Origin of the sequence: Pedobacter cryoconitis, from assembly GCF_003259615.1 — a bacterium.
Classification (GTDB): Bacteria; Bacteroidota; Bacteroidia; order Sphingobacteriales; family Sphingobacteriaceae; genus Pedobacter; species Pedobacter cryoconitis.
Window position 1 is genome coordinate 480,453 of sequence record NZ_QLLR01000001.1, and the last position, 57,671, is coordinate 538,123.

General features: G+C 39.3%; 52 protein-coding genes, 1 tRNA gene, 1 other RNA gene and 1 pseudogene (1 of these 55 only partly in view). 38 read left to right on the plus strand and 17 right to left on the minus strand.

The features are described from left to right. Positions 1-114: 114 nt before the first annotated feature. The 6 genes from LY11_RS02065 to LY11_RS02090 form a co-directional block, all read right to left on the minus strand. Positions 115-537, minus strand: coding sequence for a hypothetical protein (locus LY11_RS02065; protein WP_111632056.1), 423 nt, complete (start codon positions 535-537; stop codon positions 115-117). Between the two features lie 201 nt (positions 538-738). Beyond that, positions 739-1,191: a hypothetical protein gene (locus tag LY11_RS02070; protein ID WP_111632057.1), complete on the minus strand. Its 453-nt coding sequence runs from the start codon at positions 1,189-1,191 to the stop codon at positions 739-741. Between the two features lies 1 nt (position 1,192). Beyond that, the gene (locus LY11_RS02075; RefSeq protein ID WP_111632058.1) at positions 1,193-2,056 is read right to left on the minus strand and encodes a hypothetical protein; all 864 of its coding nucleotides are present in this window, start codon (positions 2,054-2,056) and stop codon (positions 1,193-1,195) included. Positions 2,057-2,067: 11 nt separating this feature from the next. Beyond that, entirely contained in the window at positions 2,068-2,469 is a 402-nt protein-coding gene (tssD, locus tag LY11_RS02080) for a type VI secretion system tube protein TssD (RefSeq protein ID WP_111632059.1), read from the minus strand. Positions 2,470-2,858: 389 nt separating this feature from the next. Beyond that, positions 2,859-4,541 (minus strand): site-specific integrase, encoded by a 1,683-nt coding sequence (locus tag LY11_RS02085; RefSeq protein ID WP_111632060.1) that lies wholly within the window; start codon positions 4,539-4,541, stop codon positions 2,859-2,861. 186 nt (positions 4,542-4,727) lie between these two features. Continuing rightward, positions 4,728-4,801: transfer RNA gene (locus LY11_RS02090), tRNA-Ile, on the minus strand. A gap of 66 nt (positions 4,802-4,867) precedes the next feature. On the opposite strand from LY11_RS02090, the gene LY11_RS02095 reads away from it, so the two are divergent. From LY11_RS02095 to LY11_RS02105, 3 genes are all read left to right on the plus strand, one after another. Continuing rightward, positions 4,868-5,506, plus strand: a complete 639-nt coding sequence (locus LY11_RS02095) for an HAD family hydrolase (protein WP_111632061.1) — start codon at positions 4,868-4,870, stop codon at positions 5,504-5,506. Further along, complete coding sequence (locus LY11_RS02100; RefSeq protein ID WP_245952562.1) at positions 5,507-5,842, plus strand: DUF962 domain-containing protein; 336 nt, start codon at positions 5,507-5,509, stop codon at positions 5,840-5,842. 115 nt (positions 5,843-5,957) lie between these two features. Beyond that, positions 5,958-7,466, plus strand: coding sequence for a catalase (locus LY11_RS02105; protein ID WP_111632062.1), 1,509 nt, complete (start codon positions 5,958-5,960; stop codon positions 7,464-7,466). Between the two features lie 205 nt (positions 7,467-7,671). Here the strand turns inward: LY11_RS02105 and LY11_RS02110 are convergent, their stop codons facing one another. Next, positions 7,672-8,856 (minus strand): proline dehydrogenase family protein, encoded by a 1,185-nt coding sequence (locus tag LY11_RS02110; RefSeq protein WP_211321466.1) that lies wholly within the window; start codon positions 8,854-8,856, stop codon positions 7,672-7,674. Positions 8,857-8,951: 95 nt separating this feature from the next. Here LY11_RS02110 and LY11_RS02115 point away from each other — a divergent pair, with 95 nt between their 5' ends. The 17 genes from LY11_RS02115 (at position 8,952) to LY11_RS02195 (ending at position 26,021) form a co-directional block, all read left to right on the plus strand. Continuing rightward, positions 8,952-9,158: an RNA-binding S4 domain-containing protein gene (locus LY11_RS02115; protein WP_068402357.1), complete on the plus strand. Its 207-nt coding sequence runs from the start codon at positions 8,952-8,954 to the stop codon at positions 9,156-9,158. Continuing rightward, positions 9,158-10,225, plus strand: coding sequence for a 3-dehydroquinate synthase (gene aroB, locus LY11_RS02120; RefSeq protein ID WP_111632064.1), 1,068 nt, complete (start codon positions 9,158-9,160; stop codon positions 10,223-10,225). Before LY11_RS02115 ends, aroB begins: the two co-directional genes overlap by 1 nt. Further along, the gene (locus LY11_RS02125) at positions 10,215-11,126 is read left to right on the plus strand and encodes a sterol desaturase family protein (RefSeq protein ID WP_111632065.1); all 912 of its coding nucleotides are present in this window, start codon (positions 10,215-10,217) and stop codon (positions 11,124-11,126) included. The genes aroB and LY11_RS02125 overlap by 11 nt, the downstream gene beginning before the upstream one ends. Positions 11,127-11,646: 520 nt before the next feature. Next, positions 11,647-12,252 carry a hypothetical protein gene (locus LY11_RS02130; RefSeq protein ID WP_111632066.1) on the plus strand — a complete coding sequence of 202 codons (606 nt, stop codon included), beginning with the start codon at positions 11,647-11,649 and terminating at the stop codon, positions 12,250-12,252. Between the two features lie 15 nt (positions 12,253-12,267). After that, entirely contained in the window at positions 12,268-13,005 is a 738-nt protein-coding gene (locus LY11_RS02135; protein WP_111632067.1) for a hypothetical protein, read from the plus strand. Between the two features lie 32 nt (positions 13,006-13,037). Beyond that, a complete protein-coding gene (locus LY11_RS02140) occupies positions 13,038-14,837 on the plus strand; it encodes a type VI secretion system Vgr family protein (RefSeq protein WP_111632068.1) in 1,800 nt (599 codons plus the stop codon). A gap of 4 nt (positions 14,838-14,841) precedes the next feature. After that, positions 14,842-15,645, plus strand: coding sequence for a hypothetical protein (locus LY11_RS02145; RefSeq protein WP_111632069.1), 804 nt, complete (start codon positions 14,842-14,844; stop codon positions 15,643-15,645). 3 nt (positions 15,646-15,648) lie between these two features. Further along, on the plus strand, positions 15,649-17,268 hold the full coding sequence (locus LY11_RS02150) for a polymorphic toxin-type HINT domain-containing protein (RefSeq protein ID WP_111632070.1): 1,620 nt from the start codon (positions 15,649-15,651) through the stop codon (positions 17,266-17,268). A 10-nt stretch (positions 17,269-17,278) separates the two neighbouring features. Continuing rightward, the gene (locus LY11_RS02155; protein ID WP_111632071.1) at positions 17,279-17,884 is read left to right on the plus strand and encodes an SMI1/KNR4 family protein; all 606 of its coding nucleotides are present in this window, start codon (positions 17,279-17,281) and stop codon (positions 17,882-17,884) included. Between the two features lie 34 nt (positions 17,885-17,918). After that, positions 17,919-18,176, plus strand: a complete 258-nt coding sequence (locus LY11_RS02160) for an SMI1/KNR4 family protein (protein ID WP_111632072.1) — start codon at positions 17,919-17,921, stop codon at positions 18,174-18,176. Between the two features lie 158 nt (positions 18,177-18,334). Beyond that, complete coding sequence (locus tag LY11_RS02165) at positions 18,335-18,751, plus strand: SMI1/KNR4 family protein (protein ID WP_394340907.1); 417 nt, start codon at positions 18,335-18,337, stop codon at positions 18,749-18,751. Positions 18,752-18,777: 26 nt separating this feature from the next. Further along, positions 18,778-19,206: an SMI1/KNR4 family protein gene (locus LY11_RS02170; RefSeq protein WP_111632074.1), complete on the plus strand. Its 429-nt coding sequence runs from the start codon at positions 18,778-18,780 to the stop codon at positions 19,204-19,206. A gap of 560 nt (positions 19,207-19,766) precedes the next feature. Beyond that, complete coding sequence (locus LY11_RS02175) at positions 19,767-20,600, plus strand: prephenate dehydratase (RefSeq protein ID WP_111632247.1); 834 nt, start codon at positions 19,767-19,769, stop codon at positions 20,598-20,600. 59 nt (positions 20,601-20,659) lie between these two features. Next, entirely contained in the window at positions 20,660-21,796 is a 1,137-nt protein-coding gene (locus LY11_RS02180; RefSeq protein WP_111632075.1) for a chorismate mutase, read from the plus strand. Between the two features lie 90 nt (positions 21,797-21,886). Further along, positions 21,887-23,149 carry a 3-phosphoshikimate 1-carboxyvinyltransferase gene (aroA, locus tag LY11_RS02185; RefSeq protein ID WP_111632076.1) on the plus strand — a complete coding sequence of 421 codons (1,263 nt, stop codon included), beginning with the start codon at positions 21,887-21,889 and terminating at the stop codon, positions 23,147-23,149. A 30-nt stretch (positions 23,150-23,179) separates the two neighbouring features. Continuing rightward, positions 23,180-24,271: a chorismate synthase gene (aroC, locus tag LY11_RS02190; protein ID WP_111632077.1), complete on the plus strand. Its 1,092-nt coding sequence runs from the start codon at positions 23,180-23,182 to the stop codon at positions 24,269-24,271. Positions 24,272-24,437: 166 nt separating this feature from the next. Then, a complete protein-coding gene (locus tag LY11_RS02195; RefSeq protein WP_111632078.1) occupies positions 24,438-26,021 on the plus strand; it encodes a S8/S53 family peptidase in 1,584 nt (527 codons plus the stop codon). A 70-nt stretch (positions 26,022-26,091) separates the two neighbouring features. On the opposite strand, the gene LY11_RS02200 is transcribed toward LY11_RS02195, so the two are convergent. Continuing rightward, entirely contained in the window at positions 26,092-28,515 is a 2,424-nt protein-coding gene (locus LY11_RS02200) for an alpha-ketoacid dehydrogenase subunit alpha/beta (protein WP_111632079.1), read from the minus strand. A gap of 217 nt (positions 28,516-28,732) precedes the next feature. Here LY11_RS02200 and LY11_RS02205 point away from each other — a divergent pair, with 217 nt between their 5' ends. Then, positions 28,733-29,119: a DUF1573 domain-containing protein gene (locus tag LY11_RS02205; protein WP_111632080.1), complete on the plus strand. Its 387-nt coding sequence runs from the start codon at positions 28,733-28,735 to the stop codon at positions 29,117-29,119. Between the two features lie 65 nt (positions 29,120-29,184). Next, a complete protein-coding gene (locus LY11_RS02210; protein WP_111632081.1) occupies positions 29,185-30,384 on the plus strand; it encodes a pyridoxal phosphate-dependent aminotransferase in 1,200 nt (399 codons plus the stop codon). Positions 30,385-30,455: 71 nt separating this feature from the next. Here LY11_RS02210 and LY11_RS02215 read toward each other — a convergent pair whose 3' ends face one another. The 5 genes from LY11_RS02215 to LY11_RS02235 form a co-directional block, all read right to left on the minus strand. Next, the gene (locus tag LY11_RS02215; protein ID WP_111632082.1) at positions 30,456-31,880 is read right to left on the minus strand and encodes a COG3014 family protein; all 1,425 of its coding nucleotides are present in this window, start codon (positions 31,878-31,880) and stop codon (positions 30,456-30,458) included. Positions 31,881-31,942: 62 nt separating this feature from the next. Beyond that, positions 31,943-32,539 (minus strand): penicillin-binding protein activator LpoB, encoded by a 597-nt coding sequence (locus tag LY11_RS02220; RefSeq protein ID WP_111632083.1) that lies wholly within the window; start codon positions 32,537-32,539, stop codon positions 31,943-31,945. Positions 32,540-32,590: 51 nt separating this feature from the next. Further along, positions 32,591-32,971, minus strand: coding sequence for a hypothetical protein (locus LY11_RS02225; protein WP_111632084.1), 381 nt, complete (start codon positions 32,969-32,971; stop codon positions 32,591-32,593). Between the two features lie 185 nt (positions 32,972-33,156). Beyond that, on the minus strand, positions 33,157-34,497 hold the full coding sequence (locus LY11_RS02230) for an MFS transporter (protein ID WP_111632085.1): 1,341 nt from the start codon (positions 34,495-34,497) through the stop codon (positions 33,157-33,159). A 140-nt stretch (positions 34,498-34,637) separates the two neighbouring features. Further along, on the minus strand, positions 34,638-35,507 hold the full coding sequence (locus LY11_RS02235) for an alpha/beta fold hydrolase (RefSeq protein ID WP_211321467.1): 870 nt from the start codon (positions 35,505-35,507) through the stop codon (positions 34,638-34,640). Positions 35,508-35,625: 118 nt separating this feature from the next. Between LY11_RS02235 and LY11_RS02240 the strand changes: the two genes are divergently transcribed. The 10 genes from LY11_RS02240 to LY11_RS02285 all read left to right on the plus strand — a co-directional run bounded on the left by LY11_RS02240 (position 35,626) and on the right by LY11_RS02285 (position 48,499). After that, positions 35,626-36,219, plus strand: a complete 594-nt coding sequence (locus tag LY11_RS02240) for a helix-turn-helix domain-containing protein (protein ID WP_111632086.1) — start codon at positions 35,626-35,628, stop codon at positions 36,217-36,219. Positions 36,220-36,393: 174 nt separating this feature from the next. Continuing rightward, positions 36,394-37,464, plus strand: coding sequence for an efflux RND transporter periplasmic adaptor subunit (locus LY11_RS02245; RefSeq protein WP_111632087.1), 1,071 nt, complete (start codon positions 36,394-36,396; stop codon positions 37,462-37,464). Between the two features lie 20 nt (positions 37,465-37,484). After that, positions 37,485-40,577: an efflux RND transporter permease subunit gene (locus tag LY11_RS02250; RefSeq protein ID WP_111632088.1), complete on the plus strand. Its 3,093-nt coding sequence runs from the start codon at positions 37,485-37,487 to the stop codon at positions 40,575-40,577. An 86-nt stretch (positions 40,578-40,663) separates the two neighbouring features. After that, positions 40,664-42,007 (plus strand): TolC family protein, encoded by a 1,344-nt coding sequence (locus LY11_RS02255; protein ID WP_111632089.1) that lies wholly within the window; start codon positions 40,664-40,666, stop codon positions 42,005-42,007. Between the two features lie 108 nt (positions 42,008-42,115). Next, the gene (locus LY11_RS02260; RefSeq protein ID WP_111632090.1) at positions 42,116-43,540 is read left to right on the plus strand and encodes an MFS transporter; all 1,425 of its coding nucleotides are present in this window, start codon (positions 42,116-42,118) and stop codon (positions 43,538-43,540) included. Between the two features lie 7 nt (positions 43,541-43,547). Next, positions 43,548-44,615, plus strand: a complete 1,068-nt coding sequence (locus tag LY11_RS02265) for a ferredoxin--NADP reductase (RefSeq protein ID WP_111632091.1) — start codon at positions 43,548-43,550, stop codon at positions 44,613-44,615. Between the two features lie 99 nt (positions 44,616-44,714). Then, a complete protein-coding gene (locus tag LY11_RS02270; RefSeq protein WP_111632092.1) occupies positions 44,715-44,933 on the plus strand; it encodes a heavy-metal-associated domain-containing protein in 219 nt (72 codons plus the stop codon). An 11-nt stretch (positions 44,934-44,944) separates the two neighbouring features. After that, complete coding sequence (locus tag LY11_RS02275) at positions 44,945-45,646, plus strand: hypothetical protein (protein ID WP_111632093.1); 702 nt, start codon at positions 44,945-44,947, stop codon at positions 45,644-45,646. A 154-nt stretch (positions 45,647-45,800) separates the two neighbouring features. Next, complete coding sequence (locus LY11_RS02280; RefSeq protein ID WP_111632094.1) at positions 45,801-47,117, plus strand: paraquat-inducible protein A; 1,317 nt, start codon at positions 45,801-45,803, stop codon at positions 47,115-47,117. A gap of 38 nt (positions 47,118-47,155) precedes the next feature. Continuing rightward, complete coding sequence (locus LY11_RS02285) at positions 47,156-48,499, plus strand: paraquat-inducible protein A (RefSeq protein ID WP_111632095.1); 1,344 nt, start codon at positions 47,156-47,158, stop codon at positions 48,497-48,499. A 153-nt stretch (positions 48,500-48,652) separates the two neighbouring features. On the opposite strand, the gene LY11_RS02290 is transcribed toward LY11_RS02285, so the two are convergent. Both LY11_RS02290 and LY11_RS02295 read right to left on the minus strand, forming a co-directional pair. Continuing rightward, positions 48,653-49,405 carry a glucose 1-dehydrogenase gene (locus tag LY11_RS02290; RefSeq protein ID WP_111632096.1) on the minus strand — a complete coding sequence of 251 codons (753 nt, stop codon included), beginning with the start codon at positions 49,403-49,405 and terminating at the stop codon, positions 48,653-48,655. A gap of 83 nt (positions 49,406-49,488) precedes the next feature. Continuing rightward, positions 49,489-50,076 carry a Crp/Fnr family transcriptional regulator gene (locus LY11_RS02295; protein ID WP_111632097.1) on the minus strand — a complete coding sequence of 196 codons (588 nt, stop codon included), beginning with the start codon at positions 50,074-50,076 and terminating at the stop codon, positions 49,489-49,491. Positions 50,077-50,314: 238 nt separating this feature from the next. Between LY11_RS02295 and LY11_RS02300 the strand changes: the two genes are divergently transcribed. From LY11_RS02300 to LY11_RS02315, 5 genes and pseudogenes are all read left to right on the plus strand, one after another. Then, the gene (locus LY11_RS02300; protein WP_111632098.1) at positions 50,315-50,662 is read left to right on the plus strand and encodes an SHOCT domain-containing protein; all 348 of its coding nucleotides are present in this window, start codon (positions 50,315-50,317) and stop codon (positions 50,660-50,662) included. A gap of 219 nt (positions 50,663-50,881) precedes the next feature. Next, entirely contained in the window at positions 50,882-51,343 is a 462-nt protein-coding gene (locus tag LY11_RS02305) for a hypothetical protein (RefSeq protein WP_111632099.1), read from the plus strand. Between the two features lie 14 nt (positions 51,344-51,357). Then, on the plus strand, positions 51,358-51,570 hold the full coding sequence (locus LY11_RS26600; protein ID WP_394340908.1) for a hypothetical protein: 213 nt from the start codon (positions 51,358-51,360) through the stop codon (positions 51,568-51,570). 484 nt (positions 51,571-52,054) lie between these two features. Continuing rightward, entirely contained in the window at positions 52,055-53,596 is a 1,542-nt protein-coding gene (locus LY11_RS02310; RefSeq protein ID WP_111632100.1) for a Fic family protein, read from the plus strand. A 477-nt stretch (positions 53,597-54,073) separates the two neighbouring features. Further along, positions 54,074-54,478: pseudogene (locus LY11_RS02315) on the plus strand (DUF1016 N-terminal domain-containing protein); the annotation flags it as partial. Positions 54,479-54,518: 40 nt separating this feature from the next. Here the strand turns inward: LY11_RS02315 and ssrA are convergent. Beyond that, positions 54,519-54,884, minus strand: a transfer-messenger RNA (tmRNA) gene (gene ssrA / locus LY11_RS02320). Positions 54,885-55,148: 264 nt separating this feature from the next. Here ssrA and katG point away from each other — a divergent pair. Next, on the plus strand, positions 55,149-57,410 hold the full coding sequence (gene katG / locus LY11_RS02325; RefSeq protein ID WP_111632101.1) for a catalase/peroxidase HPI: 2,262 nt from the start codon (positions 55,149-55,151) through the stop codon (positions 57,408-57,410). A 53-nt stretch (positions 57,411-57,463) separates the two neighbouring features. Here the strand turns inward: katG and LY11_RS02330 are convergent, their stop codons facing one another. Further along, positions 57,464-57,671 carry the 3' portion of a DoxX family protein gene (locus LY11_RS02330; RefSeq protein ID WP_111632102.1) on the minus strand. The gene runs 137 nt beyond the window's last position, so the window shows 208 of its 345 coding nt (coding positions 138-345); its start codon lies off the right edge, out of view; it ends in the stop codon at positions 57,464-57,466.

Sequence of the window (57,671 nt, forward strand, 5' to 3'; positions counted from 1 at the left end):
AAGCTGGATATATTTCAAGACAGGGCGACTTTTGGTTGGATCTTAAGTAGTCAAAATGAGCAGACAAGGGTAGAAAGATCTGTGTTACCATATTACCAAAATTAACGATCAGCGTTAATTCAGATGAAAACCACCATCTTTGAAAATCCAATTTGCTTCATAAAGCTCTGCGAAAGGATCTGCAAACTTTCTATTGACTACTTTAGTGATGTAAACAATTGGAATGTAAGCCGACGCAGATGTTTTCCCAAGTAGCCAGTCAAACAAAGCCCTGTATTTTTCTAGACGATCTACTGGCAATATGGAAAGGCCAATTTTCACCAATGCTTTATAAACATGTAATGGTTTAAATGATGGTATCCGGAAACGGACCGACAGTTTTGTATTCTCGTGACCATACACTAAGTCATCTATATTTCCCAATTTAATTTTTAGTTCCCCATCTACTGATTGAACAATGGTCCTGGTCAACTCATCATTGTTTTCTGTTCTCGGACTGAATGCCGGAATTTTCTTTTTCCCTTTTACCTGAACCATTGTTAAATATGGAAGGAAAATTTAGACAAATGACTTTCATAGCCACTGAATAACACATTACTTGTATTAGGTTAAACGTTGTATCTATTTCTAATTTCATATTTGAATATAAGCGTTTGTCTATTCGTTAATAAATCAATTGACAATTTATTTACGGAATATGAAACGAGTAATTTACATAGGTTGCTCCGATAATCAAAATTAATCTATCAAGTCTTTAGTTGGGATTTCGATCAGCTTATTACAATATTCCGAATCCCTTGACTCTCTGTAAAATATGTGGATTTTATCATAATTATTCTTGTGACTTATAGCAGAATAGACCTTCTTGGCAATTGACTTGGACAGAGAATCTAAGAACAAACTATCTTTCAGGCAGTAGGATTCCAGAAAATCCTTCTTTTTACTCTCAAGGATAACATAGAAAGTGCCATTCGTTCTATTCTTGGCGATTGCAGGCCCACTATGCGTAAACGAAACATCGCATTTATAATTGGTAGCTAATTGTTTTTCTAGTGTTGATTCTTGGGCAGTCAATTTAACTTTATATCCATATTCAGTAGTTTGGTATACACCATGGAAAAAGTTATTTAAAAACAAAACTGAGAATATGGCAATTAAAATTATCAATACAACTATTATTGCTCGTTTCATATTAATGTTTTGGTATATAATTTAATCGAATTCCATTTACAGAGCCAAATTTTGTTCCGTTTGGGGTAGATTCGGGCTTTTGCTTCCAAATAATTCTTCCCTTTTCCATAAACATACCTATAACAACTGACCTTAGATCTTCTAGGTAAGGAAAGACTTCTTCATTTTTACTATATCCATGTACACTCTTCCATGTTAAATTGGAGTCATTTGCAATTCCCCATTTATCGACTCCGGATTTGATCCTGTAGTTTCCTGTAATGTAGTCTTTTAGCCAGCCCGTTTCAAAACCTAGCTGATATGTCATAGGCTGCGGTGGAGTATCAAAATCTTCTGCTTCATCGGTAGATAGGTGCACAACAGTGTCAACTTTCCACCCTTCTTTTATTAAGAACTTTGCTAATCCTGCACCATATCCACCACCTTCACTATGGGTAACCATATAAAAGGCATGCTTTCTTTTATCCATTCCCTCCAATAAATTACCATGTATAGATCTTGCGTTTTTATTATGCTGTTCAATTTTGCTAATATTCGCCCCGGAATAAATGCCCTTTTTATCTGCATTTTCAATATACCTTTTAAAATATGCATCATCAAAAACTCTAAGATCTGTTAGCCCCTTGTTAAACCGGTCTGCTCCATCACTATCCCCACCCATAAATGATGATCCGTCAAGATATATATGTGTGTTAGGAGCTTCATATAAACTGAAAAAACGCTCTGCGGCTTTCTCAAATTCTTTGAAACCTCCTTCTTTAGAGCCCCAATAACGTTTACCGGGCTCCGTTGATTTCATTATCGAACCAATCGGGCCACCATTCCAATATCCGTTCACAAAGATAATTTTCCCCTTATTTACCATATAAATAAAGATTAAACTGGCCAATCATTGTTATGATCAACACCATTAATAGTTAAACTTTTTGCGGCTATAATTATCGTCGTTGTCATGCTAGCAGATCCAATTGCATTATAATGAGTGTGGTACTCAACACAATAGGCATCAATAAAAGCAACTCTCTGGAATGCAGTCTCTTCATCAATCTTGTAGAATGTGATCATTCCCGACCTGACTTTATAACTGTCAACCATCCATTTTAATAGTAAAGTATCTGGTGGAGTGCTAATTTGCACCATTATGTTACCACCCCTTGCAGGTGTTGAAGGCCTACTTTTATCATCTAGCAATTGATGAAATGAATAGTTGCATTGCATAACGCTATACTTAGCAACTGGATTATCCTTAAAACTTAGGTGTGTGTTAAACGATGACATACAAGTTGATTTATGTTTATAAGTAGATTACTAAAAGTAATAATTAATATCGAAAAAAGATATTATATTAAATAGGAATCTTATCCGTCTTGCTTATTCAGCTGTCACAGACTAAAGTGCATTTTCCTTATAAAGAAATGATTGGAATTGGGGGTTAGCGAACTAACACGCTTTTTCGAGAAAAGAGTAGATTAATGAGTACAGATGATAGCTATTCTCATTAATCTACTGCTTCCTAACAATTAAAATTACCTGTCAAAGGCCGGATTCCCTATCCCTTTGTTTCCTGAAAAGCAGAGGCTTCAACCTAAAGTATACAACATGAGGTTTGATTTCAGCTGTTTCAAAGAGACCGAACTAACAAAAGCTGTGATTATGATTCAAAAAATTTATATTCGGCTGCTAGTGATCGGGGAATAACTAATTTGACTTCGGGTCATAACCCTTTCTACTATTTGAAATTCGCTTAAATTCGGTTTTATAACCTTGGTGTCAAAAAGTGATCTACTTTCAACCGGGATCTTTGGACTTTCAGTTGAACATAATAACGGAACACCAATCATCTGTAACTCACCTCCTGGATAGACCGCAATTGAGCAAATCTGAAATTCATCAATTTTCTTTGTAAGCTTTAAATGCCCAAAGGAATTGTTGTCACGCTGCTTCTCATAACCAATACTTAGTAGATAATTGACAAACTCATCAAACTGTTTATGTTTCTGATTTGAATATTCTTCTGATACAGTAGTGTCTCGTTCAATGTTTATCTCTTCAAAGTAATTGCCATCTTCGAAATATCCCGTTTCAAGCGATTTAACGAGGCTGAGTTTACCTTGCAGAGCGAGACAAACCTGTTCTTGAACCTTGTCAACAATAGACCAATCTCGATCCAGATAAATGTCTGTTGTCTTGTGTTCTTCGTTGACGTGATTTAAAGCTTCTCCAATATCATCCTTAGATATACCACATTTATTCCTCGCAATATTGGCAAAACTATGTCTTGCCCAATACATGGTGATTTCTTTAAATCCAAGAATTTTATTCAGGTCTCTAAAACCCATGGATAGTGCTGTGTTAAAGGCGTCTTCTGCACAGTATCTGACCTTCAAAACGCCAATGTATTTGTTTATGATCTTCCTTGCTTCCGGGAGAATTCTAACGCTAAAAAAAGCATTGTCCTCTCTCTGTCCAGATGTTTTTGACCTGTTGTAGTCCCACCTTTTACTTTTCGGTTTCAATAAGTCGAGAAAGTTATAAAAATCACATGCATTCGCCCCACATGAATAAAAACTCAACATGTAAAAGTCACGCGCGAGCTCGGCCCTACTTCCTGGTTTAGGTTTGCAAGTTTTAATTGCTCGTACTTGCTCAATCGTATGACATCGCTTCTGTGTTTTTGGTGACGATCCCAGTTTGTATGTATCAAAAGGGTAATGTTTAATCAAGATTAATCCAAAGTCTATGTTGTTATATGTTCTTTTGGCTTCATTGAATAGCGTTCTAAGATCTCTCAAATGATTATAAAGCCCTCCTTTTTTTAACCCATTTTGAGTAGACATAACTTCTTTACCGAGCTGATTTATTCTAACCATGGACCTTGGAGCTTTAAGCCACTTTTCATAAGAAAAAAGCATGTTTGAATTTATTTCTTCAATCGGCACGCTTGTTCTTCGAAAGTAGTCACAAAGGCTATTAACAACAGTACGAAAATTATTTGCAGAACCATTTCGTTTCTCCGATCTTAACACCGCTATATGTTCTCGGCTGAATGCTATAAAATCTATATTTTTTCCTTTTTTACTCAAATAATCTCTCAGAGCCTCGCAAGAGAGCGAATCTAACTTAATCCCGAGATTACTTATTGTGGACCTGTGTTCTAAAAGTTCGTCATCGATGACTTTTAGAATAAACTTGTCTTTAATTGTAAAATCTGCTGTCAATTGTTTCTGGGAAAGATAGTGGGTGGTATCAAAGAATTTTCTTTCCTTTTTGTGGTAAACACAAATTTTAACATTAAACGTTCCATCAATCCTAGAGTGATGGGAATAAATTTTAGCACTAACAGTTGCCATAAAAATGGTTGCTTGGCACACAAGTTACGTTACATTTACGTTACACTTTTGCGTGCAGTTAAACAAAAATCCTTGTTGAACCTGACTTATGGACGACTGCCAAAACCAGTGCTGAAGGCTAAAAATACCTACGTTTAGAAACGAAAAAAGCCGCTTCTCTTTTCAGAAAAGCGGCTTTTTAAGCAGTGGGCCATGATGGGCTCGAACCATCGACCAAAAGATTATGAGTCTTCTACTCTAACCAGCTGAGCTAATGGCCCGCGTAAAATCTATTAGATTTTGCGAGTGCAATGTTACATATTTGTATCGAATTTTAAAAATACTTTATGCAAAAAATTAAGAATATAATCTTCGATTACGGAAATGTGATCTTTGAAATCGACTTCAGAATTACGCAAAACTCTCTGGCACAAATCGGTATACCAAATATAGAAACTTTTTTCGGTCATTCAGGACACCATAAAATATTTAATGAATTAGAGACTGGAGCCATCACTCCTGCTCAATTCAGAGACGGAATCAGAGAAATTGCACAAAATTCAGCACTAACTGACCAGCAAATTGATGGCGCATGGAACAGTTTATTGATCGGTGTACACCCTGATACGCATCAGGTACTGCTTGAAACAAAGAAAAATTACAGAACTTTTCTTTTGAGCAACACTAATCAGATCCATTACGACTATATCATGGACTATCTCCAAAAAGAACATAACGTACCCAGCAATGATCACCTGTTCGAGAAAGCCTATTACTCCCAGCTCATGAAGCTCCGTAAGCCACATATAGAAATATTTGAACAAGTGATTAAAGAAAATAATCTTAATCCCGCAGAGACGTTATTTATAGACGATACCCCAGGTCATTTGGAAGGCGCAAAGAAAGCAGGACTACAAACCTTACTCATGACAGAAAAGCCAGAAAACCTCGGCGCATTCTTAAAAAGTAATGGTATATTAATATAGATGAACAACAATCAACAAATGCCCGATCATAAATACAAAACAATCAAAGAATTTTACCCGTTTTATCTGCAGGAACACCAGAATACCACAAACAGGATATTACACTTCATAGGAACAGGACTTATCGGCCTCTGCTTTATTACAGCCATGCTTTTCCACAATTTCATCTTCTTTGCACTCATACCAGTTGTCGGCTATGGATTTGCATGGGCAGGACATTTCTTTTTTGAGAAAAATAAGCCAGCCACCTTTAAATACCCATTGTTCAGCCTGGCAAGTGATTTTTTATTATTCGGCGACTTGATGATGGGCAGGCAGCCCTTCAAAGTTAAATAGCTGATATTGATAATAATATAAAACTTAATAGACATACGCTATATCAGTATAGAAATTAGGTGTTGGGATACCGTTAGAATACTAGCTACTTTTATCAAAGCAAAACGAAATAACCATGGAAGAAACGAATAAACCAACGCGCAAATTAACAACTGCATCCGGCAGGCCTTATGCCGAACATGAGAACTCTCAGTCTGTAGGCAGAAGAGGCCCTTTATTATTACAAGACTTTGTATTACATGAGAAAATGGCCCACTTTAACCGGGAACGTATCCCTGAAAGAGTAGTGCATGCCAAAGGAACAGGCGCATATGGTACACTGACAATCACCCATGATATATCAAAGTATACAAAAGCAAAGATTTTCAATCAAATTGGCAATACCTGTAAAATGTTTTTACGTTTCTCTACCGTAGGTGGCGAAAAAGGTAGCGCTGACTCTGAAAGAGATCCGCGTGGCTTTGCACTTAAGTTTTATACAGAAGATGGTAACTGGGATTTAGTAGGAAACAATACACCTGTTTTCTTTATCAAAGACCCTAAAAAATTCAGTGACTTCATTCATACTCAGAAACGCGAGCCAAGAACGAACCTGAAAAGCCCGACAATGATGTGGGATTTCTGGTCATTGAACCCGGAAAGTCTTCACCAGGTCATGATCCTGATGTCTGACAGAGGCACACCATTCTCTTATCGTCATATGGATGGATTTGGTAGCCATACTTATTCAATGATCAATGCTGATAACGAACGTGTGTGGGTTAAATTCCACTTTAAAACCCAGCAGGGAATTAAAAACTTTACAGGCCCTGAAGCAGATGCCATGCGTACACAGGATATGGATCACTCGCAACGTGATTTAGTAGAGGCAATTGATAACAAAGACTTCCCAAAATGGGCCATGAAAATCCAGGTGATGACAGAAGAAGAGGCAAAAACCTTCAGATGGAATCCATTTGATCTTTCTAAAGTATGGCCACACGGTGAGTTTCCATTGATAGACGTAGGTGAAATTGAATTAAATCAAGTTCCAAGAAATTATTTCGCCCATGTAGAACAGGCAGCTTTCGCCCCTTCTAACCTGGTGGACGGAATTGGTTTCTCTCCTGATAAAATGTTACAGGGCCGTATATTATCTTATGCAGATGCACACCGTCACCGTTTAGGTGTGAATTATGAGCAGATCCCGGTCAACGCCTGCCCTTTCATGGTCAATAATTACCACCGTGACGGACAAATGCGGATAGATGATAACGGAAATGAGGAACCTAATTACTATCCAAATAGCTTTGGTGATGTAATTCCTGATGAAAGTTATAAAGAACCAGCCTGGGAATTAGAATCTAACGTAGCAGACTGGTTTGATAGAAACGAAGGTCCGGGTGATAATGATCATTATACACAACCGGGTGATTTATACCGTAAAGTAATGAGTGATGCTGACCGTAAAAATTTAATCAGCAATATTGTTGGCGCGATGAGCGGTATTAGCGGCCCAAGAAGAGATCAGATCATCAACCTGCAGCTTTGCCATTGGTTCAGAGCTGATATAGGCTTAGGGATGGCGATTGCAAGCGGATTGGGCATTGACGCTAACCAGGCTATGCAGCAGCAAAAGCACTAGGCTAAAATCCCCCCCCAAACACACCAATTAGTTCTTTTTCCAAACCCCTGTTTACTTCATGTAAGCAGGGGTTTTTAGTGCGCCTGAAGAATTTATAATGTTCCCTTGTACAAGCTACTTATAACAGGCTCAAACAAAAACCTATAAACAGCAAAAACCGTCTTATAACTTAATACAAGACGGTTTTTAATTATAATTTAAGGAATTACCCGTTTCTTCTTTGCTTCTCTCTTGCAATCAAATCAAGCTCTCTGCTGGTTTGTCCGGCAACTGAGGTATTCTCTTGCGCACGCCTGAATAAATACGGCATAACAGCTTTAACTGGCCCATAAGGCACATATTTAGCTACATTATATCCTGCATCAGATAAATTGAAACTCAGGTTATCGCTCATTCCCAATAACTGGGCGAAATAAACGTGTGGGTGGTTATGATTAATTTGATGCGCATCAAGCAATTCAGCCAATACTCTGCAGCTGGCTTCATTATGCGTTCCGCAAACTACACCAATCTGCTCTACATGATCTGCACAGTAAGTGATAGCCGCGTTATAATCTCTGTCTGTTGTTTCTTTATCTGGCTGAATCGGAGAAGGGTAACCCCTTTCGGCTGCTCTTTTACGCTCTTTTTCCATATAAGCACCACGAACAATTTTAGCACCTAAAATAAAACCTGCTTCTTTAGCAACCAGATGATCAGCTTTTAAATGCGCAAGTTTATCATGACGATATAATTGATAAGTATTGTAAACGATCAGTTTTTCTTTGTTGAATAAGATCATCATATCTAAAGCCAGCGCATCGATCGTGTCCTGAATCCAGGTTTCTTCCGCGTCAATCATTACAGGTACATCCTTTTCAAATGCTGTTCTGCAAATCCGCTCACAACGATGCTTTACTTTTTCAAACTCAGCTTTCTCTTCTGTTGAAAGTTCAGCTTTAGCGTCCAGTTTTTCCAGTAAGCCGAAACGTCCGATACCCGTCACTTTAAAGACAGTAATAGGTACGCGTTTATCGCCTGCTGCCCGGTCTATCGTTCTGATAATCTCTGCACAGGTAAAATCAAATACGTGCTCCTCTTCTTCACCCTCTACAGAATAATCCAGGATCGTACCTACTTTTCCATCAGCTAACAGACCGATTGTACGCTCACACTCTGCGATAGTCTCTCCACCGCAAAATTGCTTGAAGATGGTAGATTTGATGATACCCTGAATCGGTAATCCGATGTTTAAAAATAAATTTGTCACAGGCGGGCCTACCTGCGTCAAAAAATTGCTACTCATTATTTTAAATAACCAGTATGCGCTGTTTAGTTCTGATTTTGATTTATTACGAAAAGCTATCTCCGTATTGTCAAAATTTAGTTTTTTCCCTGGGGATACTTGCATTTGGATTGATGTATTAGTCAAACGGACGCAAAAATATAAATTCCGGGACTATCATTTGCAAAACCCTTTATAAATAATTGTAAATTTGCAGTACAATGATAGAATTTAAATTAGAAGGCGAATTTATTCCCCTTATTTCTTTGCTAAAAGCTACCGGACTTGTTCAAAGTGGCGGCGAAGCGCAAACAGTGGTAGAAGATGGTCTGGTAAAGTATAACGGCAATGTAGATTACCGCAAGCGTTTAAAAGTACGTATCGGTGATGTTGTTGATTTTATGGGCAACCAAATAAAAATAGTATAATGAATAAACTGGAAAGTGCTGGTCACAATATATATTTTGATACCAGGTTAGCACCCTTAGCAGAAATCATTGAAAACGGAAAGTACAGCAATGTCTTTGTTTTCGCAGACCGGAATACGGCAGAACTTTGTTTGCCTGTATTCAGGGACATGCTGGATGATTTTAGCGGGTTTGACCTGATCGAGACTGATCCGGGTGAAGAGAATAAGAACATTGATTTTTGTATCGGTATCTGGAAAACTTTACTCGATTTTGGCGCAGACCGCAAATGCCTGGTTATTAACCTTGGTGGTGGCGTAATTACGGATATGGGTGGTTTTGTAGCCGCTACGTACAAGCGTGGGGTGGATTTTATCAATATCCCTACCACATTACTTTCGCAGGTTGACGCTTCTGTGGGCGGGAAAACTGGTATTGACATTGATAATGTAAAAAACATGGTCGGTACTTTCAGTTTACCACAAGCTGTATTCATTGAAGCAGAATTTTTGAAAACATTACCACAAAGGGAATTGCTTTCAGGATTCGCGGAAATGATTAAACACGGATTAATTGTAGATCACGAATACTATCATCAATTAAAGGCTGCTGACTATAAAAACATAACAACCGCAGCGATACACCGTTCGGTAGAGATTAAAAATGAAGTTGTAACCGCTGATCCCCAGGAAAAGGGTTTACGCAAGATCTTAAACTTTGGTCATACCATCGGCCATGCTGTTGAAAGTTATTCTTTGAGCAAAGATAAAAAGCCATTGACTCATGGAGAAGCTATTGCTATCGGAATGATATGTGAAGCTTATCTTTCTCATAAAAACAGTACCCTTAGTGCAGAAGAGCTGGAAGAAATACGTCAGTATATCTCTAAAGTGTACCCTGCTTATAAAATTAAAGAAAAATCGTTCGCCCAACTTTCTGTATTAATGCAGAGCGATAAGAAAAATGAACATGGTAATGTACTGTTTTCATTATTGCAAAGCATTGGAAAATGTACTTACAACTGTAGAGTTTCAGAAAGCGACATCGTCGAGAGTTTGGAATATTACAATTTAACTTATGCTAAATGATCCTAGAAATATAACGCTCTCCCTGTTATTCGGTCTGCTGATTGTGATTTCCGTCGTGGAAATGTACATCAGTTACATGCACGACAGGAAGTTATATGCTAAAAGGGATACGTGGACAAACGTATACCTGATGGGCCTGGCTTTTTTAATCAATATATCGACTAAAACAGCTACGTTCTTTTTATTGAATTACTGTTATCAGTTCCACCTGTTCGAAATTAAAAATCTTTTCGTCTACTGGGTAGTACTGGTACTTGCACAAGACCTGTTGTATTGGGTATTACATACTTCAGGTCATTATATCAGGTTTTTTTGGGCGATGCACGTTACACATCATTCGTCACCCCTATTTAACCTGACCACAGGATTCAGGTCTACGGTTTTTGAACCATTGTACCGGGTATTCTTTTATTTGCCACTGGCATTTATGGGTTTCTCAGCAATAGACATCCTTTTTGCCTACCTGGTTACGCAGTTGTATGGAAATGCAGTGCATACGCAGGCGGTCGGAAAATTACATCCGATCATAGAATACTTCCTGGTTACTCCGTCTCACCACCGGGTACATCATGCCAGCAATATCCGCTATCTGGATAAAAACATGGGCATGGTCTTAATTATCTGGGACAGGTTGTTTGGCACTTTTCAGGAAGAACTTCCTGAAGATGAAATTGTTTATGGTTTGACACACCAACCTGAGGATACAGGGCCGGTAAATATTGTTTTTCATGAGTTCAAAGCCATGACAGCAGATGTGAAACGCGCGCCTGGATTAAAGAACAAACTCGGGTATATGTTTAATCCTCCGGGATGGAGTCATGACGGCAGTACGCAAATCGCAAAAGTGATGCAACAGGAGTTAAAAGAAGCTGAGGAACGTGAAAAACTGATTAAAGTTTAAAGCATTTCAACTCAATTAAAAAAAAGGAAGGCCGCTGAAAATCAAATTTCAGCGGCCTTCCTTTTTTTTTAAAATTGTCCAATATTTATACAGCTTGCCCAAAAAATCCCATATATTTTTCCCGATGACATCAGCAGATATTTATTGATTAAAAAAAATTCGCATCATTAATTATTATATAACGCCTTAATCAATACCCTATCGCTATTTACAACATTATTTTTCAAATTCAACCAGATAAAACGACTTATCTAACTGATAAATAGGTCATTATTGGCTTTATTTTTGTAGATTAGAATTTAGGGATAGAAAATATCCACTAAATTATTTAACAATTAATCTTAAAATTATGGCTTTCAAAGCACAATTAATCTCCATACCAGCTGATTGACTGGTCCTGTTTCCCGGTTCTTACCTTAATTAAAATGTCAGCATTAACAGCATTTTGTTCATGGTGAAGTTTTCGTATGAAGCCCTCAAGTCTCCTTAGGATTTGTAAGCTATTAACAACCTGAAAAACATGGATGATCAAACAGAGAAAAATCGCGTTATTAAATACACTTGCCTGAAAGCGCTCGTGGCCACCTTACTTATCAGCAAGGTCCTGGCTTGCAAACAGCCTGAATCCAAAACTGTAAATACCCGGCAAGATGTAACAACCGCTAAGTTGTCTGCAAATGATCAGGTAATCATTTACATAGATAGTATTGCAAGTAAATTTGATGATCAAAGATTTAGCGCTGCCCGGCTCAAAGTACTTACTGATAGTTTCTCCCGCTACTTTCCATTATCATTTTATAAAAGTGGTGAAGCAATCCCCGACAGTAGTATAACTGCTGAGCTTAGTATAAGTCCGGCTGCTGATCAGAACGATCTCGTCAGCCTTTCTATACCAGAAAACATAGGGACTAAACTTTCCTTTAAAGAGCTGATTGCACATTTTGGTCCGGTAACACCGAGAGATACGTTGTTTCCTGCCCCAAAAATGCCTTTTCCAGTCATTATTGAACTGAAAAATCATTTCCCTCATCAGAAAAAACATGTATATCTGAATATACAGGCTTCTGATAGCCCGGAATCGCTCACTAATCAAATTTCATCCATTAAAATAGTCAGGTCTAAATAACCGGAGGAATCACTTATGGCTTCTTATTTAATCACTAAGATCAATGAGTACGATGCGCACGGTGGCCCTTCCAGCGAAAAGCCAGGTGGGGACGGTCATGCAAAAACCGCTACCCGCGAAGGGCGTTATGTCATCAACAGTATTGGCAAACATGTAAGTTACGGCAAATATGCGTATTGGTCCGGCGTTGCCTGGGGAACAGAAATGCGCTTTGACGGTGAGGTGACCATGGTCAAAAATGGAGGAGCCTGGGTAAGATTAACAGCTGTCAATGCCCAATGGGGCAAATATAAAAACCAGCAAAAACAGGTTACCGAATATATCAGGCAGCAATACACAGCAATCGCTAACCGGAACACTTTCCCAAACCGCTGGATCTTCAATGATTTCGGGCATACTTCCGTTAAATATTTCAAAGACACCAATCACAACTGGAGGCTGGATGGTAAGGAACAGGTTCTGGGTGATTTTATTCATACCACCCCACCTGATGAATATCTGACCAGCATCAATAGAGGTGCTCAAATCAAACTGGCAGAATCGCATGGTTGTATCCATGTAAAGCCGCTTGACATTGATACGATGATTGGCAATGGTTATTTGAAAAAAGGAAATACTATTGAGGTTCATAATTATAGCGAACGAATGATCCCGGTTAGTTTAACAAGGAGCATTGCAAGACCACCTTTTGAAGTACATTTTTATCCTGGCGTATTCAAAATTGCGATTTACCGGGTAAGTGTAAAGAACTAAAATATTTATAAAGCATTTACAAAACGACTACCATGGAGAATAAAGTAAAAGTAGAAATCAATATTGAAGGTACACCTATACCGACCTTTTCGAGTTTCAATTTATACCAGAAGTTTAATGAGCATCATACGTTCGAACTTCGCTTTAATCAGGATCAGATTGAATTACCTGGTTCAGTTTCGCTGAACCGTTCCAAAGATTTCATAGGTAAAAATATAGCTATAGAATTTGGTACGCTGCCGGGTACAGGAAACCGCTTTTCGGGAATTATTACCAAGGTTGAAATTGCGCAGTCACATGGTTTAATGGGAGATATTATCCTTTCAGGATTTAGCCCGACCATCCTGATTGACCGTGGTCCTGACCTGGGATCTTACCTGAATAAAGACCTTAAATCAATCATTGATCAGGCAACAAAAGAAGTCCCTGTCAATGATCTGAATATGAAGATAAAGCCAAGCCGCACCTCACCTATCGATTATTTGATTCAATACCGGGAAAGTGATTTTGAATTCATCAACAGGCTTGCTGCTCAATATCATGAGTGGTTTTTCTACGATGGGACAACACTGGTTTTCGGAAAGCCAGACGATCTGAAACAAGTAAAGTTGATTTATGGACGGGACATCAGTAATATTCAATATGGGATACAAATTGCGCCGCTGAAGTATAAAAAGTTCTCTTATAACCCGAAACAAGACGAGTTATTATCTGCCAGCGGAGAAGGTCAGAGTTCCGGATCACCAGATATGGCCCATGCTATTGCTGCATCCAATAATGTTTATAGCAAAGCTTTTAACCAACCGCTGGTCACCAGGGTTGATAATAAAATGGAGATAGACACCTTTGTGAAAAATGAACAGGATTCGCTGATCGCAGGCCTTTTGCATATCAATGGCACTGGTGACAATCCGCAGGTAAGCTTAGGTTGTGTAGCTGACATCAGTATGAGCACCAGAAAGTTAAATGATTTTTCAGTAGAAGATTTCGGAAAATTCCTGGTTACCTCAGTTTATCACCATGTAGATGGAGTTGGACATTATCAAAATTCTTTTGAAGCTATTTCTGCAGATACCGACCGTGTTCCGGTAAAAGATTCAACTCAACCGCAGCCGGATATACAACTGGCCAATGTGGTAGAGAATAATGATCCTTCTGGCAATGGCAGAATCAAGGTGAAATTCAAATGGGAATGTGGCTGTAACGATGTTACTGAGTGGCTCAGGGTATTAACGCCAGATGCGGGAAGTTCCGAAAAGGTGAGTAAAAACAGAGGGTTCGTATTTATCCCTGAAATTGGTGATCAGGTGGTAATTGCTTTTGAGGAAGGAAATATTGCACGTCCGATTGTGATGGGCAGTGTTTTCCATGGTAAAAGCGGCAGTGGAGGTAGTGGAAGCAATAATACCAAAAGCCTGACTTCTAAAAGCGGACATACGATTACACTCGACGATGGCGGCGGCATGCTGATGAAAGATAAAACGGGATTAAACCATGTTTTAATTGACGGCAATAATGCAATTACGGTTACTTCTGACAATACAGTTAAGCTGCAAACAGGTAATGTAATGATCATTATGGATAAAGCGGCCGATAAGATTATTATACAGGCCAAAAATATAGAAATACGTGCGGCAGATGATTTCAAGCTTACCGGGGACGGTGCCCCTACCAAGAATGGCAGTATGGAATTTGAAACTAGGTTATCAATCTCATCAAAAAGCGAGTTATCAATGAGCGGGGAAAGTAAGGTCAACGTAAATGGTAAAGACGTAAGCATAGTAGGGAGCAATACAGTAATTGATGGTTCACCAGTAAAAATCAACTCTTAATTTTATGGATAAACTATCAGAAAAGAGTTATCAGTTGGTTGTCAGGGGAAATGTAAAAATGCTGACCATGATGGATAGCTTTTCTACAACCGGAACTTATGTGCTTTCACGTTATGGAAAAAATGCAGTTAAGCCTGAATTACAGGAATATGTACTGGAAGAACGGGAGGTAAAGTTAACGGAGTATTATGATCCTAATACCTATCAATTGATAGAATATGTAAATAAACTGGCTTATATCTATAGCAGGCAACATATCTGTATCAATAGCAGCGGAGTAATCAAAGGGTTATTAAACATGCCTGAGATCAAAACAAAATGGGATAAGCTTAAAAAGGAGCTGATGCAGACCAATCCTATTGCTGCTTTTGAAATTATCAGGCATAAAGAGCGTGAGCTGGCTAATCCTCCGGAATTAATTGAAAATCTGGAAAACACACATTTTATGCACCTGTTCTTATACGCTTTCAATTATACGGCAGATGGGGTTGTTTATGAACAGAAAAAGGAGGAAAGAGATCGGATGGGCATCGGTTTTTTAATTCCCGTGAACCAGACTTATACTTCTGAAAAGACGGATAATGGTTATATCATTCATGTGGAGTCTTCTTTAGATGAGAAAGGTAAAATTGATAAGCAGATGATCGCAAAAGTAACCGGCCAAAAGGAATTTGATATGAAACATTATACACAGGCCAGTTTCAATTATGACCATACCGGGGTATTACAATCCGCGGAAATGAAGGTATTCGAGCAAATAAATAATGACTATAAATCAGATTTATATCTAAATCTGGAAAGCGTATAAGTTATGGCTGACGAGGAATTACAATGGTTAACGGAAAAGCATTATTTAGTTTGCCCTAAAGGTGCAATGTTCAAACAGATGAAAGTAACCAGTCAAAAGCAGGTTACTTTTAGTGGCAATCTTGCAGCAACAACGCAGGATAAGATGTTAGGTAATGTATTTATTTGCCTGGGTAGTATGGCATTTATGGCGGGAGCGATTGCAGGTTTACTGGTTGCTGCTTTAGCGTTACTTGCTGTGCCAGTAGCAGGCTGGGCATTGGCTTTAATTATCGGCGGTGCTTTATTACTCGCTATTGGTGCCGGTTATATGAAGTGTAAAACAAATGCTGCAGCAAGGATTTGGGTCAACTCCTCTCCTAATCTGGTGATACATCATCATGAAGGGCTGGTTGTTGGTCAAAGTCAGTTAAGTTGCCCTCCGGAAGGGGCGATGATTGATATTAAAGCTACTTTCTGGGAAGCGATGATGAGTACCACAATGAATAATGTGGGGCATATTGCCAATTTTGCTTTCGGCTTTTTAGCGGGCAGAGGATTGGGCAGCATGGCGGGAACGTTAGGTACACAAGGTATCAGAGCTGCTGGCGCGGAGTTTTTAACTATTGCGCGAACGGAAATGGGATCTATGTTCAACCCGGCTTCTTTGTTTGGTAAGATGAGCTGGTTTTGCAGAGGAATGCGCGGATTCGGTATGTTCGGGGCTTATAAGGGTCAGGCTGATATCTGGACGAACGATGAGATGAGTGTTACGGATAAGTTATTGGCGAGTGGTCAGGAATTGGTGTTAGCAATTTTCGCCGCCAAAGGAGCTTCGCTGGTTTGTTTCCCTGCAGGTACTCCGGTACATACAGGGAATGGGGTGATGGCTATTGAGGACATCGCTATTGGGACATTAGTCTGGACACTGAATGAAGAAAACGGACAAAGAGAGCTGAAACCGATTACAGCAACACATCGTCGCACAACCTTGAGTATGATGGTTGTTGAACTGGGAAATGGAACTATATTTGAAGTAACACGGGAACATCGTTTCCTGGTAGAAAATGAGTGGCGCGAGATCCAGTCGATTACCGCACTGGATGAACTGGAAGGAATTGACGGGGGAAAGGTAAGGATTAAGAACATTGGGTTGATCAGCAAAAGTGCTGTGGTTTATAACTTCGATGTTTTAGACAATGAAAATTACTTTGTTACCGAGGATGGGGTACTGGTACATAATGGGTATCAAAAAGGAAGATTACCCCAAACTAAAGGTAGATGGGTTGAAGGAAAACCAGGTGACGGTTTATGGAAATCGAGCAGACCTAAGGTTAATGCAATAACTGGTAACAAACCAATCCCTTTTAAAAATGGAAGACCAGATTTTAGCGAATGGAAAGTAGATGAATTTAAGGTAAAAAATATGACTGGTGCCGAAAGCGATTTCGGAAAGATTTATAATCAAATGAAAAAAGACTATGGATTCAAAACGCAGAAAGAGGTTACAGATTGGCTTTCAAAAGAAAAACTAACTCCTCACCATCTAGATAATGAAACAATTCAATTAATACCTAAAGACTTACATGGTAACATCCCTCATAAAGGTAGTGCATCTGATATGAGAGAATTATTTGGCTTATAAGACCCTAACTATGAACAGCATTCAAAAAAAAATTACAGATCTGGGAGGAGTTAAATTCCTTGATGAAAGAAATAAGAACCAAAATGCAAATGATAATTTGACCTATGCTGATAGCGTAGTCGGTGCTCTACCCGAACAACGTGTGATAGATTTTATCAAGGAATATGGGTTCTCTACTTTTAAGAATTATGTGATGATAAAGGCAATTGAGAAATCTTCTTTTTTATCTAGTGGAGAGATAGAATTAGGATTGATCTTTGGCTTTGGAGATGGAACAGATAGCGTAAAAGATGCTATTGATACTTACTTTATAGAAGAGCAATTGAATTGGAAGTTTTTCCCTTTGTTCGAGGGATATCCCGGAGATATCATATTTTATTCTCTGGAACCAGAAACAAAAGGCAAAATATACTATTGGCATCATGAGGGAGATATCAATGCAGATAAGTCATTGATAGCAAACTCATTTGAAGAGTTTATTAATAACTTATATCTCAGACAAGAGGAGGAAGAAGAAGAGCCAGAATTATCTGCAGATGAACTCGCTTCAGTTAACGAGCGAAGAAAAAGAGTAGGTCTTCCACTTATTGATAAAAACAGAAATGAAATTGCCTGATTAAAGGTATGCTTTAATAAACAAATAGATAATAATGGAAATAGAAAGGTTTGGAGAAGGAGATATTAAAACCATTGAAGAACTTGAAGATAAATCAGATATTAAACTTCCAGGCGATTATAAAGATTTTCTAATCAAAAATAATGGAGCAAGAGTTAATGATGGCATTTTTCACGTTAAGGCATTAGATGAAAATATACTTCTACATATTATGCCTGACCTTATTGTTCATTTAAACACTCCACTGAATGATGCTGTAATAAGTTATAAAATAGAAACATTTAAAAAGTAGCTACCCTATCCTGATAGGAATTTCTAAGATATACTTATCGAAATGAATTATAAAAACAAAACCTGGAAGTTCGTAAAGCCCTTAAAAGACAAATCAGCTATTCTTTTAGTTGAAAAAGAATGGGGTATAAAACTCCCTGAGACTTTTATTGGCTGGTAATAAACTATAACTCCGGCGTGCCGGAAAAGACAGCATTTGATACAGAGTTTTCAGCAGGTAAGAGTTTTGGAGAACTGTTAAATTTTAATCTTGATAGTAAGGATAATGTATTAGCTGAATATAAGAACATTGAAGACAAACTGCCACCTGATATTTTTCCTTTTGCTGCCGATCCGGGGGGAAATTATATATGCTTTGATTACAGAATGAATAAGGAGAATCCACAAATAGTATTTTGGAATCATGAAGAAAGATTTATAATTGAGGGCGATCAGATAGTAAATCCGGATGTTAAAAATGAATTCGATTTACATATTATAGAGCCAGTTTCCAATGATCTCGAAGGATTTTTAAATAAGTTAAATACTATTAAAAATGATGAAGATAATGATTTTGAAGGATTTGAATTGTTATAAAAAACACATGTAGAAATACGCTTTAAATGGAATTTGAACAGACCTCACAGAACCTTTCTCTAGAAGATTTAAGAGATTTTGAAACCAAAATCAATTTAACATTACCTGAAGATTTCAAGAAACATTATTTGAAGAGCAATGGTGGTTATCCCCCTTTTGAGCATGTCAAAGGAATAAATCACTTATTCACAATAAGTGGGTTTATACAAATAAAACATGGAACTGCCCCAATTGAGGAAATGATTTCTGAGTATAAAAAAAGTGGAATTACCTTTGGCCCAAAAATCCCTTTCGCCTTTGATAATGGTGATAACATTTATTTAATCTCTTTAGATAGCGAGGACTATGGGACTATTTACCTGGTTGAATCCGAATTTTTGAATATAAAGGAAAAACAATATTATAAAGTCTCGAACAATTTCACCGGATTTCTAGCGAGTTTTTACAACGAATAATATCCTAATGTAAAGAGTTTATCTTAACCACTACTCCATCTTCCAGGTTCGGAAACCCCTGAATTTAAGTTCTTAATCGATAACGATTATCGCTGTTACAATTCAACTTCAATCTTAAAAAACTAAAAATCAGCCTTAAAAACTAAGCCTTCATATTGTCTCGTATGCCCATTCAACAGCATTAAGCCACCATTAATAATTTTTTTTAAATTAAATTTGACAAATTAAATTTTGTTGCTACATTTGAAAAAACAAAGATTAAAAATAAAGGGTTCTGTTTTCAGAGTCCACGAAAGAAAAAAATGAGAAACATCACTACATATTGGTTTAGCTACTTCTACTATTTTAGTAAGAGCCGGGACTGATATGCAATCAAAAAAATCAACATAAATTGTATATGAAAAGTCCCGGCATCCTGCCGGGACTTTTTTTGTTTAAAGCAAAAATTAACGCAGGAGATTATAAAATGAAACCATCATGTGCAGCAGAAAACTAACCGGAATAAACAAAACCGGGTAGCACATGATAGCTTCATCACCATTAAAAAAAATTATATACTGATGAAAAAAGTAACAAGAGTAGCAATACAAGGTATTAAAGCCTCCTTTCATGAAGAAGCTGCTTTCAAATTCTTTGGTAATGACATTAAAACTGTCGAATGCAATTCCTTTAAACAAACATGCGAAGTGCTTGAGGCACGGGAAGTTGACTACGTAGTGATGGCAATCGAAAACTCTATTGCTGGCAGCCTTTTACCAAACTACACGCTGATCAGAGAATACAATTTTGCAGTGACCGGAGAGGTTTACCTTCCTATACAATTGCACTTAATGGCCCTGCCAGGAGTGAAATTGGAAGACGTAAAATACGTGACCTCCCACCCTATTGCTATTCGTCAGTGCATTGATTTCTTTGACGAATTCCCACACCTTAAAGTAGTGGAAAGTGTAGATACAGCAGCATGCGCAAAAAAGATCAGAGACGAACAATTGACTGATACCGTTGCCATTGCCAATGCGCTTGCAGCCGAGCTTTATGGACTGAATATTATAGAAAGAAGAATTGAATCGAATAAAAAGAACTATACCCGTTTCCTGATCCTTCAAAACGATAAAACTGAAGACTTGACTGAAATTAATAAATCCTCCATCTGTTTCCAGGTTGGTAACCATGTAGGTGCACTCTCGAAAGTGCTGAACATCTTCGCAGAACAAAGTGTGAATTTAAGCAAGATCCAGTCTATGCCTGTTTTAGGAAAAAGAAGTGAGTATTATTTCTACGTCGATATGGAATGGGCAGATAGCGAAAAATATGATATAGCTATACGCAAAGCACTGAAATACACAGTAAACTTTAATATAATGGGCGAATATATAAAGAATGACACCGTCTAAAACACCACAAATCAGCAATCAAAATATTTAACACATACCACATTAAAATCCCCCTCATCATGAAATTAAACTTAAACATTCAGCCATTATCGAGCTGGATCAACGTTAAAAACGAACCGCTTATTATCTCTGGACCATGTAGTGCAGAAACTGAAGATCAATTGTTATCTACTGCACACTTATTAGCTGCAACTGGTAAAGTTTCTGTATTAAGAGCTGGAATCTGGAAACCACGTACCCGTCCGGGAGAATTCGAAGGAATTGGAAGTATCGGTCTGGAATGGTTGAAAAAAGCTAAAGCTGAAACTGGATTACCAACTGCTGTAGAAGTAGCAAACGCGAAACATGTGGAAGAAGCATTGGCAGCAGGCGTAGATATTTTATGGATCGGCGCAAGATCAACAGCTAATCCTTTCACAGTACAGGAAATTGCTGACGCTTTAAAAGGTGTTGACATCCCTGTATTAGTTAAAAACCCGGTTAATCCTGATATTTCGCTATGGATTGGTGCTTTAGAGCGTATCAACAATGCAGGTATCACTAAATTAGGAGCTATCCACCGTGGTTTCTCTTCTTACGAGAAAAGCTCTTTCCGTAACGAACCAATGTGGGAACTTGCGATTCAGCTGAAAACTCTTTGCCCTGAATTGCCAATCATTAATGACCCTTCTCATATCTGCGGAAACCGTGAATTAATCCCTTACATTTCTCAAAAAGCTTTAGATCTTGACATGCAGGGATTAATGATTGAGTCACATATTGACCCTTCTGTTGCATGGACTGACGCTAAACAACAGGTTACTCCTGCTGCTTTAGAAGAACTGATCGCTAAATTAAGTTTACGTGATCCAGAATCCAACAATGAAGCTTTTGCTGATAAATTAGCTGAATTACGTAAGCAGATCGATAAAATCGATGATGTGATGCTTCAGAAATTAAGTGAGCGTATGGCTATTGTTGAAAAAATCGGTCAGTACAAAAGAGATAGCAAAGTAACTATCTTACAAGTTAACCGCTGGGATGAAATCCTTAAAAAAGGGACTGCTTTTGCCAGAGCACTTAAATTAGACGTTGGTTTTACAGAGAAATTCTTAGAATTAGTTCACGGTGAGTCTATCAGAAAACAAACTGAGATCATGAACGAAGGTAAAACTGAAGAAGAAATCGTTGAAGCTACTGCTGCTGCAAAATCTTAATCACCTGAATTTTCAAAAGCTTTTCTTAGTCGCAGATTAGGAAAAGCTTCCGAAAATTCTGAATACAAAATATTAACACGAAATGCTCCGATGAAAAAGAATGCACTTGTTTCCTTTAAGGGACAAAAAGATATCCATGCGACGATAAACCTGACCGGTTCTAAAAGTGAGAGCAACAGGGCATTAATTATTGCTGCGATCAGTAAAGGACTGGTTAAGGTGAATAACCTTTCTGATGCCGCTGATACAGTGACTTTAAACAGGATTTTGACGGAGCTGAATACAACTGAACCTGAAGGAAGAAGAACAGTAGATGTTGGCCATGCCGGCACTGCAATGCGCTTTTTAACGGCTTATTTGTCTACAATTCCACAGCAATTTTTACTTACAGGATCTGCCAGAATGCAGGAGCGCCCGATTGGTATCTTAGTAGATGCTTTAAAAAGTCTGGGTGCTGATATATCCTATGCTAAAAATGAAGGCTTTCCTCCTTTGTCTATCAACGGAGGTTTAAATAATGTACGCGCTGAGGTTTCTATCAAAGGAAATGTAAGCAGTCAGTATTTATCAGCCTTGCTGATTATTGCGCCAAAATTACTTGCTGGTCTTTCTTTAAATATTGAAGGTGGGTTAACTTCCAGACCTTATGTTGAAATGACACTGGCTTTATTAGCTTCCGCAGGGGTTTCACATAGCTGGACAGGCGATAATATCTATATAGGGCCTCAACAATATCAGGCAGCAACGCTGACTGTTGAACCAGACTGGAGCGCTGCATCTTACTGGTATAGTATTGCTGCACTCGCTGATCAGGCGGCTATTGAACTGCCTAACTTGAAAGAGGAAAGCTTACAGGGAGATAGCAAAATCCAGGACATTATGGCTGGCCTTGGTGTAAATACACAAAGAACCGTAAATGGTATAGCTTTAAAGGCCACTCCAAATGAACCACAAACCTCTGCAATCCTAAACTTAAAAGACTGTCCTGATCTGGCGCAAACTATTATCGTTTGTGCTGCTGCTAAAGGATTAAACCTTGCTTTTACGGGCCTGGAAACGCTTAAAATTAAAGAAACCAACAGAATTCTGGCTTTACAGAATGAACTGGCCAAAATTGGCGTGACTTTAAATGAAGAAAATGAGGTTTATACCTTAAACTGTGAAGGATTAAACTTCCCGGAAAAGGTAAGTTTCTCAACTTATGATGATCACCGGATGGCGATGGCCTTTGCGCCTTTAAGTCTGTTAATCAAAGAAGTAGAAATTGAAGATTTCCACGTGGTAGAGAAGTCATATCCTGATTTCTGGAAACATTTGCAAGAAGCAGGTTTCACAGTTCAGGAATTAGTTTGATAGAATAGTTTACAAATTTAAATTAAAAACATGGCAGGGAATACCTTCGGACACTTATTCAGGATTTCAACTTTTGGAGAATCACATGGCGAGGCTATCGGCGTTATCGTAGATGGCTGTCCTGCCGGATTGCCTATCGATTTGGAGTTCATCCAGTCGGAGTTAGATAAACGCCGTCCGGGACAATCCAAGATAACTACACAGCGTAAAGAGAGCGATACGGTACAAATCTTATCGGGTATTTTCGAAGGACAGAGTACGGGTACGCCTATTGCACTTTTAATTCCGAATGAAGATCACCGTTCGAAAGATTATGAACATAATAAGACTGTTTATCGTCCTTCGCATGCTGATTATACTTATGATGCTAAATATGGTATCCGGGATCACCGTGGTGGCGGGCGTTCATCTGCAAGGGAAACTGCTGCCAGGGTAGCGGCAGGCGCGATTGCCAAGCTGTTACTTCAACATTATGGCATCAGTATTTTTGCGCACGTTTCTGCTGTAGGAACCATCAATGCACCTAATTTAGAGGCTTTGCCTATTGCTGAGTTGTTGGCACAGCGGGAAGAAAATATCGTGCGCTGTGCAGATCCGGCAACAGCAAATGAAATGATTGAATTTATTGACAGCGTGAGAAAAGATGGGGATACTGTAGGTGGAAAAATCAGCTGTATCATTCACAATTGCCCTCCGGGGTTAGGAGAGCCTGTTTTTGATAAGCTGCATGCCGATCTGGGTAAAGCGATGTTAAGCATTAATGCGGTACATGGTTTTGAATATGGCTCAGGATTTTCAGGAAGTGAGATGAGGGGATCAGCACACAATGATATTTTCCTGACAGACGGAGCGCATGCGCCAAAAACATTAACTAATTTCTCTGGTGGTATACAAGGAGGGATTTCTAATGGAATGGAAATCAACTTTACAGTAGCTTTTAAACCTGTGGCAACCATTATGCACAATCAGCAAACGGTAAACGCTGCTGGTGAAGCCGCAGAGATCAAAGGCAAAGGCAGACATGACCCTTGTGTGGTGCCAAGAGCAGTTGTAATCGTCGAGGCGATGGCAGCTTTAGTTCTTGCCGATCAGTTATTAAGAAATAAATCGAGCAGGTTATAAGTTAAAAACCTGCTCTTTCGAACGCCCTGTTATCTAAAAAATAACAGGGCGTTTTTTTTATGTTAAATCTTTCACTAAGACTATCTGAATTTAAATTAAATGGTTAATTATTTCTACTTTACATACATCTATTGAATACCATCTAACCTATAAAAAACAAGCTTCTATGAAAACCAACAACAAGAGGGCGGCATTGCTGTGCGCCACATTTTTAGTCGTTTTGGTATCCTGTCGTAAGGATAACCTGACCAACAACAATCAGGATGCGCTCCATCCAAAAGACAAACTTTATTCCGTTCAGGAAATTAATGCAGTTATTCAGTCCAGTTTGCAGAAAACAGGCGATTTTAAATGGAATGAACAAAGTGATGAATTGTTATACAGTGCGGTTATCCACGGGGATAGCTTACTGTCTGTGGGTTATGGAAATCCGCAGTCGTCCAATACCGTTACGGAGAGTTTAAATGCTGAAACTCAAATGGCAAACATTAGTGTATCAGAAGCAAAGAAAGCAGGAGTGAATATTGACGGCATCAAAAGCGGCATTCTGCAGCAGGTAAAGACTGCTGAGGCTAAACAGAACGTGCTGCAATATGAAAGTCCTGTACTGACCAATATGGTAGTTAAAATCGGAAATTTAAGCACGCTTCAGGAGTTACGTAAATCTAAAGTAATCCGTTATGTGGAACCTGCAGATTATAATAAGTTCCTGTTGAAGAGCAGATCAGCTATTGCTACAGAAAGTCTGAGCTCTGGTGGCGGAGATCCTGCAGAACTTCCGGGCTGGTTTATTCAAGGCAGCGGTGAACCATTAATTCCTAAAAGTTACGGAGATCAGAAAATCCCTGATGCGTGGAAAGTAAGCACCGGAAAAGGTATCACCATTGGCTTAATTGATAACGGAATTTATCAAGCTCAAACTGCATTCAGCTCGCAGGAGTTTGGTGCTGGAAGAACGATTACACTTTTTGGCACTTTTAAGGGTTCAAATGACGTATACGCAAATAAAGACGATATGAGCGCCGATCATGGTACGGGCATGGCTTCTTTGATTGCTGCGCCTAAAAAAGTAAACCTGCCAGTTGGGATTGCCTATAATTGTAACCTGGTGAGCTACAGGGCAACTGATTTTGTCGCTTTATGGAGTTCTAAACAACAGCAAGGTGTAGCCAGTGCTTTAACTAAGCTGGCTGATGATAACAATGTCAAGGTAATCTCGATGTCTAATGGCTGGATTTTTAATGTATCTGTTTTGGCAGACGCAGTAAAATATGCTAAAAGTAAGGGCAAACTGATCTTTGCTGCTGCCGGAACGTCTATTAAACCAATTAATCTGGGTTTCTTCGTAATTGATATTCCTAAAAGTGTGGGTGTTATATTCCCGGCTTCGATGAGTGAAACTGTTGCGGTTACAGGTACTGATTACAGCACTACAGGAAGCCTGGTGAGTTGTAAAGAGTGCCATGAAGGTGATAAGGTTTATTTTACAACCACTACGGCAACTTCAGCGGGCGTAAACAATGCGGTAGCAGTTTACCATGATACACCAGGTCAATATGGTTTCTCAGGTTCTTCTTCGGCAGCTACAGCCATCAATGCAGGTATCGCAGCACTGGTTTGGTCTGCGCATCCATCGTGGAATGATAAACAGGTATTACAAAGAATGGTAGAGTCTGCTAAATTATATCCAAATAAAGACTCAAAACTAGGCTATGGCCCGATCAACGTTTTAAAAGCTGTTCAGCCTTAGAAACATCCGGAAACAACAAAGCCTGGTTCCTTTAAGGACCAGGCTTTGTGATATAATATGGAGTCCTGAATTAGAAAATTGCAGGATATTTTGCTGCATTATGTGCATTCATCATCTGGTAAATTGTTTCCAGGACATCATCAACAGATGGTTTAGTGAAATAATCTCCGTCAGATCCATATGGAGGACGGTGAGCTTTCGCAGATAAAGTTTGTGGTTGTGCATCTAAATGGTAGTATCCGCCCTGATTTTCTAAAATCTGTTGCAGGATATAAGCTGTTCCGCCACCCGGAACGTCTTCATCTACCACTAATAATTTATTCGTTTTCTGTAAAGAAGATGCGCATAAATGATCTGTATCAAAAGGAAGTAAGGTTTGAGGGTCAATGATCTCTACAGAAATTCCGTAAGCTGCCAGTTCTTCAGCTGCTTCTTCAACAATTCTCAAAGTCGATCCGTAAGATACTACGGTAATATCCGTTCCTTCTCTTACGATTTCAGCTTTTCCTAAAGGCACTGTATATTCCCCAACGTTATCAGGCAACATTTCTTTTAAGCGGTATCCATTCAGACATTCGATCATTAAAGCTGGCTCATCTGCTCTGAACAAGGTATTGTACATTCCCGCAGCCTGAGTCATATTACGGGGCACACACAGGTGTAATCCGCGTAAAGAGCCTAAGATCATACCGATTGGTGACCCTGAATGCCATACCCCTTCTAAACGGTGCCCGCGGGTCCTGATAATTACCGGTGCTTTTTGTCCGCCTTTGGTCCGGTAAGATAAACTAGCCAGATCATCACTCAGAACATTCAGTGCATATAACAGGTAGTCCAGGTATTGAATCTCTGCAATTGGTCTTAAACCACGCAAAGCCAACCCGATCCCCTGACCTGCAATAGTCATTTCCCTGATCCCTGTATCGGTAATTCTTAATTCACCATATTTAGCCTGTAAGCCTGCAAAGCCCTGGTTCACATCACCGATATTTCCTAAGTCTTCACCAAATGCGACCAGACGCTGATCGCGTGCAAAGTTAGCGTCAAAACAGGCATTCAGTAATTCGCGGCCATCTACCATTTTACTATTGTCCTGGTAAGAGGCTGGTACGATATTCACTAAAGAAGGACTTTCTTTACCATCTGTAAACAGTTTGGAATTATAACGCTCTTCGTTGTTTTCTTTTTCTTTCTGATACCAGCTTAATAACTGGTTTCTTTCTTCAGAAGGCTGGTTTAAGGTTAAGCGAAGTGCTTTTCTTGCAGAAGAAATAACTTCTTTACGTTGTGCATCCGGTGTTCCGCCCAGCGTACCTGCAATTTTTGATAAAGCCTGGTTTGAATCAGAAAGGTTATTGATCAAACTGATCACCTGATCTTTTTCTGTTTTAATATCTCCAAGGAATTCATTCCACGCTTCTTTCTGCGCTTCACGAACCAGTTTTTTAGCGGTATCTTCTAATATCACTAATTCTTCTTCGGTCACAATAGCAGATTCAAGCATCCAGAGACGCATTTGGCGGATACAGTCAAATTCTTTCTCCCATTCTAATCTTGCTTTGTCTTTATAGCGTTCATGTGAACCTGAAGTGGAATGTCCCTGAGGTTGTGTAACTTCAGTTACGTGGATTAAAACAGGTACATGTTCTTCACGGCAGATCTGAATAGCCTGCTGATAGGTTTCACAAAGGGCAGGATAATCCCAGCCTCTTACTTTATATATTTCGTAACCTGCGTTATTTTCATCACGCTGGAAACCTTTTAAGATCTCTGAAATATCTTCTTTAGTGGTCTGATATTTCGCCGGAACTGAGATTCCGTAAGCATCATCCCAAACAGACATCGCCATTGGAATCTGTAAAACCCCTGCAGCATTGATCGCTTCAAAAAACACCCCTTCAGAAGTAGAGGCATTTCCGATGGTACCAAAGCCAACTTCATTTCCATTAACGGAGAAGTTTTTCAGGTAATTTAATTCCGGATTTTGTCTGTATAATTTGGAAGCATAAGCCAAACCTACCAAACGTGCCATCTGGCCGCCTGTTGGTGCAATATCAGAAGAAGAATTCTTCATTTCTGTTAAGTTTTTCCATGAACCGTCTTCGTTAAGTGAACGGGTGGAAAAATGGCAGTTCATTTGACGGCCCGCAGATGCCGGGTCTGCTTCTACGCTTGGATTAGCGTATAATTGAGCAAAAAACTCCTTAATGGTACATATACCTGTCGCAAAAGCAAAAGTCTGATCACGGTAGTAACCAGAACGCCAATCGCCATTTTTAAAGGCTTTGGCCATTGCAATTTGTGGAAGTTCCTTTCCGTCGCCAAAAATGCCAAACTTAGCCTTACCTGTTAAAACCTCTTTACGGCCTAGTAAACTAGCCTGTCTGCTCTCGAATGCAATCCTGTAATCATCGATTACTATAGTCTTGAAGTCGTCAAAACTTAATTCTGAGGCATCGATGGGGTTCGTCGTAAGTTTGTTATTTAGCATCATAAGCACAAAAGTTTATTGGGCAAAGATACGTATTTTCTATTTTCCGTCCCTTACCCAAGTGTAATATATATATTAGCTTTTGACTTTGAAATGTTAATGAAAACATTAAATTTGTTTAAAATATTTGAATATGAAACCTGCATGAGCCTACAATTCACTGCATTAGATTATCAGGTTCATGTAAGATTCATAACCATTAAAAAAAAATAAATAACTCATGAAAAAGCTAATTATACTATTAACCTTTGTCTTAGGTGTTACCGTTACTTCATTTGCGCAAAGCAAACCAGCTGAATTTAAATTCGAAAAAGAAACGCATGATTTTGGGAAAATTCCATTGACAAGCCCTGTTTCTGTAGAATTTAAGTTTGTAAATGTTGGTGATGAGCCTTTGATTTTAACAAAAGTAGAGACTACTTGCGGCTGTACTGTACCAACTTACACACAAACACCTATTAAAAAAGGAGAAGCTGGTTTAATTAAAGTTACTTATACACCTGCAGGTTCACCATTGCCTTTCAGCAAAAGTATCACCATCAACTCTAATGCTAAAACACCTACTAAAGTGTTATACATTAAAGGGGAAACAGTAGCAGGAAAATAATCTGCAGCAAAATATTATTATCAATAAAACCTCGTTAAATCAACGAGGTTTTTTATTTTTGACCCATGCCACATATTTCAGAAAAAGGGATACAAATGCCCGCATCGCCTATTAGAAAACTAACTCCATTTGCAGATCAGGCAAAAAAGGACGGTAAAAAAGTTTATCATTTAAATATCGGCCAGCCAGACATTGCCACACCAGAGGTCATGTTAAATGCAATTAAAAATATTGATTTCGATGTTTGGGCTTATACGCCTTCTGAAGGAACATTAAGCTACAGAACAAAACTTACTGAATATTACAATAAACTGGGGTACAACATTACTCCTGAAGACATCTTAGTCACTGTAGGTGGTTCTGAGGCTATCACAATCGCTATGCAGACTTGCGTGAATGAAGGTGATGAAATTATCATTCCTGAACCTTTTTATGCAAATTACAATGGTTTTGCTTGTATGAGTAATGTGGTTGTGAAACCTATTTTATCTTATATTGAGAATGGTTTTGCTTTACCAGCGATTGCAGAATTTGAAAAACTGATCACTGCCAAAACTAAAGCAATCATTATTTGTAACCCAAATAACCCGACAGGATACCTCTATTCAAGAGAAGAGCTGCAGGCTTTGAAAGAATTATGCTTAAAGTATGATTTATTCTTATTCTCTGATGAGGCTTACCGTGAGTTCTGCTATGATGGCAGGGAGTTCATTTCTCCGATGCACTTTGATGGTTTAGATGAAAATGTGGTGATATTGGATACTGTTTCTAAAAGATACAGTGCTTGTGGTGCGCGTTTAGGTTGTTTAATCACTAAGAATAAAGAAGTAATCAAATCAGGATTGAAGTTTGCACAAGCAAGATTAAGCCCTGGTATGGTAGAACAGATTGCTGGTACTGCTGCTGTTGATACGCCTGATAGTTATTTTGAAGAAGTAAATAAGGAATATACTTTACGCAGAGATACTTTAGTAGCCAGACTGAATGCTATTGATGGTGTTTTCTGCCCTAATCCGGGTGGCGCATTTTATGTAGTTGCCAAATTCCCTATTGATGATGCAGATGTATTCTGCCAATGGATGCTGGAAAGTTTCGACAATAACGGCGAAACGGTTATGATGGCCCCTGCAACTGGTTTTTACTCCAGCCCTGGCTCAGGTAAAGATGAAGTGAGAATGGCCTATGTATTGAATACTGATGATTTAAACAAGGCAATGGATTGTCTGACATTGGCGTTGAAACAATATCCTGGTAAAACGAACTAAGATTTTTAACTATAAAAGAAGCCCTGCAAATTTAGTTTGCAGGGCTTCTTTTTTTAGAATATACGTCAGTATTAGCGTAAGGTAGAGTAGTTATAGAATTGAATCCCACCATTGCCATTAATTTTAATGGTTTTAGTTTCATCTGCTCCCTGTGCATTTTTAAGTGTTAGGGTAATTTCGTTTTCACCCGTTTTCAGGGGTATACGGGCATAAGAAATACTGCCCGGAAGTGATTGCCAGTTACGGGTATCGGCTTTTTCAGATAGCAGGCTATACAGCTGCATCCCATAACCAAGACCTTCCAGTAAGGTGTTGTTTTTCTGACCTTCTCTTTTTGCACTCTCGCGTAAAGCGTATTCTGCTATTTTCTTCACTGCCAGCCTGGAAAGCACTTTACTCATTTCCTTCAGTGTGCGTTGCTGAAGCGTTCTGAAAGCAAGTTCATTAATGTCTTCTGCTTTTTCAAGAGGTACATCGCCCTGCGTATTCTTAATAACTGCAGACGAATAAGACGACGGTTGCGCTACATATTTAGGGAAGGAAGCCCTTAAGCTCTCTACAGCCTTAATATTTAGTTTATCACGGTCACCACTATAGACAAATGGAATAAGTAATCCGCCAGCTGCATTGCTGAAAAACAGGTTTCCGCCGTCGCCTCTGGTTAAGGTAAAGAACAGATCTTCTTGTTTTTTAACAGGTGCTAAACCATTCTCCCAAAAGAAGATCAGTTCGCCGCCTTCTGGTGTTTTCTCTGGTTTATATTTAATACCAAATGCGGTTTCAAATTGTACAGCTTCTGAAGTAAACCCGTTTAAATAAGCTGTTCTGATTACATCTTGTTGAAGTCCTAAAGGCATTTGTGTACCGTAATAGGTCTTATCCGGGCTTTTCTGATAGATCTCAACAGCATTCCGATAAGAGATAAAAGCGTTATTGATGTCTTTATTGCTCTCGTAAATCATGCCTTGCAGCATTAACGAAAAAGCATCCTGAGCGTAACGTTTGTCTTTATTATTGAATTTATCTCCTTGTTCCTGTGCTTGCAAACTGATCCTTCTGGCTTCTACAACCGCTTCATCTGTATTGTGCAGATACAAGTAGTTAAGCGCCTTATAGTAATGGATCATGAATTTCTCGAAATCCTCCCCTTTATAACGTTGTGTCATTGGATTTACCAATACGCCGACAGTTGCATCCAAAGTTCCTGTTAATCCGATTTCCAGCATTTGATCGGCTTCGTTAAAGTACCGGTTACTGTTTTCATAATCTCCAAGCAAGTGGCTTACTCTACCCTTCTCCATCAAAAAAAGCAGTTTATTTCTTGGTTTCTGAATCAGGCTGTTTTTGTCGAGTTCAATTTGTGCTTCTTTGTAATTCCCTGTAGAAATATTTTTATAATACGGGGTAATACGGTCGTTATAACTTGCGCAACCAAATAAAAAAAGCATCAATCCTACAACTGATGCCCGAAGAGTATACGTACGAATGGTTGTCATATGAGTTATAAATTGCCCTGAACATCAGCGGATGATCTTCAGAGCAAGGAGAAATTACGGGATTAGTTTTTAACGTATTTGGCTATTTTCTTCTCACCGATCCAAACTACTTCATTCGTCTGAATATTGGTCAGTTCAAGATTTACCTGGTAATAAACTACTTTTTGACGTTTGTGTGCATCTACGATAGAGTTGATCGATCCCTGAAGGATATAATCAGCACCATTTTCCAAACCGAACTTTTTGATAGTTGAGTTAGAAGAGTTCGTTTGCTGATCTGCTTTTTCTGCACGCAATTCTTCACGTTTTTTACCACCTTGTACTAAACGTACTCTTTGGGTTTGAACGAAAGAGCTTTCGATGTCTTTTACAAAAGTTTCAGCATCAATATGCTCATGGCTTTTATTCTGAACAAATCCAACAATTACTACTGGTTTTTTGCCTTGATGTTCATCCTGATGTGTGCTTAACCAGTTCGCATTCAGAACGTTTTTAGTCAGTTCATCTGCTACCATTCTGGAATCACTGTTATTCCATGATCCGCTAATGTCAATGGTCTGATCTGTACTTACACGTGTTACTTGTCTGGATGAGCATGATGCAATCATCATTCCTGAAGCGGCAAGCGCTGTAACCGTTAATAATCTATTGAATTTCATCTGTGTTATTCTGTTTTTTTATAATTGTTAGATCGTATTTCCGGGGATTTGTTACCAGCCGAACCAGAAATTACTACGTCCTCCGTAATAGTTTCCATAGTTATAGCCTCCATAAGGGTAATAGCTGCTGCCGAAGCTTAATGAAGGATAAAAGTCACCGTAGTAACCATTCATTCTCTCTTCATGTCTCCATTCACGGCGCTGACGACGGCGTTCTAATTTGGCTTCATACCAGTCGTATGCTTTATAAGTGTTCTGGACAGTAGTTCCCTGTTTACTAGTCAGAGAGTCTGCAACTTTAAAGTATTTCTCCTGGCTTTCTTTATACCTCGGGTTTTGATCCGGAGCTAAACCTGACTGTTGTGCGCTTGCTGTTCCAGCGTAAAGAGCACCGAACAGCAGGCTTGAAATAATGACTGAATTCCTTTTCATGACCTTAAATTTAAAGTATAACAAAAATAAGCAAAAATTGGATTGACTGTATCGTTCTGCGTATTTGTTTCAGTTAATTTAACGTTTTTTAACGAAACTTTGATAAATCTGCTGTATAAGTTGTGCAGGATAGCGGCTGGTTGGAATAAATAATATTAAATGGTGACATTCGATACACCTATATATTAGTTTTCAGGATCTTCGTTCAATTTTGAGTTTTCTATAGAATCTCTCATGAATACATAAACTACCAGAGAGAAGAAGATACAAGCGGTGATATACCAGTAGAAATAAGGTTCATGTCCTATCTTTTTAAACCATAGCGCTAAGTATTCCACTGTTCCTCCAAATACAGCAACGGTTATTCCATAGGGTAAACCAACGCCCAGTGCCCGGATTTGTGCCGGAAATAATTCTGCTTTAACAATCGCATTAATACTAGTGTATCCACTTACAATAATCAAACCTGCCATTAACAGAAAAAAGGCGCTCCATTGTGAGGTTGTATTGCTTAATGTGGTGAGTAACGGGACGGTAAAAATAGTGCCCAATACGCCAAACCCCAGCAGCAGTGGTTTCCGGCCGATACGGTCAGAAAGACTGCCGAAAAAGGGTTGTAACAGGGCAAAAATGAGCAGGGAGAAGAAGGATAGCAGCGTAGCATCCGTTTTGGACAGATGAACGGTATTGACCAGGAATTTCTGCATATAGGTGGTGTAGGTATAAAATGCCAGTGTCCCGCCCAGTGTCATTCCAACTACGGTAAGTATAGCTTTGGGGTGTTTGAGTAATTCTCTGATCGTTCCGCTATCTTTTTTACCCTTGCGGGCTTCAAAGGCTTTTGTTTCATGCAGATTTTTACGAAGATAAAGGGCGACCACGGAAAGTATAGCGCCTATGACAAATGGAATACGCCATCCCCAGGAGATCAGCTGGTCTTCTGTGAGTACTTTTTGAAGGATGATCTGTATACCCAGGGCAATCAGTTGTCCTCCGATTAGCGTGACATACTGAAAGCTGGAATAAAAGCCACGGCGGTTTTTAGAGGCCATTTCACTTAAGTAGGTTGCAGAGACTCCGTATTCTCCTCCAACGCTTAACCCTTGTAATAACCTGGCAACCAATAGCAGTACCGGAGCTACGAGTCCTATGGTTTTGTAAGTAGGTGTTAATGCGATTAGTAAAGAGCCCAGGGACATGAGTAATACGGAAAGCGTCATACTTTGTTTACGCCCTACCTGGTCGGCAATACGGCCAAACATCCATCCGCCGATTGGACGCATGAGAAAACCGAGGGCAAAAATACCTGTAGTATTCATCAGTTGGGCTGTTAGGTTACCGGAGGGAAAAAACGAGGAAGAAAAGTAAATGGAAAATGCTGAATAAGCATACCAGTCGTACCATTCTACCAGGTTCCCTACAGAGCCTCCAAAAATAGCTTTCAGCCGTTGTTTAGAGAGCTTAGGCGATTCCTGATTTTCACCTGTTAAGGGTTGGATTGCGGATAGGTCAGTTTGTCGGTTCATACGTTGGTTGTAGCAGCAACATAAGAAAAATAATAGAAATACTGTATCAAATGATCATTAATATATGAACATAAGTAACTAATTTATAGCACAATTATTTGTATTTATATATTGATAGTTTGATATCTTGATACATTTATTTATTCTTGATTGAGATGCCTTATGAATGTTGACAACAAAGCAGCAGAAACTATTGGCTGTTCTTCTGGAATGTAATGCCCGGTTTCTGGCATAACTACGGTACGAACTTCCTTTTCAGAGATTTTCTGCAGGGCTTTACCAACATTTTCTCCTTGTGCTTTCGCACCACCAATAGCCATAACAGGTATGTGCAGGCGGGCTGGATGATTACGGTTAAAGGCTGCGCTTATGGAAAATGCACGGTAGTAAGCGAATCCGTTTGCCAACCGCTCCTGGCCCTGATAAGCTTTCACGTAGTAATCCAGATCTGCTTTTGTGATGGCATCTTTAACGCCCGACTTAGTTGTAAAATACCAGTCCAGGTAAGCTTCTTCTTTCCCCTCAATCAAAAATTCAGGTATATCGGTCACTGCATGGAAATAAAACTGCCATATTTTAGCCGCATTTTCTGGTTTAAAGACTTCATCAGGAATTAATCCTGGAATTCCTGCATCCATGATAGTCAGCGAGCTAAGCTGATCTTGAAATTCCAGTGCAAATGTAGCGGCCACCCATGCGCCTACATCATGCCCGACTAAATGAATGTCCGTAATTTCCAGCTGCCGGCAAAATTTACTGATATACTTCGCTGCTGTTAAAGTATCTGATTCGGGCAGCGGGTTTGAATTGCCCATTCCCGGAAGCTCCATTGCGATTACACGATAGTTTGGTGAAAGCAACGGGATCATTTTTCTCCAGGCATAAGCCGTTTGCGGCCATCCGGGTAAGAGTAAAATTACCGGCCCTTCGCCTTGTTCATAGTATTGCATTGTAACCCCATCAACTTCGCAGTAACGAATATCCGGCATACTATTGTGATTGATTGTCATTGCGTTTTTTCTAAAGTGATTAAATTTTTGTAATACTATGTAAATTTTATAAACATTTCACTGAATAATGTAACAGAAACATTAATCTCCATCTTATTTTTGAGTATAAATTTTTGTGATGAAAAAGAACAACAAATTACTCATTAAAGGAATGGTTTGTAACCGGTGTATTACCGTGTTAAATGAGGAACTGTCCAAACTCGGTTTAGATATTTCGAGTATAAATCTGGGAGAGGTCATCTTAAAAGAGACTAACAAAACTTCTGTTGATGAAAAAACCTTAAAGATAGTTTTACAGAAAAATGGATTCGATCTTCTTTATGATAAAAATGAACAACTGATCAGCCAGATAAAACTTGTTGTTGAACGCGGTATCAACGACCAGTTTGAAACAGGAAACCCGGTTAAATTTTCAAAGCTGATTAGTGATGAATTACACAGAGATTATGATACTATGAGCGCCATATTTTCCCTTACACAGGGGAACACACTTGAAAAATTTATCATTGCTGAGAAAATGGAAAAAGTGAAAGAGTTTTTGGTGTATAGTGATAAATCATTAACTGAAATAGCCAATATTTTAGGTTACAGCAGTGTGGCCTATCTTTCGCGGCAGCTGAAACAGCTTACTGGATTCGATTTTGCCTATTATAAAAAGATAAGGCAAGACAAGCTTGCCGTTATAGCCGGTTCGCCCTACCCTGCTCAATAAATTCTTACTGGATACTAGAGTTAATGCCTGGCTTAAAGCCGGGCTTTTTTATGAAATATCCCTACAGAAATTCTATAATTCTTACCTGCAATAGTATAAAGCATAAGGCAAGCTTGCCGCTAAATTTATATCCTTTAAAACGACTATTTATTCCACAATTATTCCTCATAAAAAATGTTAAAAAACATAAGTAAACTAAAAGTTATTTTCCTGCCTGTACTCTGTAGTATGTTGCTGATGGCCTGTGCTGGTGATCAGGAAAAAAAGAAAAAGATGTCAGCCGGACCTGGCGCTGATGCCAGTAAATTAGAGGTGGACGCAATCGTGGTCAATGAAGAAGATCTGAATCAGGAGGAAGTGATTGTCGGCACTATGGCTCCCTACCGGGAGGTAGCCATCGTCAGTGAAATTGCCCAGAAAATTGTTCGGGTTGCTTTTCAGGACGGAGGACATGTCAGTAAAGGACAATTACTTTATAAGTTAAATGATGCTGACCTGAAAGCCCGGTTAAAGGGATTAAATTCCGAACTGAAATTAGCCCGGCTGAATGAGCAAAGAATAGGTAACCTGCTGAAAACGGAAACTGTAAATCAGCAGCAATACGATGAAACAGCGGTAAAATTACAATCCCTGGAAGCTCAGCGCGAACTGCTGCAGGTGGAATTAAACAAGACAGAGATCAGAGCTCCTTTTTCAGGGAATATCGGTATTTCAAATGCAGATCCGGGTTTTTACATATCCCCGGGTACCGAACTGGTAAGCCTGCAGGACCACGGCACTATTAAGATAGAGTTTTCTGTCTCAGAAAAGTATCTTCCGCTGGTCAAAACAGGCAGTAAAATTAATTTTACAACAGCACTTTCTGGTCAGCAGCAAACAGCCACTATTAAAGCTACTGAACCGGGGCTTAACGCTCAAAACAGAGCATTAAAGGTACAGGCTATGGCAGATAATCCTGGCGGAAAATTCAGGGCAGGTTTATCTGTCAAAATTCGTTTCCAGACCTCAGCAAAAAATGCAAAAGCGATTAATTTACCAACAGAAGCACTTATCCCAAGCGGAGATGGATACAATGTTTTCGTGATTAAAAATGGTCTTGCGCAATCAAAGCCTGTCAGCATCGGCAACAGAACTGAAACCGCGGCCATTGTTACCTCTGGTTTAAATAACGGCGACAGTGTTATTGTTTCTAATATTCTTCGTCTTGGGGATGGCATGCCGGTTCAGGCTGTTGTTTCCAAATAATCTATTTCAAATTTACAAGCATGAGTTTATCATCATTAAGTATAAAAAAACCGGTTCTGGCAGGAGTTTTTTCTGCCTTTATCGTTATTATGGGCATTGTTGGGTGGAATTATTTAGGAGTCAGAGAATATCCCCTGACAGAACCACCAGTGATCTCAGTGGTCACCTATTATCCGGGGGCAAGTCCCGATGTGATTGCTTCCAAGATTACCAAACCGATGGAAGAGTCTATTGCTGAATCCAATGGTGTAAGAACAATTTCTTCTGAATCCAGGGAGCAGGTGAGTGTAATTTCTATAGAATTTAACCGTGATGTTAACCTGGAAGATGCCTTAAACGATGTTCGTGATAAAGTAGCCAAGTCCAGGAAACAGCTTCCTGCTGATGTAGATCCTCCTGTTGTTGAAAAGGCTTCTTCACCAGATAACCTGGTTGCCTTTTTAGAGGTAGAAAGCGACACCAAAGACATCAGAGAGGTGAGTCATCTGGCTTCTACGGTGATCAAAGACAAAATGCAATCTATTCCCGGGGTAAACAGTGTTGCAGTTGTCGGGGAACATAAGTATGCCATGCGGCTAAGGTTTGACCCTACTAAACTGGCTGCTTATCTGCTTACTCCTGAAGACATCCGTCAGGCATTGGCCAGAGAGAACCTTGACCTGCCTTCTGGAAGAATAGAAGGTGCGAACAATGAACTTAGTGTACGTATGCTAGGCCGTTTAACTACCGTAGAAGATTTTAATGAAATGATCATTAAGCGAGAGGGCAACACGGTAATAAGGTTAAAAGATATTGGCTCTGCGAAACTGGGAGAAGAAAATGAGCGAACCGCAATTATCAATGAAACCGGTAATTTAAACCGGATTGGGGTGGGTATTGCTGTCCAGATCCAACGGGGCGCTAATGCGATTAAGGTAGTGGATGAGTTTTATAAAAGACTAGATCAATTGCGCAAAGAAGTTCCAAAGGAATACCGGCTGATTGTTGGTTTCGATTTCACCAGCCCTGTACGCAAATCTATTAAAGAAGTAGAAGAAACACTTTTTATAGCCTTTGGTTTAGTTGTGCTGATCATCTTTCTTTTTCTCCGTGACTGGCGCTCTACTATTATACCGGTGCTGGCTATTCCTGTTTCTATTCTTTCGGCATTTTTCATTATGTATGTAGCCGGTTTTTCTATCAATGTGCTCACCCTGCTCGGATTAGTACTTTCCATAGGTTTAGTGGTTGATGATGCGATCGTTGTACTGGAAAATATCTATAAAAAAATCGAAGAAGGTATGTCGCCAATTCAGGCTGCTTTCAAAGGATCTAAAGAAATCTATTTCGCGGTAATCTCCACGACCATTACCCTGGCTGCTGTATTTATGCCAATTATTTTTATGGGCGGTATTAGCGGTCAGTTGTTTAAAGAGTTTGCCATTGTAGTATCGGGCTCGGTACTGGTATCTGCTTTTGTGGCCTTAACGCTTTCACCTATGTTAAGTGCATTGTTATTAAAAAAGAGTGAAAAGCCTAATTGGTTATACCGGAATACAGAGCCGTTTTTTATCCGCTTAAATAAGGGATATGCGAATTTATTAATCGCTTTTATGAAACGTCGCTGGTTAGCCCCTATATTCTTGATCGGTACTGCCAGTCTCATTTATTTTGTCGGGAAAAAGCTTCCTTCTGAGCTTGCACCAATAGAAGACCGTTCTAACATGAGCTTGATTGCTATTGCACCAGAGGGTGTTTCTTTTGAGTATATGCAAAAGCGAATGGCCGAAGTAGGAAAATATGTAAATGACTCTACAGGCAGCAGATTATATCAAACCTATTCTATGGTAGGTATTTCTTTTATTCCAGCACCGGCACCAGTTAACATCGCTGTGCAGAGTATTTATCTGAAAGATCCTGAAAAAGGCAAAGCCACTGCTCAGGATTTATACAATCAATATGGGAAGGCATCAGGTAAGTTCAGGGGTTTCCTTTTATTTCCCTACATGCCGCCAACAATCGGTACACGTTATGGTGGTGGTATGCCGGTTCAGTATGTACTTCAGGCCCCAACTCTGGATAGCCTTAAACAGGTGCTTCCTAAATTTCTGGCTGCAGCAAGGCAGAGTAAAAAACTGATGTTTGTAGATGCCGACTTAAAAATCAATAAGCCTGAACTAAAAATAAATATAGACAGGCAAAAAGCAGCATTAATGGGTGTTTCTATACAGGAAGTATCAAGGGCTTTACAGCTTTCGTTCTCTGGTCAGCGTTATGGCTATTTTTTACGCTCAGACAGGCAGTACGAAGTGATCGGTCAGGTGGAACGCAAAAACAGGAACGACATCAGCGATCTGCGCTCTATTTATGTCCGTTCTGCGCATAACCAGATGATCTCTCTGGATAACCTGGTTACGATTGAGGAAGGAATTAGTCCGGCTGCGATTTACCGCTATGATCAGTATACTTCAGCTTCCATTTCTGCAGGACTGGCACCAGGGGTAAGTTTAGAAGCGGGTATTGAAGAAATGGCCCGTATTAAAAAGGAGGTGCTGAATGAAAATTTCAAAACGAGTTTAGCAGGGCAATCCAGAGATTACGAAGAAAGTCAGGGTAATATCGGTTCTACACTCATTCTGGCTTTGCTCCTGGTTTACATGATTATGGCCGCCCAGTTCGAAAGCCTGCGTGATCCGCTCATTATTATGCTTACTGTACCCATGGCGGTAACAGGTGCAATACTTAGCCTGTACTGGTTTGACCAGAGCTTAAATGTCTTCAGCCAGATCGGGATTATCACCCTGGTGGGATTAATCACTAAAAATGGTATCCTGATCGTGGAATTTGCAAATCACCTGAAAGAAACAGGACTTTCAAAATATGATGCGGCCATACAAGCAGCCATACAACGTTTCCGGCCAATTCTGATGACTTCTCTGGCGATGATATTCGGTGCACTGCCAATTGCCATGACGGTGAACAGCCGCCAGTCGCTTGGGATTGTAATTGCAGGAGGATTGACATTCGCAGGGATTCTGACCCTGTTTATTATCCCTGCGGTTTATTCATACCTGTCAGGAACCAAGCGTAAACCAATGGTTGAAGAAGAAAATGAGGAAACGGAAATCAGCTAATGATGACTTATTAAAATAATGAAGCCAGCAGCGATAATTATTTCAATGCTGCTGGCTTCAACTAACAGATAACAATATATAAATAGATGAAAAGGAAATTTTTAAATATAATGCTGGTTTTGCTATTGCTGTTTTCGGGTAAGGCTTTGCATGCGCAAAAAAGAGACTTAAGTCTTGCAGAAGCATTAGCATTGGCTGCAAAAGGCAATAAGGAACTTCAGGTACAAATGCTGGAAGAAATTCGCTTTCAAGAGATTACCCGGGAAACGCAGAGTTATTTGTTACCCAATATTTCAGCAAATGCAGCGTATTCGCGTTACTTTGACCGTCAGGTAATCTTTCTTCCGGGTTCATTTGCAGGAACCAATAAGCCTGTACAGGAAGTTGCAGTGGGTGGAAAAAATGCTTTCAATGGCTTTTTATCACTAAGTCAGCCTTTATTTATGGAAAGTGTGCGTCGCGAAAAACAAGCAGCTCTGATCAATGAAAGAATTCAGAAAGAAAGAACGATCGACCTGCAAAGCCAGCTGGCGTTTCAGATTTCTGCGAGTTATTTTGAGCTGCTGTTAATGAATAGTCAACTCAGTTTACAGCAGCAAAGTTTATCGCGGAATATCAGGGCATTGATAGATACCAGAGCTTTGTTTGCACAGGGACGAGGCCTGAAAGTAGATACTTTAAGAAGTTATATTGCGGTAGAAAACTTAAAATCTTCTATATCCTATTTAAAGAACAACATCGAGGTAAGTGGTATCCGGTTAAAAAGGCTGATGGGTTTAAATGAGGTGTCAGAAATCAAACCAACCGATAGCCTGAATATTGAACACGATCAAGCCGGCTTTTACACGCTGGATCAGGCTTTACAGACTGCTGCGCTAAACCGCCATGATATTAATCTGCAAAAACTTTCGATTGAACACGGACAAAAGCAATTGTCTGTACGCAAAGCAGAATATCTGCCACAGATTTCAGTGGTAGGTCAGTACCAGGTGCAGGCACAAGCGGATAATTTGAACTTCGGCAATTATAGCTTACCGCGCACTTCATTCCTGGGATTACAGCTTACAATTCCGATTTTTAACGGAAACCGCACCAACGCTCAGCTCAACCAGGCCAGGATTAAAGTGCGGCAGGAAAAAATCAGGCTAAGTGATCTGCAGGAGGAAATGAATGCAGAATTAGCAGCCATCATCAGCAGGTGGAAGGAGGCAAATGCGCAACTGATTGTTCAAAAAACAACGGTAGAAGCTGCAGAATTAAATTATACTATGATGAATGATCGCTACAAGAACGGGTTAAGTTCCAGGCTTGAATTAACCGATGCCGAATTGTCCCTGACGCAGGGCAAGATTAATTATTTACAGGCGGTATATAATCTTAAGGTGCTGTATGTTGAGTTACAGCGATCTTTAGGTTTGTTAAAATTATAGAAATACCAAAACTATTACCGGGATACCAAAACTCTGTAACATATTCCGGTAATTGTATAAAATCCGGCAGTCGGTGTTGGCTAATTTTGGGCACAAATAATAAATTTTATGTCTAAAGATACAACACAACCAATAGTAAAAGCGGTGCCCTACGCTAAGCGATGGGCAGCGCTTTCCTTGCTCTGTATGGCGCAATTCATTGTAATTATGGACACGTCCATCATCGGCGTAGCCTTACCTGCAATCAAAACCGATCTGGGTTATTCACAAACTGGCCTTCAGTGGATATTTAATGCCTATGTAATTGTTTTTGGCGGTTTCCTGCTTTTAGGTGGCCGTTTGTCAGATCTGTTTGGCTCCCGCAAGGTTTTCATGTGGGGGTTCGCTATCTTAACCGGAGCCTCCCTTTTAGCTGGTATGGCCTGGTCAGAAGCGGTTTTAAACACTGGCAGAGCATTGCAAGGTTTGGGCTCTGCTTTCATCGCGCCAGCAGCACTGACGCTGGTTTTAACCAAATTTACCGATCCAAAAGAATTGAATAAGGCCCTGGGTTTTTGGGGTGCGGCAGCTGCTGCAGGAGGCTCTGCTGGTGTATTCTTCGGCGGTGCTATTACGCAATGGCTTTCCTGGCAGTGGGTTTTCCTGATCAATATTCCTTTGGGTCTGATCGTGCTGGTTTTAAGTCCTAATTTACTGCTTAAAGGAACAACACGAAAAGGAAAAGTAGATATTCTCGGTGCTATTCTGGCCACAGCAGCATTGGTATTGATGGTATATGCCATCGTTTCGGCCGAAAGTGCGGGTTGGAGTTCATTTCAAACACTTGGGTTACTGGGGTTAGCTATAGCACTGTTTGTTGTCTTCTTAATCATGCAAAAAAACAAAAAGGAGCCACTTGTACCCTTATCCATTTTCAAGGTCCCTAACCTTTCAGCTGGTAACCTGGTTATGGGCTTATTGGCGGGAGCATGGATTCCACTATGGTTTTTCCTTAATCTTTATTTACAACAGGTATTGCATTATTCAGCTTTCAATAGCGGCCTTGCGTTATTGCCAATGACCTTTACCATCATGGTCCTTATGATGGGTGTTACCGGAAATATGGTAGCAAAATTTGGCTTTAAAATGAATCTTATAGCCGGACTTATAGCGCTTACGGCTTCCCTGGTTCTTTTTAGTACTATTCCTGCCGATGGATCTTTTCTGCTCAATGTATTACCTGCATCCCTGTTAGGGGCACTAGGTATGTCACTGGCTTATATCCCCGGAACCATCGCTTCTATGTCAGGTGCTAAACCGGAAGAAACCGGACTGGCTTCCGGCCTTGTGAATACCAGTTATCAGATTGGTTCAGCACTGGGGCTTGCGATTATAGTTGCCATTGTAGCTGCAAAAACTGATATACTACAAACTCAGGGCGCAACAGAAGTGGGTGCACTGAATGAAGGTTTTCGAACAGCTTTCAAATCTGCAGCTGTAGTAAGTGGTATAGCCACCTTAATTGCTATTTTTTCCATTAAGACCTTCAAGTAGCTGAACAATGCAAAAGCGTAAATTTATCTGGACAACCCATAAAGTAATTCGGGAAACAAAGGATGCGGTTACCATTGAATTTGACATCGCCGGATCAGTATTCAACTACTTACCCGGACAATTCATCAATGTCAGCCAGGTTGTGAATGAAGAAAGGTTAACCCGTTCTTATTCCTTCTCTTCCTCCCCAGAGCTGAATTCCTGTCCCGCTATCACTGTAAAGCGGGTAAAAGATGGTTTGCTGAGTAATTACCTTGTTAATTCCGCTGAACAAATCAGTTCATGGGAAATAGAAGGGCCATACGGTTCGTTTGTACCTGCTGAAAGTAGTTATCAAAGCAGGAATGTTGTTTTATTATCGGGGGGAAGTGGAATAGCCCCCCTGCTTTCCATCGCTAAATCATTATTAAGTAAATCGCCTGATGTTCAGCTTACCATACTTTATGCAAATCATTATTGGCATGATGTGATTTTCACGGATACACTGGAAGCGTTAGCGTTACAGTATAAAGAGCGGTTAACTGTTATCCATGCGCTGTCACAGTATGATGGAACAAAGCCCGCATTTACCGGGACTTTAATTGAAGGCAGATTGAGCAAGGTAGTCGTCAAAAAACTATTGAAGCAGGCAACAGCAGGGGAACTATCAGCCGCTCATTTCTTTATTTGCGGCCCTAACGGACTGATGAAAATGTATTACCAGGTATTGGAGTCTTTAAAGGTTCCTGAGAGCGGGATTTTCATGGAGCGGTTTACCGCTGACGATGAAGCTGCTGAGCAGTTGCTCAACCTGCCTGAAATTACGCTTGAAGTTCTGGTTCATTTTTATGAGCAAACTCATCTGATCGAAATACCGCCGGGAACGACGCTATTGAGTGCTGCATTGAAAGAGGGTATTTCTTTCGGTCATTCTTGTAAGTCAGGAACCTGTGGTTCTTGTGTAGCACTATTAACTTCAGGAAAGGTAAGTATGGTTAAAAATCGCGCATTAACAGAAAAAGAAGTGGCGCAGGGTATGATTTTGCTGTGTCAGAGTTATCCTTTAAGTGCCGATATAACCATTGAATTTGACTGAGATTTTATAAAAGAATGCTGTAATTGTGTAATGCCTGGCCTGATCCTATCCATAACTTTGTCTTATAAAATTATTGATCATGGAAACACTTAATTTAAAATGGAAATGAAAATGCTTGGCCTGGAAATCAGCAACCTGAAGGATGGTTATTGCATTTCAACAGTAACACTTTCGGTATTAAATACTCCGGGAGCATATCTGATCGCTGTACTGCCTGGTATTATGGTGATCTCCTATGAGCCACTGCTAACATCAGTCGAAAAGATAATGAGAGCTGTAACGCGCCTTGGGTATAAGATTAAAAAGATAGTTCAATAAAATATAATGATATGGAAAATAGCGAATATAGTATACAGCTCACATCAGAGCCACAGCACATTGTTCCAGCACAGGATACAGTGTTAACTTTAACGCATGAAAAGCCGTTAAAATTAGAAATATCGCATGAAAAGAAAATTCATCTGATTATTGTAAACGAAGACCTCTCCTACTTTAACCACATTCATCCGGTTGAAACTGAAAAGGGTTATACGGTTAAAACAAAGTTCCCTTCCAGTGGTAAATTTCATCTTTTTGCAGATTACAAACCTTCTGGAAGTGACCAGGTAGTGAATAAACTGGAAGTGAGTGTGCCGGGTAAAGCGCCATCTGCTGAAGAATACAACAAAGAAAAGTTAACTGGTAATTCAGGAGCTTATTCTATTACCCTGGTTGCTGATCAGGGTAAGTTTACGAGCGGTCATATGATGATAGCTGGTATTTTAAAGAAGGATGGAAAAGAGATTGATCCGTTAACATTAGCTAATTATTTGGGTGCAAAAGCGCATGTGGTATTAATCAGTGTTGATGATAAAGAATATATTCACGCCCATCCTGAGGTGGAAAATGGAAGATATAAGTTACATGCTTCTTTTCCTAAACCGGGTATCTACAGAGGCTGGATACAATTTCAGACTGAAGACATAGTGCATACCACTGACTATGTTATACAAGTTGTTCAGCAACGGGGCAATTCTGAAAGCGGACATTGAGCTGATGTTATTTTATGATAAAAAGGGGGAGAATTGAAAAATTCTCCCCCTTTTTTTGTGAAGTTGAAGACGGTTTAAAGTAACATATCTGCTGTAAAACATTTTCAGCAGATTTTAGTTATTATGATTATTCCATTATTTAATTCTAAACCGATTGGCTGCAGAACAACAAAAAAAAGCCGTTAAGGGATTTAACGTCTCCAAATTATTACTCATCTTAGGCCTGGGTCTGCTTTTGGTTGGCGAAGGCTATTTTGGTTTCCGGTTACACACACTTTCAAATCAGCAGGAAGAAATCAAAGAAGATTATTCCGATCTTAATAACATCACTTTCGGGCTGTTTTCAGTCGATCAATGGCATGACAAGGTAGCGGGCATTATTAACCACCAGGTCCGTCATTTTACCATGACCCCGAAACAAAAAAAGCAGCTTCAGGTAGAAGTTGAACAAATCGTCCTGGCATTAATCAACAAAGCAGAAGCGCTGGTTAATAAACCACAAAAATCTATAGGTGGGAAGTTGAAGAAACTGGCCGTCAAAACATTTGTAAACACTGATAAAATTAAAGCTCAGGCTCCTGAGTTTGCTAAAACTATCATCGCCAAGATAGATAACCCGAAAAGTAAAAAGCAGCTGAGTGCAATGGCAATGGGGAAATTCACTGCGATTGAGAAAACTGACAGTACGACAAAGGCAAATAACATGGCGATCAGTAAAATGTATCGTAAGTATCATGTTTCTACTCGTGATGAATTTAATGATAAGCTTACGGCATCATTAAACAGCATCAGGACGGTTACTTATAATTATTCTTTTGGGATGCTTGGCTGCATCGCGATCGTGTTATCGTTATGGTGGATATTCCGGAAAAAAGTAGAGCTTCACGCTATCCTCTTTGTCATGTCGCTAATGTTTGCGTTTGTTCTGCTGGCAGTGGGTTTAACTGCATCCATGATAGAAGTTGATGCACGTATCAAATCGCTTGACTGTGTATTATTAGGGGAACATGTGATTTTCAAAAACCAGGTATTGTTCTTTCAAAGTAAAAGTATCCTTGATGTCGTAGAAGTTTTGGTAAAGCAGCCTGCTATTGATTCCATACTTGTCGGCATCTTAATCCTCGTTTTCAGCATCTTGTTTCCGATCATGAAATTAAGCTCTACTGGTATCCATTTGTTAAGTAAAAGGAAGCTGGCTGAAAATAAATTCATCAAATACTTCGCGTTTCAATCGGGTAAATGGAGTATGGCAGACGTGATTGTCATTGCCATATTGATGACCTATATAGGTTTAAATGGTTTATTAGAGAGCCAATTGTCAAGCCTCAACATTCAAAGTGATTTTTTAACTATCCTCACGACTAACAATACGGCTTTACAGCCTGGCTATATCATATTCATCAGTTTTGTATTGTACGGGCTCATTTTGTCCACCATCCTGAAGTTTATAACACCGTATGATTCGCATTAAAAGCTATCAAATTCATAAGCTAATTAATTAATATATTGATGACTCAGCAAAAAAATATAACGGTTAAAAAATACGGCCTGCCTAATCTGATACTTATTCTTGGATTAAGTATACTACTTTGTGGAGAAGCTTATTTCGGTTATCGCCTGCATACAGATTCAATGGAACAGGAGCAGATTAAAGAGGATTACAGTATGTCGAATAATATCACATTCGGACTGTTTTCTGTTGATCAGTGGCGCGACAGGATGATTGAGGTTGTCAATCACCAGGTGCATGATTTTACAATGACGAGCGCACAAAAGAAAGATTTGCAGAAAGAAGTGGAGGAAGAGCTTCATGGTCTGATCGCCAAGGCAGTTGCGGAGATTAACAAACCACAAAAATCTTTAGGCGGCAAATTGAAAAAACTCGCATTTAATAGCTTTGTGGATGCCGATGATATACAAGCACAGGTGCCATCTTTTGCAAAAACAATCATTGATAAGGTGAATAGCCCTGCAAGTCATAAGAGGTTAAAGAGTATTGCTACCAGTAAAATTGATCAGCTTGCGGATCAAACTTATGATAGTACTTCTGTTGCTAATATTGCGGTTACAAAACACCTGTATAAAAAGTACCATGTTTCTAACACAGCTGATTTTAATCGGGAGATTAATTCCCGGTTAGCGGCCATTCGGACTGTGACCTACAATTATGCTTATGCTATGCTGGGCTGCGTTTTGGTTGCACTTGGTTTATGGTGGCTCATGAGAAAGCAGGTACAGTTGCAGACCACACTTTTTGTTATGTCGCTATTGTTCGCTTTTATCTTGTTAGCGGTAGGTATAACAGCCTCTATTATAGAGGTTGATGCGCGTATAGAAACACTGAATTTTATGTTATTGGGTGAGAAGGTTACTTTTGAGAATCAGGTGTTATTCTTCCAGAGTAAAAGTATATTGGACATCGTTGAGGTATTAGTAAAGCAGCCTAAGCCCGATGCGATTGTGGTAGGTATATTAATGTTCGTCTTCATCATTATCCTGCCTGTTTTAAGACTGATTGCTAAGGGTATTCATTTGTTAAGCGGCAAAAAATTAGCCGAAAACAGAGTGGTAAGATATTTGACATTCGAGTCTGGTAAATGGGATATGGCGGATGTAATGGTCGTAGGTATTTTGATGACCTATATTGGCTTAAACGGAATTTTAAAGAGCCAGTTGTCGAATTTGAATATCCATAACAGTTTGTTAACGACCACAACGGTAAATGATACTTCTTTACAACCTGGTTATTTCATATTTGTAGTTTACGTAATGTTTGAAATGTTGTTGTCATATATTTTGAAGCGAATGACAAATGATGAGGTGAGCGATCAGGAGAGTGATCCTATGAGTTAAACTGCTTATTTTTTTAACGCCAATCTTTTACTATTCCCAATTTCTTGTCTGCAGTTCAGTGATACAGATATGCTCAGGAACAATACAAATACAATAGCAGGGCCCTTTCCTGCCATTGTATTGTTTTACAATTTCATAAAATACTTTTTAGAATTATAAATCTCTCAAACCACCGTCCAGCAACAATTCAGCACCCAGCATAAATGCAGAGTCATCGGAAGCCAGGTAAAGCGCAGCGGCTGCCAGCTCTTCAGGAGTACCTATACGTTTAAGAGGGGTAAAATTACCGAACGATTCCTTCATTGCTTTTGCGTCCTCAGCATTGGTCGTAATTGTATTGAATACAGGTGTATCAACCGGACCAGGAGTTAAGGTATTCACACGAATTTTACGTTCCAGCAGATCAGCAGAAAAGCTTCTTGCCAATGAGCGTACAGCAGCTTTAGTTGCTGAGTAAGCTGCATGATTGGGCATACCTTTTCCATTTACAGTTGAAGATACCAGCACAACTGAAGCACCGTCTTTTAACACTGGAAGTGCCTTTTGAACAGAGAAGAATGCGCCTTTGAAGTTAATGTCGCTTACTTTATCAAATTGCTCTTCGGTAAAATCTGCTAATGGGCCAAGTATGTATACACCTGCGTTAACGATCAGTATATCTACTTTTCCAAATTTCTCTTCCACGGTCTGGTAGATCCTGGTAAGATCGTTTAAGTTGGAAACGTCACCTTGAATACCCAGTCCGTTTGGACCAATTGCCACCAAGGCTTCGTTAATAGTTGCCTGATTACGGCCAGTGATGGCCACTCTGGCACCCTCTTCTGCAAAACGTTTTGCTATTCCTAATCCGATACCGCTGCTACCCCCAGTAACAACAGCTACTTTATCTTTTAATTTTTGTGACATTTCTTGATGTTTTTATAACACAAAGTTGCCGGGAAGCCGTTAAAAAAAAGATGAACTATCTTATGAAATATAGGTGAACCAGTTTACTTTTTTCTGACTTTGTCGTTGCGGATCTTGGATAAAAACTCCCTGGTCATATTCAGATATGACGCTAAGGCATATTGTGGAAGGCGTTGAGTGACTTTAGGGAATTTTTCAACGAATTCGGTATACCGCTGTTCTGCATTTTGTGTAAGATTTGCGATAATACGGCGGGCATAGAAAGCGGTTGATTTTTCAGCCATTATACGAAATAGCGTTTCGAGTTCGTGACTGGATGCTTTCAATTGCTGTTCAGTATCGTGATCGATCTGTAATACCAGGCTATCTTCCAGGGCAACTACAAATTGCGTTGCCGGGGATTGATAGATATAGCTATTGTAATCTGAAATCCACCAATCTTCTATAGCAAACTGGATAGTATGATCGTTGCCTTTTTCATCAATTACGTAAGCACGAAATGCACCTTTTAATATATAAAACCGATATTTAGCTATAAAACCGGGCTGAATAACAAACTGTTTCTTACTCACTTTTATTAATTTAAAAGCAGCCACAAGATTTCCCAGGTTCTCAGGAGAAAGTTTGATTTTCCCGGATACATTTTCAATAAAGGGATCGATATTTTCCATTTTGTTTTTCTTGTGATTGCGATAAATAAATTGGATAAGTTATAGCAGATCAGATCTACAAATTACACCATATTGTTTTAAATATCACCTGTCAGTTGGTGAATTTTGACGACGAAATGAATAATTAAATTTTGCAATATCATTATATCTGAAATTATCAAATTATTCATATTTACGGGAACCCAGAATTTTGAGTTATCAAACAGTTGTATTTTGCTCAAAGTTTAAAAACAAAATTATGGGATTATTAATGGCTTGGTTTCTTGGCGCTATAATAGCCGCGGCTATAGCAGATAACAGACAGATTGGAGCAGGATGGGCATTTTTCATAGCCTTGATCTTAAGTCCTGTTATTGGAATCATAGTAGCTTTAGCATCATCGAAGAATATTGACGTGGAGTTGAAGAATAAATTGATTTCAACTCAGGATAACTTTATAAATAGAAATAATCAAACAAAGTTGACTACAGCAGAAGAGATAAAGCAGTACAAGACTCTTCTAGATGAAGGAGTTATAACATCCCAGGAATTTGAAGTAAAGAAAAAACAACTTTTAGGTATATACCGTCCTCCAGGTGGAAATTGATCCTAAATCAGAATCTCCTTTAAGATAATGAGCAGGTAAATTAAAAATGAGAGCTATTTATGGTTTATTATAACTGGCAAATGTAAACTACAAGTTGCAGGGAGCATATTAATATCATGTAATACACCAAGTACAAGTAACCATAACTTTAAAAGAGATTTGCAATTAAGTGAAAAAGCTATATTATAAGATACAAAATCAAAGAGTAACAGCATCAATATGAAATTGAAACACTACATAGTCTTCTATTCAATTATAATCATCATTATATTATTATGTTGCATAATCTTATTTTTCAATAGCAGAGTAGACGACGTTCATCTAAAAAAGGAAAATGAAATATCAGAAACTGTCACCGAATCACTCGACAGCACTACATTTGAAAATGATACTGCGTCTGGCCCAATCACGTATACACCACCACAGGAAGCACAACAGCCAGCTAATCAAGAGTATTTTTCTGGTTGGGACGGATCCAATCCGGAATTTGTTGCAGCTATAAAAAATAGAATGAATGATCCTGATAGTTTTGAACACATTGAAACCACATATAATGATAAAGGTGATTACTTAGAAATTAAAATGAAGTATAGAGGTAAAAATTCATATAACGCAACAATTAGAAATATTAACATATGTAATTTCGATAAGTCAACTAGAACAGTGACAGCAATAGATTAAGCGAACTGCCCAAAATTGGTAGTCAGGATTTAAATAAAATCTCTAGAAACCCTTACACTAAGATTGAGTTTACAATGAAAGAGTTGGATATAAGCAGAATTATTGCTACACGTTATTTTGATCAGCTTACCAGTACAGGCTTTCTACATAAAGAAAAACTATGGAAGGATAATTATTACCTTAATAAAAGTCTCCTCGATTTTATGGCAGATATAAATGCCAAATAATTATCATGTATAGAATTACCAAATTAATGAACCAATAAAAAAGGCCTTTGAGAGTATTTCAAAGGCCTTAGTGGAGCTGAGGATGATTTAAACGAACCCTTTATACGGCTTTTGATGCTGGTAAGGGCGGTTAGTGAGGAAAATGTTTTGGTAAAAAAGTATTGAAAATGGAAGTACATTTTGATCTCTTTTTCAGAGGCAAAGGGGATTTTATCGACCCTTATTTGTTTAAAATTATAGAATACTTAAATTTCTCATGTAAAGAGTTTATACATGAGAAGCTTATCATGTATAAAATATCCAGAAGTCTTTACATGATACAAGTTTGAGCCTGTACCAGATGTGATAAACCATACGATACTGTGTTGAAAACCAGTAAAATGTAGCTATGAACGTGCTGCATTTGTGCTGATTTCAGAATCATAAGTTTTAATATATGCGAAATCCCCTTCGTTTCCTATATTTGAATAATCAAAATTCACAAATGGCGTCAAATAATAATCATTTTTCACAAAAAATAACTGTTTTTCATGAAAGAACCGCTCCTGAAGAGGGATCGATAGTCGGTTATGCCGCTTTGATTGGTTTCTTTAAGTTAGAAGTGCCATTGCCCGACAGACTAGCATTAATAAGTCAGAAGCACAAGCAATATGAAACGCAAGAATGGATTGTCTTTACGCCGAGACATCAGCCTGAGGAATCATTAATGGGGCATTTGACATTTGCTTTGAAATATGAAGGTATAGAGTTAGGTGTATTAAAAAAAATATTTGCATCGGTTGCCCCTATTGATATAGAATCTATTATTTCACTTGAACCTACGGGACAATACAGTAAAAGAATATGGTTTTTATACGAATGGCTAATGGGAGTCAATTTAGATTTGAAGGATTTGTCGGCTGGTAATTATGTTGATTTGGTAGATACAAAGCTACAATTTGGCAGCCATCCCCTTCCCTCAAAAAGACATCGTATTCGGAATAACCTTCCTGGAGTGCGGGAATTTTGTCCTCTTGTTCGCAAAACCTCCTTCCTTAAAAATTTAATTGAATTGGATTTAGCACAGCAGATAAAAGTTATCATTGGAAAAATTCATCCAGATGTAATGGCTAGAACAGCGGCTTTTCTTTTGCTTAAGGATTCAAAAGCATCTTATGCTATAGAGGGAGAAAAGCCTCCACAAAACCGTGCTCAAAGATGGGGACGGGCAATTGGACAAGCTGGGCTTAAACCTATAGATAAAAATGAACTGCTCAGACTACAGGAAATTGTGATTGATAATTCCAGATTTACTAAAATGGGATGGCGTACAGATGAAGGTTTTATCGGAGAACATGACAGAAGGTATGGAACGCCAATCCCAGATCACTTATCTTCTAAATGGCAAGACGTTAGTTCACTTATACAAGGCCTGATTGACACTGATCAAAAATTGGAGAAGGACGATTCATTTGACGCCGTAGTTGCCGCAGCAATGATCGCTTTTGGATTTGTGTTTATTCATCCATTCGTAGATGGTAATGGAAGGATACATAGATATCTCATACATCATGTCCTACTCAGAAAGGAATACGTTTCTAAAGGAATTATTTTTCCGGTTTCTGCAATAATCCTAAATGAATTGGATGAATACCGTCGCGTCTTAGAAAACTATTCAAAACCACGTCTTGATCAAATAGACTGGAAACCAACCCGAGATAACAATGTAGAAATACTAAACGATACAATTGATCTATACCGATATTTTGATGCAACTAAACAAGCGGAATTTTTATATAAGTGCGTTTTACAAACTGTAGAAAAGACAATCCCTGAGGAAGTCTCCTATCTTGAAAAATACGATCTGATGAAGGAATATTTAGATGATCATTTTGAGATGCCGGATAAGATTGTTGCACTTCTTGTACGTTTTCTTGAACAAAACAATGGCGAGTTGTCTGAGAGAGCAAAAACAAAGGAATTTCAAGAATTAAAAAACGAGGAAATTATTGTTATTGAAAACAAGTATAAGGAGATTTTCGGATAGTAATTATCGAATAATAACACACTATAAACGCACCTTCAAACATTAAAAAAACGCCTCTAAGATGACCTCAGAGGCGTTTTGTGGAGTTGAGGATGATTTAAATGAACCCTTTGTGCGGCTTTTGATGCTGGTAAGGGCGGTTAATGAGGAAAATGTTTTGGTAAATTTTGTGGAAGAAAAAATTGAATATTGATCTGTTTTGAGAGTTAAGAGGGATCATGTCGAACCCAATTTGCCAGAATAATGTGTGATCATATCTGAGTACATAATTCTCTTTATCACATAAGAAGAGAGACAATATTTTTACGCAGCCTCTGATAATAATTAATCTGCCATATTCTATGTAATTTTGGTAAAAGTATTTGCTTCCAATTAACTTAATATGCTAGAAAAACAATTTACAGAGGTTATTCAATTTATTAAACAGGCCAGATTCAATGCTATCAAATCTGTTAATACAGAACTAATAGATCTTACTGGAAAATTGGGGAATATATTAGTAAAAAGATTGAAACTGCTGAATGGGGTCAATCGATTGTAGATCAATTGGCCAAATACTTAAATCGAAACGAGCCGGATTTAAAAGGATTTTCTAACAAAAACCTTTGGAGAATGAAGCAGTTCTATGAAAGCTATAAGGATTCGCCAAAACTCTCAACACTGTTGAGAGAAATAAGCTGGTCACATAATTTATCTATATTCTCTAGATGTAAAACTACTGAAGAAAGAGAATTCTATCTGAGAATAGCTAAAAATGAGAACTATAGTTTTAGGGAACTTGAACGCCAGATTACATCTGGTATATTTGAAAGAACTATGATAGGAAATTCAAAAGTCTCAACGGCGTTGACGTATCCATTTTCCAAGTTAACAATACTATAAAAAGCATTAAAAAAGGCCTCTGAGATAATCTCAGAGGCCTGTGTGGAGCCGAAGGGGTTCGAACCCTTGTCCAGTTGCGTGGCAAATTATGCCTTCTACATGCTTATTTTCCACTCTATTTTCGGGATCAGACGGGCCGGAAACCTACCTTGCCTTTCTCCTTAGGTATTTTATCTTACAACTGTACCATACCTTACAATTGCCAGCGTAATTATTTCGATGCCCCTGATTCCGGCCTAAAAACGCGGCAGCCAGAGGGACAAAAGCTATTTAATTCTAAATTAAGCAGCTAAGGCGTAGTTATTTTCGCCAATCAAAGTGTGAACGTTCACTTTAAAGTGCTCCCCGTACAACGCACTGCATGCTAACATACGTACCTCCGCCCTGTCAAATCCAAAACGGCCCCAATACGTACAAATATTTGTGGTTAACTACTCCTTTTCAAATATCCATTACAAATTTACGAAATATTATGCCAATTTCTATATAAAAGAGTCATTTAAGCCATAAATCGGGAATTCAGTTAATAATCAGTAGCTTACATTATAGACGTTAACTATTTAACATAGAAATAAATGATTGTGATTATTTCATCCAATATCATAAATTTATACTGCTTTGCAATTACCGGGGCACAAGAAAGTATCTGATATATTAAAATTATAAACTTATGGAAAGTGAATCAAATGACATCAGTAAATGCCCATTTCATAATGGCAGTATGAAGCACAATGTTGGTGGCGGCGGCACCCGAAACAACGATTGGTGGCCTAACCAACTAAAGCTGAGTATTCTGCGTCAGCACTCCTCTTTATCAAATCCGATGGGTAAAGATTTTAATTATGCCGAAGCTTTCAAAAGCCTCGATCTTGCAGCAGTCAAAAAAGACCTTCATGCACTTATGACAGATTCGCAAGACTGGTGGCCGGCAGACTTTGGACACTACGGCGGCCTGTTCATTCGCATGGCATGGCACAGTGCAGGAACCTACCGTGTAGGCGACGGTCGTGGTGGTGCAGGTGCAGGCTTGCAACGTTTCGCGCCTCTTAACAGCTGGCCCGATAATGTAAGCCTTGATAAAGCCCGCAGACTACTTTGGCCGATCAAACAAAAATATGGCAACAAAATCTCCTGGGCCGATCTGATGATCCTGACCGGAAATATTGCGCTGGAATCAATGGGTTTTAAAACATTTGGCTATGCAGGCGGACGTGAAGACGTATGGGAAGCAGACGAATCCGTTTATTGGGGTTCTGAAACTACCTGGCTGGGTGGCGATCTGCGTTATGCGCATGGTTCACCTGGCGTAGAAGAAGGTCACGGGGTATTAGTGTCAGACGATGATGCCGACGGCGATGTTCACTCCCGCAATCTGGAAAAACCACTTGCAGCAGTGCAAATGGGATTAATCTACGTGAATCCCGAAGGTCCTGACGGTAACCCTGATCCTGTTGCTGCAGCTAAAGATATTCGCGATACATTTGGCAGGATGGCCATGAACGACGAAGAAACAGTCGCGCTAATAGCTGGTGGTCACAGTTTCGGTAAAACACACGGCGCGGCATCTGCCGATCATGTAGGTAAAGAGCCCGAATCTGTTGATACCGAAATGCAAGGCTTAGGCTGGAGCAACAGTTATGGTTCTGGCAAAGGACCCGATACAATTACCAGTGGACTGGAAGTAACCTGGACTAAAACACCGACTCAATGGAGCAATAACTTCTTTGAAAACCTGTTTGGCTTTGAGTGGCAACTCTCAAAAAGCCCTGCAGGTGCACACCAATGGGTAGCTAAAAATGCAGAAGCTATTATTCCTGACGCGTTTGATAGCACAAAAAAACATCTGCCAACAATGCTGACGACCGATCTTGCACTAAGGCTTGATCCGGCTTATGAAAAAATATCAAGACGCTTTTTCGAAAATCCGGAAGAGTTTGCAGCTGCTTTTTCACGTGCATGGTATAAATTAACACACCGCGATATGGGCCCTGTTGCCCGTTATCTCGGCCCTGATGTACCACAGGAGGAATTACTTTGGCAAGATCCTGTTCCGGCAGTTGACCACGTATTGATCAGCGAAAGTGATATTTCAGTATTAAAAGCAAAAGTATTGGGATCAGGTTTAACTGTATCTGAGCTGGTTTCCACAGCATGGGCTTCGGCTTCGACCTTCCGTGGTTCTGATAAACGTGGCGGTGCCAATGGCGGACGCATTCGTCTTGCCCCGCAAAAATACTGGCAGGTGAATAATCCGTCACAATTACAAAAAGTATTGGATATACTTGAAGGGATTCAGAAAGAATTTAATGTTGCCCAGGGGGATGGCAAAAAAGTTTCATTGGCAGATTTAATCGTACTCGCTGGTAACGCAGGTGTTGAAAAAGCAGCTTCGATAGCGGTTCCTTTTAAGCCCGGTCGTACCGATGCCTCGCAGGAACAAACTGACGTAGAATCATTCGGCTACCTGGAACCTGCCGCAGATGGCTTCCGTAACTACCGTAAAACAAAAGTTCCGGTATCTACTGAAGAATTACTGATTGACAAGGCTCATTTACTTACACTTACAGCACCGGAATTAACCGTACTAGTAGGCGGTTTACGTGTCTTGAATACTAATTTCGATGGGTCCGGGACTGGTGTTTTAACCTCAAATCCGGGACAGCTTACCAATGATTTCTTTGTAAACCTGCTCGATATGAACACCATATGGAAAGCAGTATCTGCCGACAAAGAACTTTACCAGGGCAGCAACCGTGCAACTGGTGAAGTCAAGTGGAAAGCTAGTCGCGCAGACCTTGTTTTTGGCTCTAATTCAGAATTAAGAGCTGTTGCAGAAATATATGGAAGTGCTGATGCTCAGGATAAATTTAAAGCAGACTTCGTGGCAGCATGGAATAAAGTGATGAACCTGGACAGGTTTGATTTAAGGTAATTATTTTAAGACTTAAATGATATACTAAAATTAAGGCACCGGATTACGGTGCCTTAATTTATTTCCAGGAGTCTCAATAAGAAGATGACTCCATTCAAGACGAAAAAGATGAAGGAAGGCAACGAAAGTAAAAACCCATCCTTCATTTTAATACGTACACCAAAGCCAATCAACATCAGTAATGCAAGTCCTCCCGCTGAAATTATTGCAATTGGATGCCATACAAATCCAACTAATAAACCTATCCCCCCAAGCAACTGT

Bases quoted from the DNA above. Each gene is read 5' to 3' on its own strand.
- LY11_RS02150 (WP_111632070.1), top strand. From the start codon at position 15,649: ATGGCTGACGAGGAATTACAATGGTTAACGGAAAAGCATTATTTAGTT.
- LY11_RS02170 (WP_111632074.1), top strand. From the start codon at position 18,778: ATGGAATTTGAACAGACCTCACAGAACCTTTCTCTAGAAGATTTAAGA.
- LY11_RS02270 (WP_111632092.1), top strand. From the start codon at position 44,715: ATGGAAATGAAAATGCTTGGCCTGGAAATCAGCAACCTGAAGGATGGT.
- LY11_RS02295 (WP_111632097.1), bottom strand. From the start codon at position 50,076: ATGGAAAATATCGATCCCTTTATTGAAAATGTATCCGGGAAAATCAAA.
- aroC (WP_111632077.1), top strand. From the start codon at position 23,180: ATGGCAGGGAATACCTTCGGACACTTATTCAGGATTTCAACTTTTGGA.
- LY11_RS02160 (WP_111632072.1), top strand. From the start codon at position 17,919: ATGGAAATAGAAAGGTTTGGAGAAGGAGATATTAAAACCATTGAAGAA.
- LY11_RS02275 (WP_111632093.1), top strand. From the start codon at position 44,945: ATGGAAAATAGCGAATATAGTATACAGCTCACATCAGAGCCACAGCAC.
- LY11_RS02180 (WP_111632075.1), top strand. From the start codon at position 20,660: ATGAAATTAAACTTAAACATTCAGCCATTATCGAGCTGGATCAACGTT.
- LY11_RS02310 (WP_111632100.1), top strand. From the start codon at position 52,055: ATGGCGTCAAATAATAATCATTTTTCACAAAAAATAACTGTTTTTCAT.
- LY11_RS02105 (WP_111632062.1), top strand. From the start codon at position 5,958: ATGGAAGAAACGAATAAACCAACGCGCAAATTAACAACTGCATCCGGC.
- LY11_RS02305 (WP_111632099.1), top strand. From the start codon at position 50,882: ATGAAATTGAAACACTACATAGTCTTCTATTCAATTATAATCATCATT.
- LY11_RS02225 (WP_111632084.1), bottom strand. From the start codon at position 32,971: ATGAAAAGGAATTCAGTCATTATTTCAAGCCTGCTGTTCGGTGCTCTT.
- LY11_RS02245 (WP_111632087.1), top strand. From the start codon at position 36,394: ATGTTAAAAAACATAAGTAAACTAAAAGTTATTTTCCTGCCTGTACTC.
- LY11_RS02260 (WP_111632090.1), top strand. From the start codon at position 42,116: ATGTCTAAAGATACAACACAACCAATAGTAAAAGCGGTGCCCTACGCT.
- LY11_RS02290 (WP_111632096.1), bottom strand. From the start codon at position 49,405: ATGTCACAAAAATTAAAAGATAAAGTAGCTGTTGTTACTGGGGGTAGC.
- LY11_RS02115 (WP_068402357.1), top strand. From the start codon at position 8,952: ATGATAGAATTTAAATTAGAAGGCGAATTTATTCCCCTTATTTCTTTG.
- LY11_RS02230 (WP_111632085.1), bottom strand. From the start codon at position 34,497: ATGAACCGACAAACTGACCTATCCGCAATCCAACCCTTAACAGGTGAA.
- LY11_RS02100 (WP_245952562.1), top strand. From the start codon at position 5,507: ATGAACAACAATCAACAAATGCCCGATCATAAATACAAAACAATCAAA.
- LY11_RS02155 (WP_111632071.1), top strand. From the start codon at position 17,279: ATGAACAGCATTCAAAAAAAAATTACAGATCTGGGAGGAGTTAAATTC.
- LY11_RS02065 (WP_111632056.1), bottom strand. From the start codon at position 537: ATGGTTCAGGTAAAAGGGAAAAAGAAAATTCCGGCATTCAGTCCGAGA.
- tssD (WP_111632059.1), bottom strand. From the start codon at position 2,469: ATGTCATCGTTTAACACACACCTAAGTTTTAAGGATAATCCAGTTGCT.
- LY11_RS02070 (WP_111632057.1), bottom strand. From the start codon at position 1,191: ATGAAACGAGCAATAATAGTTGTATTGATAATTTTAATTGCCATATTC.
- LY11_RS02110 (WP_211321466.1), bottom strand. From the start codon at position 8,856: ATGCAAGTATCCCCAGGGAAAAAACTAAATTTTGACAATACGGAGATA.
- LY11_RS02210 (WP_111632081.1), top strand. From the start codon at position 29,185: ATGCCACATATTTCAGAAAAAGGGATACAAATGCCCGCATCGCCTATT.
- LY11_RS02235 (WP_211321467.1), bottom strand. From the start codon at position 35,507: ATGACAATCAATCACAATAGTATGCCGGATATTCGTTACTGCGAAGTT.
- katG (WP_111632101.1), top strand. From the start codon at position 55,149: ATGGAAAGTGAATCAAATGACATCAGTAAATGCCCATTTCATAATGGC.
- LY11_RS02250 (WP_111632088.1), top strand. From the start codon at position 37,485: ATGAGTTTATCATCATTAAGTATAAAAAAACCGGTTCTGGCAGGAGTT.
- LY11_RS02095 (WP_111632061.1), top strand. From the start codon at position 4,868: ATGCAAAAAATTAAGAATATAATCTTCGATTACGGAAATGTGATCTTT.
- LY11_RS02240 (WP_111632086.1), top strand. From the start codon at position 35,626: ATGAAAAAGAACAACAAATTACTCATTAAAGGAATGGTTTGTAACCGG.
- LY11_RS02220 (WP_111632083.1), bottom strand. From the start codon at position 32,539: ATGAAATTCAATAGATTATTAACGGTTACAGCGCTTGCCGCTTCAGGA.
- LY11_RS02300 (WP_111632098.1), top strand. From the start codon at position 50,315: ATGGGATTATTAATGGCTTGGTTTCTTGGCGCTATAATAGCCGCGGCT.
- LY11_RS02215 (WP_111632082.1), bottom strand. From the start codon at position 31,880: ATGACAACCATTCGTACGTATACTCTTCGGGCATCAGTTGTAGGATTG.
- LY11_RS02130 (WP_111632066.1), top strand. From the start codon at position 11,647: ATGGATGATCAAACAGAGAAAAATCGCGTTATTAAATACACTTGCCTG.
- LY11_RS02140 (WP_111632068.1), top strand. From the start codon at position 13,038: ATGGAGAATAAAGTAAAAGTAGAAATCAATATTGAAGGTACACCTATA.
- LY11_RS02195 (WP_111632078.1), top strand. From the start codon at position 24,438: ATGAAAACCAACAACAAGAGGGCGGCATTGCTGTGCGCCACATTTTTA.
- LY11_RS02285 (WP_111632095.1), top strand. From the start codon at position 47,156: ATGACTCAGCAAAAAAATATAACGGTTAAAAAATACGGCCTGCCTAAT.
- LY11_RS02135 (WP_111632067.1), top strand. From the start codon at position 12,268: ATGGCTTCTTATTTAATCACTAAGATCAATGAGTACGATGCGCACGGT.
- LY11_RS02175 (WP_111632247.1), top strand. From the start codon at position 19,767: ATGAAAAAAGTAACAAGAGTAGCAATACAAGGTATTAAAGCCTCCTTT.
- LY11_RS02125 (WP_111632065.1), top strand. From the start codon at position 10,215: ATGCTAAATGATCCTAGAAATATAACGCTCTCCCTGTTATTCGGTCTG.
- LY11_RS02200 (WP_111632079.1), bottom strand. From the start codon at position 28,515: ATGATGCTAAATAACAAACTTACGACGAACCCCATCGATGCCTCAGAA.
- LY11_RS02255 (WP_111632089.1), top strand. From the start codon at position 40,664: ATGAAAAGGAAATTTTTAAATATAATGCTGGTTTTGCTATTGCTGTTT.
- LY11_RS02085 (WP_111632060.1), bottom strand. From the start codon at position 4,541: ATGGCAACTGTTAGTGCTAAAATTTATTCCCATCACTCTAGGATTGAT.
- LY11_RS02205 (WP_111632080.1), top strand. From the start codon at position 28,733: ATGAAAAAGCTAATTATACTATTAACCTTTGTCTTAGGTGTTACCGTT.
- aroB (WP_111632064.1), top strand. From the start codon at position 9,158: ATGAATAAACTGGAAAGTGCTGGTCACAATATATATTTTGATACCAGG.
- LY11_RS02145 (WP_111632069.1), top strand. From the start codon at position 14,842: ATGGATAAACTATCAGAAAAGAGTTATCAGTTGGTTGTCAGGGGAAAT.
- LY11_RS02265 (WP_111632091.1), top strand. From the start codon at position 43,548: ATGCAAAAGCGTAAATTTATCTGGACAACCCATAAAGTAATTCGGGAA.
- LY11_RS02075 (WP_111632058.1), bottom strand. From the start codon at position 2,056: ATGGTAAATAAGGGGAAAATTATCTTTGTGAACGGATATTGGAATGGT.
- aroA (WP_111632076.1), top strand. From the start codon at position 21,887: ATGAAAAAGAATGCACTTGTTTCCTTTAAGGGACAAAAAGATATCCAT.